We start from the raw sequence: 57,671 nt of genomic DNA on the forward strand, positions 1-57,671 counted from the left end.
CAACAATAATCCCCAGGGGGATCGTTTGTCTCTTTTTGGTCGCGGCCCTGGCGGGCCGCGGGGGGGCGGGCGCCCCGCGGCCACGCGCCCCGGCCCCACCGGTCGGGTCCGGTGGGGCCTGTCGGCGCGGGGGCGGTCAGCGGGTCCGGTCCGGGCGGAAGCGTCGGTGCAGAGCGGTTCCGGTGAGCAGCAGTGCCGCGGCCGCCGCCGCGGCGGGGCCGGCCAGGTCCGTACCGGTGTGGGCGAGGGCGGCGTCCGTGACGGGCGGCGCCGCCGGGTGGTGCGGCGCCTTGGGGACCGGGTGCTTCCTGGGCGGCTCGGGGGCGGGCGGCTGCGGCTTCGGGGTCGTCCTCGGCGGGCTCGGGTGGTCCCCGGAGTCGTTCACCGAGGTGTTGCCGAGGGCCGGGTTGAGGACGCCGACCACGTCGACGCTGTTGCCGCTGACGTTCACCGGGAGGTCGACCGGCAACTGGACGCCGTTGCCCGAGACCACCCCGGGCGAGTCCTGCTCCGTGCCCCGCGCGGACGCACCGCCGGCGCCGCCGCCCTCGTTCGCGCAGGTGTTGCCGGCCGCCGGGTTCAGCAGACCCACCACGTTCACGGTGTCCCCGCACACGCTCACCGGAACGTGCACCGGCACCTGGATGCCGTTGCCGGAGACCACGCCGGGCGAACCGGCCGCGACTCCGTCCGCGCCCGCGTCGGCCCAGGCCGGGACCGCCACGGCCATCGCCCCTGAGGCGGCGGCGACCGCGATCACACCGTTTCGGGTGACCCGTTTCATAGGTTCCCTGCCTTCCAGACATGATTGCGGGCGCTCGCCCGCACCGTTTAAACCGCGGACGGACCAGGTGAGTTATGGGTTGGCCACCTTCCACCCCATCGAGTGACACCGCTGTCGAACCAGCGGCACACGTGTGCAAAGGGGTGCGAGACGCACGCACCGGTGCCGAGCACGGCCCCCGCCCCGGCCCGCCCGCCCGGAGGCGGCCCCCGCACAGCCCGCTTATGGTGGGCGAAAGCCCTGTACCCGGTCCGTCACGGAGCGTCCCTGGAGGCCCCCGATGCCTGCCGTGCCCCGTACCCGGTCCGTCCTTCGGCACTGCGTCGGGGCCGGAGCCGTCGCACTGGCCCTGCTCGGCGCGGGGCTGCCCGCGGCCCCGGTCCCGCCGGCGGACGGCGACCAGCCGGACCTCACCCGGTTCTACCGGCAGAGGGCACGGTGGACGGCGTGCCAGGACAAGGACCTGCCCAAGGACATGCAGTGCGCCAAGGTGACCGTCCCTATCGACTACGCGCAGCCGGGGAAGGGCACCCTCGACCTGGCACTGTCCCGCTACCGGGCGACGGGCAGATCGCGGGGCTCCGTGCTGCTGAACTTCGGCGGCCCGGGTGGCTCGGGCGTCAGCCAGCTGGGGCTGTCGGGCAAGAAGTTCATGGGTCTCACCAACGGGTACGACGTGGTCGGCTTCGACCCGCGCGGCGTCGGCCGCTCCTCCCCCGTCAGCTGCGACGACGGCACCGCCGAGGCCCCGGACGGGCAGGGCACGGCCGAACCCCCGGACGCCACCCGCCCGCGGGCCCTGATGAAGCAGCTGGAGCAGCTGACGGCCCGGTGCATCAGGAACTCCGGGCCGGTGCTCGCCCACATAGGCACCGTGGACGCCGCCCGCGACCTGGACGTCATCCGCCAGGCGCTCGGCGACAGCAAGCTGAACTACCTGGGTTTCTCCTACGGCACCAAGCTGGGCGCGGTGTACGCGGCGCAGTTCCCGCACAACGTGGGCCGGATGGCTCTGGACGGCGTGGACACGCTGACCGAGTCACTGGCCCAGCAGGGCGTGGCCGGCGCCCAGGGGCAGCAGACCGCGCTGGACGACTTCCTCGACTGGTGTGTCACCGACCTCGGATGCCCGTTCGGGCAGGACCGGCGCAAGGCCGGGGAGGCGGTCGTCCGGCTGGTGCGTTCGCTCGACAGGGACCCGGTGCCGTCCGACTTCGGCGCCCCCTTCACCGGCCAGGACCTGGTGGGGGCCATCGCGGAGGGGCTGTACGGCAAGGAGCTGTGGCCGTTGCTCGCGCGGGCCCTGGCCTCGCTGATGGAGGACGGGGACACCCGGGGGGTGCAGAACTTCGCGTCCGGCGGCTACGCGGTGCCGCTCGTGCGCAAGACGAAGGCGGGGGGCCGCGGCGGCGGTGGGCTGGTGGCCGGCTCGGACATCCCCGTGGACAACCTGTCGGCGGCGCTGATGGCGATCAACTGCGCCGACGACCCGGACCGGCCGGGCGCCGAGCAGCTCACCAAGGACGTCGCCCGGCTGGACCGGGAGTACCAGCAGGCGTCCCCGGTCTTCGGCAGGTTCCGGCTGACGCAGTTGATGCTGTGCTACGGCCGGCCGCGCGGCACGTCCTTCATCCGGGACCAGGTGAAGGACGTGCCCACGGCGCGGATGCTCCTGGTGGGAACGCGCGGCGACCCGGCCACGCCGTACCGCTGGACGATCGAGACGGCGAGGCGGCTCGGGCCGTCGGCCGTGGTGCTGGACAACAGGGGCGACGGCCACACCGGGTACACGTCCTCCAGGTGCGTGCACGGCAAGGTCGACGACTTCCTGCTGTACGGCACGCTGCCGGCCGACGGCAGTTCCTGCCCGGCGGACGGTGACACGAGCGGCGTCGGCTCGTCGGGCTGAGCACGGGGTCGCGTGCCGGGAGGTCCCGGGTGCCTCAGGAGAGGACGAGCTCCGGGTCGTACAGGTCGAGCCAGGCGGCCAGGTCCAGGGTGCGTTCCAGGCCGCGCCGGGCGGCCTGGTCGGCCAGTTCGGGCCGGCGGGCGGCCCGGTCCGCCTTGTCGCGGTCGACGAGGTCGAAGACCCGGTGGCCGGGCCGGGCGAGCAGGTCCTTGACCTGGGCCTGGAGGGCGCGGCCGTACTCCGGGTCCTGGGTGGAGGGGTAGGGGCTCTTCACCCGGTCGTAGACAGTTTGCGGGAGGACGTCCCGGGTGGCCTCGCGGAGCAGGGTCTTCTCGCGGCCGTCGAAGGACTTGAGGGCCCAGGGCGCGTTGTAGACGTACTCGACCAGCCGGTGGTCGCAGAACGGCACCCGGACCTCCAGGCCGACGGCCATGCTCATCCGGTCCTTGCGGTCCAGCAGGATGCGTACGAAGCGGGTGAGGTGGAGGTGGCTCATCCGGCGCATGCGGTACTCGAAGTCGCTCTCGCCGTCGAGGCGCCGGACGGCGGAGGCGGCGGAGTGGTAGGAATCGGCGATGTAGGACTCCAGGTCGAGGGACTTGGCGAGGTCCGCGCGCAGGACGTCGGAGTCGTCGCCGAAGTGCCGGGCGAACCGGAACAGCCAGGGGAAGGTGTCGGCGTTGCGGGCGCCCTCGTCGAAGAACTGCAGGTAGCCGCCGAACACCTCGTCGGCGGACTCCCCGGACAACGCGACGGTGGAGTGGTCGCGGACGGCCTTGAACAGCAGCAGGAGCGAGGCGTCCATGTCGCCGAAGCCGGCCGGCAGGTCGCGGGCCCGGATCACCCGCTCGCGCACGGCCGGGTCGGCGAGGCTGCCCGCGTCCAGGACGATGTCCTGGTGGTCGGTGCGGGCCAGGCGCGCCACGTCGTGCACGAAGGGCGTGTCGGGGGTGCCGCGCAGTTCGTCGGCGACGAAGTGCTCGGTCTGGCCGACGAAGTCGACGGCGAAGCTGCGGACCTTCTCGCCCTGGGAGGCGAGCTGCCGGGCGGCGAGCGCGGTCATGGCGGAGGAGTCGAGGCCGCCGGAGAGCAGGGTGCAGCGGGGCACGTCGGCGACCAGCTGGCGGCGCACGATGTCGTCGAGGAGTTCGCGGACGGTGGCGACGGTGGTGTCCCGGTCGTCGGGGTGCGGGCGGGTCTCCAGGCGCCAGTAGGTCCGGGTGCGCAGGCCGCGGCGGTCGACGGTGACGACGGTGCCGGGTTCGACCTCGCGCATGCCCTCCCAGACGGCCTGGCCGGGGGTCTTGACCATGGTGAACAGTTCACGCAGCCCGGTGAGGGCGACCCGGGGGCGGACCAGCGGGTGGGCGAGGATCGCCTTGGGCTCGGAGCCGAACAGGACGCCGTCCGGGGTGGGGTACAGGTAGAAGGGCTTGATGCCCATCCGGTCGCGGATCATGACGAGTGTGTCGTGGCGGCCGTCCCAGACGGCGAAGGCGTACATGCCGTTCAGCCGTTCGGCGATGGTGTCGCCCCACTCCAGATAGCCGCGCAGGACCACCTCGGTGTCGGAGTCGGTGGTGAACTCGTGGCCCTTCGCGAGGAGTTCGCGGCGCAGTTCGGTGAAGTTGTAGGCCTCGCCCGAGTACACCATCGCGACCGTCCCGGCCGGGGTGCGGACGGTCATCGGCTGGCGGCCGCCGGGCAGGTCGATGATCGCGAGCCGGCGGTGGCCGAGGGCGGCGGGGCCCTCGCTCCAGGTGCCCCGGTCGTCCGGGCCGCGGCAGGCCATGGTCTCCGTCATCGCATCCAATGCGTGCGTCTCGGTGGTGAGGTCACGGTCGAAGGAGACCCAGCCGGTGATGCCACACATGCGTTACCTCCTGCTGCCGGTCCGCCGGACCACCCGCGCCACCTGCGGTTTCATGGCACAGGAGATTGCCTGAGCGAACCATTTGTATTCAGCACCTATATGACGAGCGTGCGCCCGGTCGCCCGGCCGGTCAACCCGGCCGTAACACGCGGCGTCGCTCCCGACCCTCTCTTTCGGCCGCGCTTTGCCCGCACGATGACCGCGGACCCGCCTGCACCGGGCCCCGCCCGCCGGGAACCGGCCAAGCGCAAAAAGTTCTCCAAGCGGAACCGGCGCCACGGCTCGCGCCGGGCGCCGGTCATCTCGCGCCGGGCGCCGGTCGTGCGGTGCGCGGCGCCGTCGGGGCGGCGCGCTACGCGGCCGGTGTCAGGAACCGGTCCAGCGCCGCCGTCAGCTCGGCGGGCCGCTCCACCGGGAGTTCGTGGCCCGCGTCGATGATCCGGACCTCGGCGTCCGGGTAGGCCTTGGCCATCCGCAGCATCTGCCCGACCGGAAGCTGGATGTCGTGGTAGCCGTGCACCATCAGGGTGGGCGCGGCGATCTCACCGGCCCGGTCGAGGACGTCGAAGGCCCGCATGGCGCCGTACAGGGTCATCACGACCTCGCGCGGGGTGCCGGCGGACGACCGGACGTACTCGCGCACCCGCTCCCGCGGGAACCCCGGGGCGAAGGCACGCTGGATGTTGGCGGCGACGAACAGCCTGAACGGAACCAGTGTCGAGGCGGCCATCAGCAGACCGCGGCCCCGGCTGTACGCCATCCGCCCGATGGAGTTGACCAGCACCATCCGCTCGACCCGCGCGGGGTGCGTGAGCGCGAGGGTCTGGCTGATCATGCCGCCCATGGAGTGCCCGACGGGCACGAACCGGTCCACCTCCAGGTGGTCGAGGAGGGCCGTGACGTCCTGCGCCAGCTCGGCGATGGTCCGCACCCCGGCGCCGGTGCTCTCGCCGTGGCCGCGCAGGTCGAGCCGGACCACCCGGCGGCGCTCGGCGAAGTGCTCCGTCTGGTGGTCCCAGCGGTGCCGGTCGGCGGTCCAGCCGTGGATGAACACCAGGGGCGCGGCGGCACCGTCCCGGGGACCCTCGTCGTCGTACGCCAGCACCGCTCCGTCGACTTCGAGCTGCGGCATGGGGGCCTCCTGGGGCGCGATCCGGTTACTGCCCGGTACGGTAATGGGCCGCGTGACCCGCCGTCACCGGTGGGCAGGCCTCGACACGGTCACGGAATTACCCCGAATGCCGCACCGGCGATTCCGCCCTATGGTGCTGGTATGGAGCACGCACTCAGTCCTTCGACCCTCGCCGAGCTGCGCCGCCCGCGCCCCTATCCCGCCGTCTCCGTGCTGACGCCGACGCACCGCCGCGAGCCCGACAACGCCCAGGACTCCGTCCGGCTGCGCAATGTCGTGGCCGAGGCGAAGAAGCAGTTGGAGGCCGATCCGGCGGTCACCCGGGAGCGGCGCTCCGAGGTGATCAGGGAACTCGACCGCGCCCTCGCCGAGATCGACCTGACCTACACCGAGGACGGTCTGGTGATCTTCGCCGCGCCGGGTGAGCACCAGGTCTGGTCCCTGGCCCGCAGCGTGCCCGAGCGCGTGGTGCTCGCGGACACCTTCCTCACCCGCAACCTGGTCTCGGCGCACGCCGCCGAACGGCCGTTCTGGGTGCTCTCGATCTCCGCCGACCGCGTCACGCTCTGGGACGGCGGGACCGACCGCGTGACCGAGAGCCGCCGCGGCGGCTTCCCGCTGGTACGCCGCCAGGTGAACTTCGACGCCGAACGCCTGCAGCGGGTCGGCGACATGCCCAGCACCTTCCGCGACGAGGACACCAAGCACTTCCTGCGGGACGCCGACAGCGCGATGGCCGCGCTGTTGCGCGACGAGCCGCGGCAGCTCTACGTCACCGGCGAGCAGGCCGCCCTCTCGCTGTGGGAGGAAGCCGGCAGCGCGGCCAGGCACAGTGTCCCGGTGCGGCACGGCGGTCTCGCGCACGCCGGTGCGGACGCGGTGTGGCAGGTGATCCGGCCGCTGCTGGAGGCCGAGTCCCGACGGAGCACCGCGTCGGTGGCCAGGGAGCTGGAGTCCGCGCGCAATCACAAGACGTTCGCGGCCGGTGTCGACGAGGTCTGGCACAGCGCCCGCGAGGGCCGCGTGCGACTGCTGGCCGTCGAGGAGAACTACCGCACCACGGTCCGCGACGACGGCGACCACCTGGTCCCGGCGGTGAGCGGCGACCTCGACTCCCGCGAGGACATCGTGGACGAGATCGTCGAACAGTGCCTGGAGACCGGCGCCGAGGTCCGCTTCGTCCCGGACGGCGCCCTCGGCGACGAGGACGGCATCGCCGGAGTGCTGCGCTACTGACGGACGCCCACGCTCGGCCGGCGTCCAGTAGCGCTTGGTTAGGCTCTGGGAGCGTGATCGTCGGCCGAAGAGGGAGTGGGACGTGGCTGAGCTGCTGGGCGTCGCGGTGCTGGGTGCCGGACACATGGGTGCCGATCACATACGGCGGCTCGACCACGTGGTGAGCGGCGCGCGGGTGGCGGCCGTCGCCGATCCCGACCTCGACCGTGCCAAGGACGCGGTGGCCGGCCGGGACGGCGTCACCGTCCACGCGGACCCGCTGGCCGCCCTCGACGCGCCCGGCGTGCAGGCCGTGCTGATCGCCTCCCCGGGCCCGGCCCACGAGGAGCCGCTGCTGGCGGCCTTCGAGCGCGGGCTGCCGGTGCTCTGCGAGAAGCCCATGGTGCCGGACTCCGCGGGCGCGCTCCGGGTGGTGGAGGCCGAGGCCCGGCTGGGCCGCAGGCTGGCGCAGATCGGGTTCATGCGCCGCTACGACGCCGAGTACCGGCGGCTGAAGTCGCTGCTGGACGGCGGCAATCTGGGCCCCCCGCTGATGCTGCACTGCGTCCACCGCAACGTCTCCTCGCCGCCCGGCTTCACCAGCGCCATGCTGATCGACAGCTCGGTGTCGCACGAGATCGACGCGGCCCGCTGGCTGCTCGGCCAGGAGCCGACCGCGGTGACCGTGCTGCGCCCGCGGCCCTCGTCGGGCGCCCCGGAGGGGCTGCTCGACCCTCAGCTGGTGCTGTTCGAGACCGACGGCGGCGCCCTCGTGGACGTCGAGGTCTTCGTCAACTGCGGCTTCGGCTACCAGGTGCGCTGCGAGGCGGTCTGCGAGCGGGGCAGCGCCCGGATCGGCGAGGACCACACCATGCTGGTCACCTCGGCCGGCGGTGCCCGTGAGGAGGTCGCCCAGGACTATCTGGTGCGGTTCGCCGCCGCCTACGACCGCGAGGTGCAGTCCTGGGTGGACGCCACCCGGCAGGGCCGGGTCACCGGACCGGGCGCCTGGGACGGCTACGCGTCCTCCGCCGTCGCCGAGGCGGGGGTCAGGGCGCTGGAGACCGGCCGCCGCACGACCGTCGAACTCGCCCCGCGCCCGGACCTGTACGAACGCGACGCCGGCCGCTGACGCGAGCGGCGCGGCCGCGGTCCCCCGCCCTCGTCACCGCGATCCCCCTCACACGCCCCCGAACAGCGCGCTCAGGCCATCCTCCACGACCGCCGCGACGTCCTCCTCCCCCGGGGCCACCACCTCGTGGGTGCGCTCCAGGAACCGGAACAGCGCCTGGGTGTCGAACTGGAGCAGCGCGAGACCGTGCGGCGAGTGGAACTCGACGGCCGTACGGCCCGGGCCGCAGGGCCAGATGTGCACGTCCCCGTGCCCGGCGGGCGCCCCGAGGCCCTGGTCGAGGAGCGAGCGGGCGAAGGTCCATGTCACCTCCTGTCCGCCGAGCGTGACCTCGGCCGGGAAGTCCACGAACACGGCCAGCGGGTCACCGGAGGTGTACCGGAGCGTGGCGGGCACCGGGATCTCCTGGTCCTCGGCGGTGATCAGCCGGGCGCGGGCGGGTTGCTCGAAAGAGATGTCCATGCCTGTAGGACTCCACGGAGGCCCTTCGCAGGACGTCAATTCCGGCCAACGTTGCCGCGGTTGGCCGAGACCCCGACACTGTGAACACAGGCACGTCGAACAACCGCCCGAGCGCGACATGAACGCCCCTGAAAATAGGTCAAGTCACGTAGTCGGCCTACGACGTTCCTCATCCCGCGCGTACGTCTTCCAGGGGGTCCGACCTGCCCGTGAAGACTCTGGCATATGTCAGAAGCACCACCGTATCGTGTGTTGCCGAATCCCTTACAGGGCGTCGCAGGCTGTGCAACAGTCGTAACCGGTCCCCCGCCCGTCCTGGCCCCGCCGTCCCCGCATCGGAGTGCGTCATGCCGTCCCATGTCTCCGCGGACCGCCCCGCCGCCCAGCCGCCCGGGCGCGGCTCGGTCGAGGCGTTGATAGCGCAGACACGGCGGCTCAAGGGTGACGTGGACGCCGTACGACGGGACACCCGCAGCGACGGGGCGGACCCCGAGGAGCGGTGGCAACGGGCGCTGTACGACCTGGCGCTGCATCAGCTCAACGACCTCGACGAGCACCTGGCCCAGCTGCGGGACGGACCGGCGCCGCTGCCGGCCGAACCGGACCCGGACGCCGTGCCGTACTCCCCGTCCGGCTCCGGCTCGCTGCTCAGCCGGGTCGGCAGCGCGGAGTGGAACCTCCTGACGGACGAAGCGAGTTGGTCCGCCGAGCTCTACCGGATCCTCGGCCGCGACCCCGCCGCGGCCGCCCTCACGCTCGACGAACTGCCCTCGCTGGTGCTGGACGAGGACCGGCCACGGCTGACCACGATGGTCACCGGCTGCCTGGTCGACGCCAAGCCGATCGACGGGGAGTTCCGTGTCGTACGCCCCGACGGAGGGGTGCGGACCGTCCACATGATGGGCGAGCCCGTGCTAGGCGGCGACGGCAGCACCGCCTCGATGTGGGCCGTCGTGCGCGACGTCAGCGAAGTGCGGCGCAGCCGGCGGGCGGTGCTCGAGACCCGGGACTCGCTCCAGCGCCACCAGCAGCGCGTCCGGACCGAGCAGCAGCTCGCCGTGGAGCTCCAGGAAGCCGTGCTGCCCCCGGGACGCGGCGCTCTGCGGCTCCCGCGCCGCGGCCCGGGCGCCCTGGAGATCGCGGCCCGCTGCCTCCCGTCCGGGAACAGCGCCCTGCTGGGCGGAAACTGGTACGACGCGCTGGAGCTGCCCGACGGCGACACCCTGCTCAGCGTCGGCGACCTCACCGGGCACGGGGTCGCCGTCACCTCGGGGATGGCGATGCTGCTGGGCGCCGTACGCGGGATGGCGATGGCCGGCGCTCCGCCCGCGCACCTGATGTCCCTGCTCAACCAGTTACTCGACGCCACCGTGCAACCCGCGCTCGGCAGCGCCGTCTGCTGCCGCTACCGACCCGAGACCCGTGTCCTGACCTGGGCACAGGCAGGACACCCCACCCCACTGCTGTACAGCGGCGGGACGGGGTGCGTGCTCAGCGCGCCGGACGGCGTACTGCTCGGCGCCACCTCGGGCGCCGGTTACGGGCAGGCCGAAGTGACCCTGGAACCGGGCGACCTGCTGCTGCTGTACACCGACGGACTGGTGCCCGGGCACAGCGGCTCGCTGGACGCCCTCCTCGGTCTGGCCCCCCGGTTCAGGGCGGCGCGCACCGCCCAGGACTGTGTCACGGCCGTGGTCGAGGAGTTCGGCGAGTGCGAGCGCACGGACGAGGCCTGCGTGCTGATCGCCAAGGTGGGTGAGTAGGGGCTCGGGCAGGGCGGAAAGGGTGGGCGAGGCGCCTATGCCGGTGCGCTGTTGCCCGTGCCGGTGCCCTTGCTCCTGGTCCGGGGCAGGGCGAGCTTGATCTCCTCCCGCAGTTCCTGGATCTTCGGATAACCGGCGTACTCGGCGGTGAGCCGGTACATCTGGCGCAGCCGGTCCCAGGTGCGGTGGGAGGAGTTCGATCCCATCGACACCAGGGCCAACCGCGCGTAGTGGCCCGCCTGTTCGGGGTCGTCCGCGATGAAGCAGGCGGAGGCCATGGACAGGAAGTCGAAGATCTTCGACCGCTCCTGCTTGCTGCCGGCCCTCAGTGCCAGGGCCTTCTCCGCGTAGTGCCGGGCGTGCACGGCGGCGCCCGGGTCGTGGTCGGCGAGCGTGCGGTAGGCCAGGGCCTGCATGCCGTACAGGTCCGCTTCGTTGAACATCTGCATCCAGCTGGGCGGCGGCACGTCGCCGCGGTCCGAGACGAAGAGGCTCTCCGCCTGGCCGAGGGTGCGGCGCATGGCCTGCCCCCTGCCCATCGACGCCTGCGCCCAGGCCTCGATGGTGTGGAACATCGCCTGGGTGCGCGGCAGCACCTCCTGGCCCGAACCGGAGTGGGCTAGCTTCATCAGGTCGAGCGCTTCGTCGGGCCGGCCAATGTGCACCATCTGGCGAGCCGCTCTGGAGAGCGCCTCCCCGGCACGCGGCCGGTCGCCGCCCTCACGGGCCGCGTGTGCGGCGATGACGAAGTACTTCTGGGCCGTGGGTTCCAGGCCGACGTCGTGCGACATCCAGCCCGCGAGGACGGCGAGGTTGGCGGCGACGCCCCACAGGCGCCGCTGGAGATGGTCGGGGTGACGGTAGGCGAGCATGCCGCCCACCTCGTTGAGCTGCCCCACCACGGCCTTGCGTTGCAGTCCGCCGCCGCGGGCCGCGTCCCAGGCACGGAACACCTCGACGGAGCGCTCCAGTTCCTCGATCTCCTCGGACCCGATGGGGGCGGCCTCGTAGCGGTCGAACCCGGCGGGGTCGGCGTGCAGGGGGTCGTCGAGGACGGGGGCGTCGGCCCGGAGCGTGGGGTCGGTGTGCAGCCAGTCGTACATGGCGGTGGTGAGTACGGATCCCGCGGTGAGCGCGGCACCCGCGCCCACCAAGCCGCGTCGGTTGAGCATGAGGTCCATTCCCGTGAATTCGGTGAGGACCGCGGCGGTTCGTTCGGGCGCCCACGGCATGCCGTCGGGATGTTCCGCTTTCCCGTCGTCCTGCCGTTTTCCCGTACGCCCGTGCCGTACCAGACCGAGGTCCTCGATGGTCACGACACGGCCGAGACGCTCGGTGAACAGGGCCGCCAGCACCCGCGGCACCGGATCGCGCGGGATCTCTCCCGTGTCGATCCACCGCCGCACCCGGGAGGTGTCGGTCGACAGCTGGGGGTGGCCCATGGCCGCCGCCTGCCGGTTGACCAGCCTCGCGAGTTCGCCCTTGGACCAGCCGGCCAGGCCGAACAGATCCGAGAGACGGGTGTTGGGTTGTCCGCTCACGTCAAGCCCCCAGGTTCTCGGCTGAGTTGACAGTAGCCCCGTGCAAGTTGCCGGGCGACTATTCGCCACGGTTCGCCAGGGTGCGCCAGATGGTGTGCCACTGGGCGACGGGTGTCAGGTAGGAACGCGCCACCCCGACCCGGTCGCCACTCGACGGGCCCACTCCCCAGGGTGGGCCCGGGCGGCCGGGACGGGTGGGGCGTGAGAACTTCTCACAGGACTTCTCAGGCAGGCACCGCAGGTACACGAAGGGATCTGTATCACCCATGTACGCAGCATCGTCCTCCGTGTCCGCTCCGCCCCGGCCGCTGCGCCCCCGACCGGCGGGCGGCGGACCCTACCTCGACCCCGCCCGCACGGGGGCCGCCGTCCCGGTCGTGGGCCGGCCACGGCGCCCGGCGGGTCCCGGCACCCAGCCGCTCAGCGGGAGACTCGACCTGTCCGGCCCGCAGGGCGCGCAGCTGCGCACCGCGATCGCGTCGGTGCACCGGATCTGCCCGGAGTTCGCGCCGGTCCAGGTACTGCGGCGCACCGGGCGGTCCGTGATCCTCGTCGGTACGACGGGACGCAGCACGGCCGTGGCGAAGTGCCTCCTGGACCACTCCCCCGCCTGGGCGGAGCGGACCCGTCATGAAATAGCCGCATACCGCTCGTTCGTCCGGCACCGGCCGCCGATCCGGGTGCCGAGGCTGATCGCGGCGGACCCGGACAACTGCACCCTGGTGATCGAGCGGATGCCCGGCCGGGTGGCGGCGATGCAGCGCCACCCCGCGGAGGCCCCGCCCCGGGCGGACATCCGGGCCGCGCTGGGCGCGATCTGCCGGCTGAACGCGTGGCGGCCGCCGTCGGGCACCTTCGACGCCCCGGTGGACTACGCCGCCCGCATCTCCCGGTACCACGAGCTGGGGCTGCTCACCGACCGGGACATGGGTGACCTGCAGAAACTGCTGCACGGCATCGCGGTCGCGGCGGGCCGCCAGGGAATGGGCCAGTTCTGTCACGGCGACGCCCTGCTCTCGAACATCCTGCTGTCCCCGGCCGGTCCGGTGCTGGTGGACTGGGAGCACGCGGGCTGGTATCTGCCGGGGTACGACCTGGCGACGCTCTGGTCCGTCCTCGGCGACGCCCCGGTGGCGCGCCGTCAGATCAGTCAGATCGCCCAGTCGGCGGGGCCGGCGTCCCGGGACGCCTTCCTGGTGAACCTGATGCTGGTGCTCACCCGGGAGATCCGGACGTACGAGACCGCCGTGCAGCGTTCGATGCACGACGCGACCCCGGCGGCGCCGGGCACGGCCCACCCGGGCGCCGCGTCGACCGGCGAGGAACAGCGACTGCTTCTCCGGCGGCTGCACGACGACTGCCAGCTGGCCCGTCGGGCTGTACGCGCGGCGGTCGGCACTCGCTGACGGGACGAGGATCCGTGGTGCGCCCAGGGCAGCTGCGCACCGCGGATCCCTTGTGTGTGCTCCTGCACTGGGTACGAAACTCCCACGATCATCGCATGACCTATGAATTGTCCTTCTTATGGGCATGATTGACGGGCCGTCGGCAAGCCGGTACCACGCCCCAGGAGGCCGCATTGCGAGGATCCGTCAGCGAGCCATGTCCCGCCCACCGCACCAGACGCACGCGCAGGACGGCCGGCTCCGTCGCCGCCGCGGCGCTGCTGCTGCCGTTGCTGGGCGCGGCTCCGCCCCCGAGCACCACCGCATCGCCCGCCGAAGCGCTGCAGCGCGCGTTCGCGTCCGCCGCCACCGAGTACCGCGTGCCGCAGAGCGTCCTGCTGGCCGTCTCCTACCTCCAGTCCCGCTGGGACGGCCACGGCGGCGCACCGAGCGTGTCCGGCGGCTACGGGCCGATGCACCTGACCGATGCGCGCACCGCGCTGGCCACCGTGACCGAGCACTTCGCCGACGGCACCGAGGACGCCCGCGGCGACAGCGCGCGTCCCGCCCTGTACCCCCGGGTCAGGGTGCCCGCGGACGCCGCGCTGCCGGCCCGCCTCAGGACACTGCCGAAGGCCGCCGGACTGACCGGCATCCCCGCCGAGCGGCTGCGCACCGACCCGGCGGCGAACGTGGCCGGCGGCGCCGCCCTGCTCGCCGCGGCCCAGCGGGAGATGGGCGAACCGCTCAGCGCCGACCCGGCACACTGGTACGGCGCGGTCGCCCGCTTCTCCGGCGCCGACGACACGGCCACCGCGGCGGCGTACGCCAACGACGTCTTCGACGTCCTGCGCACGGGCCAGGCGCGCACCACCGACGCCGGTCAGCTCGTCGCCCTGGCCGCACAGCCGGGCGTCCGGGCCGACACCGGGCAGCTGAGGCTGACCGGGCTGCGCACGACCGTGGCGGACGACACGGAGTGCCCGACAACGGTGTCATGCGAGTCGATCCCGGCCCCGTACGCGCAGTTCGGGACCGACGACTACGGCAACCACGACCTCGGGGACCGGCCGGCGTCGCAGGGCATCAGGTACATCGTCATCCATGACACCGAAGGCACCTGGGACGAGACCGTGAAGCTCGTCCAGGACCCCGCCTACGTGTCCTGGAACTACACGATCCGCTCGACCGACGGTCTGATCGCCCAGCACGTCAAGGCCAAGGACGTGGCCTGGCACGCCGGCAACTGGTACATCAACTCCAAGTCGATCGGCATCGAGCACGAGGGCTTCCTCGCCGCGCCGGACGCCTGGTACACGGAGGCGATGTACCGGTCCTCGGCCCGGCTGGTCAGGTACCTCACCGACAAGTACGGCATCCCGCTGGACCGCCAGCACATCCTCGGCCACGAGAACGTACCGGGCCCGACCACGTCCTCGATCCCCGGGATGCACACCGACCCGGGCCCGTACTGGGACTGGCGCCACTACTTCGAGCTGCTCGAACACCCCTTCAAGCGCACGGCCGGCAAGACGGGCGGTCTGGTGACGGTCCTCCCGGACTACGCCACGAACCAGCCCGCGTACACCGGCTGCGTCGGCAAGGGCCAGCCGTGCGCCGCACACGGTTCCGGCGAGGTACGGCTGTACTCCGACCACGACGAGAGCTCGGCGCTGATCAAGGACGTCGGTCTGGGCACCACGCCCACGACCGACGTGAACGACCTCTCCTCCCGGGTCTCCACCGGTCAGCAGTACGCCGTGGCGGACACCTGGGGCGACTGGACGGCGATCTGGTACCTGGGGCAGAAGGCGTGGTTCAGGAACTCCGCCACGGATCCGACGGCGGTGAGCGCGGCGGGTCTGGTGGTCACTCCCAAGGCCGGTCTGAAGAGCGTCCCCGTGTACGGCCGTGCCTATCCGGAGGCGTCGGCCTACCCGTCGGGGGTGCCCGCCCAGTCGATCTCCCCCTTGCCGTACACGATCCCGGCGGGCCAGGCGTACGTGGTCGGGGACGCGGTGCCGGGTGAGTACCTCTACGCGACCACCTTCGCCACCGGCTCGCACCGGGTCGTGGTGGGCAAGGACCTGTACTACGAGATCCAGTACGGCCACCGGGTCGAGTTCGTGCGGGCGGCCGACGTGGACGTGGTGCCGTCCCCGCGGACCGGACGGCACCCGCGCGGCTGACCGGTCTCAGCCCTGCTGGAAAAGCTCCGCCGGGAGCGGCTTCAGCAGGGCGTACAGGTCGTCCGTGATGGGACGGTCCCAGGCGGCGATGGTCACGAGGACCCCGTCGCTGCGGTCGAACTGGACGCAGGAGATCCGGCTCTCGGAGAGCTTCAGCCGCCGCACGATCAGCAGGTTGTCGCCCTGGAGCACCGGCATGTCCTCGGTGCCCACGACGGTCACGTCCTCGTCGTTCTCCAGGGCGAGGAGGAGCTGGCCGACCTCGAACGGGATCTCGCCCTCCGCCACCTCGCGGGCCGGGGAGCCCTCGGGGAGGTTGCCGATGATCATCGCGGGGCCGCGGCCGCCGAAGAGGTCGTAGCGCAGGAAGACGCCCTGGCAGGTGCCGTCGGGGGCGGGCAGCAGCCCGGCGCCGAGGTTGCCGGGCCAGTCGCCCGGGTCCATGGCCAGTACGTCGAAGTCGGGGCCGGCGGGAGTGGCGCTGCGGCGACGGAGGAACGACATGCGCTCCATGGTACGGGCCCGCGCAGGCGGAGGAGGCCGGAGCCGGGGGCCGGTCGCGGGTCGGGGCCGCGAGCGGCGCCGTCGGTGCCCGCTACAGGGGCGCCGGCTCCTTTCCCGCCAGCTCGGCGCGCGCCCTGGTCGCCAAGCCGTCCGCCCCGCACTGCTCGGCGGCCGCCAGGCCCCTGCGGAGGTGGTCGGCGCTGTGCAGTTCCGTGCCCAGGGACACGAGCGCGCAGGCCAGTTCGTAGGCGGCCGGAGACCCGTCCAGGTGGGCCACCGCCTCCTCCAGGTACCGCACGCGCGCCTGGCCCGTCGAGACCTCCGCCGCCGTGCGCAGGGCCTGGCCGACGGCCGACGGCGCGCCGAACTGGCGCGCCCGGCGCACCGCCTCCCGCGCCGTGGCGAGGGCGCGTTCCGGTGCCTCGCGGGCTTCGGCCCGGGCCAGGTGGAGCAGCCAGGGGCACCACGCGGGGTTGCGGATGCCGCGGGGTTCGAGGCGGCGGCCGGCCGCGCTGAGCTCGGCCGCCGCGGCCTTGGTGAGTCCGCGGGCGAGCAGCAGTTCGCCGTGGACCGTCTGGGCGTCGGGGAAGACCACGGCGGCCGGGAAAGGCTCCCGGAAGGAGTGGTCCTCGGCCAGCCGGGTGGCCTCCTCGGTGCGGCCCCGCGCGATGAGGGTCTGGATGAGGGTGCCGAGGGCGTACCAGTGGGCGGGCGTGCCGGGTCCGACGCGTTCGGCGAGGCGCAGTCCGGAGCGGGCCAGGTCCTCCGCCTCGGTGAGGCGGCCGCGCCGGTAGCGGAGGTAGCCGAGGAGCGTGTAGGCGAAGGAGAGGTGCCCGCCGCGCCAGCCCTGGCGTTCGTAGTCGGCGATCCCGGCGGCGAAGAGTTCCTCGGTGCGGTCGGGCCGGTCGGCGTACATGAAGGCGAGCGCGACCAGCACCGGCACCTCGAAACCGCGGTCCGCCTCGGCCCAGCCGAGGCCCCCGGCGAGGGCGCGTTCGGCGTGGTGCAGGGCGGTGGCCGCGGGTTCGCCGCGCTGGATGGCGTCCCAGGTGCGCAGGCCGATGATGTACCGCTCGGTGAGGTCGCGGCCCTGGAGGCGGTCGGCGAGCCTGGCCAGGCGGCGGGAGCGGGAGGGGTGGTCGGGTTCGTCGGCGCGGAAGGCGTCCCACATGAACTGTTCGGAGAGCATCCGCAGCCGCACCCGGGCGTCACCGGTCAGCCGGATCTCGTGGGCGAGGGTCTCGGACGCCTCGGCGAGGCGGTCGCTGTGGGCGAGGACCTGGGAGAGGCGGTAGACGATGCGGTGCCGCAGGGCGGGCTCGGCGATGGGTTCCTGGAGGGCGGCGCGCAGGTGGTTGACGGTGGTGGCCGGTTCGGTGAGCAGGGAGGCGCTGCCCAGTTCGTGCAGGACGGCGGCGCGCTCCGAGGCCGGCGGGGGTTCGCGCAGGGCGCGGGCGAGGTAGCGGCGGGCCGCGTCGGGGGCGCCCGCCCGGAGGGTCTCGCCGGCGGCGGCGCGCAGTTGCCGCACGACCCAGGCGTCGCCCTCGGGGTGGGTCTCCAGGAGGTGCCGGGCGGCGGCGGCGGCGCCCTGGCCGTCGTCGGTCACGCACCAGGCGGCCTGACCGTGCAGGGCGACGCGGGTGGCGGGTGGGATGGCCCGGTAGACGGCGGTGGCGATCAGCGGGTGGACGAACTCCAGGGTCTCGGCGCCGGTGAGGACGCGGGCGCCGCGCAGGGCGTCGGCGGCGTCGGCGGCCTCCTCGTGGCCGAGCCCGGCGACGGCGGCGGCCAGCGCGGGGTGGATCTCGGTGCCGAGGACGGCGCAGGCCCAGGCGAACCGGACGGCCGAGGGGCCGAGGCGCTCGATGCGGGCGATCAGGCCGCTGCCCTTCACGGCGGCGGCGAGGTCGCGCAGCAGGGGTGCGCCGGCTTCGGTGGGGTCCAGGCCCCGGTCGTGGACCTTGGCGGTCAGTTCGACGGTCTCGAAGGGGTTGCCGGAGGTGACGGCCCAGCACTCGTGGCAGAAGGCGTCGTCGGCGTGGTCGCCGAGGCTCTCGCGCACCAGACCGGCCACCGCGTCGGCGCTGAGCGGCTCCAGGCCGTGCGGTCGGCCGCCTGCCCGGCCGGGCAGGCCCCGGAACGCGTCGGCGTGGTCCGGGAGTTCGTCGGGCCGGTAGGCGACGACGACGAGCAGCGGGAGCTGTTCGGCGCGGGGCGCGAACGCGGCGAGCCAGCCCAGGGACTCGGGGTCGGCCCAGTGCGCGTCGTCGAGGACGAGGACCATCGGGGCCTGGCGCACGGCCAGGTGGGTGAGCACCCAGTCCAGCCCGTCGCGCAGGCCCTGCTGGTCGGGCGGGGCGCCCTCGGTGGGGGCGCACAGGCCGAGGGCGGGGCCGACGATGTCGTACCAGCTGCCGAGGGAGGCACGCAGTTCCGCCTCGGGCGCACCGGCGAGGCGGGGTTGCAGGAGCTGGCGGGCGACGTGGAAGGCGACGCGCTGTTCCTGGTCGCCGCCGCGGGCGGAGAGCACGGTGCAGCCCTGGGCGGCGGCCCGCCGGCGGACCTCGGCGAGCAGGGTGGTCTTGCCGATGCCGGCGCGGCCCGCGAAGGCGAGGAGCGCCCCGCGCGGACGGTCGGCCGGTGGCCCCCCTCCGGGGCTCGGCCCGGTGGGCCCGGGCTGTCCACCGAGCCCGGTCAGTTCGGCCAACGCCTCGTCGACGGCGGCGAGTTCGCCCTCACGCTCGTAGAGCGTCCGTCGGTTCCGCAGGACCCGCTGTCCCATGACCACCCCCCGCCACGGTGGGACGCGGGCGCGGGGAGCCGGCGCGCACCGTGGCTTGCAGGCAGCTCAGCGTACGCCCGAAGGCGGTGATCCGCCCCCTACTGACGGTAACTGGCTCAGGGGCCTTGACATCACGGCTCGGGTGGCGACGGGGGGACCACGGCGACCGGGCAGGCGGCGTGCAGCAGCACGGCGTGGGTGACCGAGCCCAGCATGCGGGCCGGAGCGAGCGGGCGCCGCCGGTGGCGGCCGACGACGACCAGCTCGGCGTCCTTCGAGGCGGCGACCAGCAGACCGGCCGCGTCGCCGGGCAGCGCCAGGATCTGGGTTCCCACGTTCGGGTGGTTCTTGAGGAGCGGGGCGAGGAAGCCCTCGGCGAGGGTGCGGGTCTCCCGTTCGATCTCGCCCTGGTCGACGGCCGGCGGGACCAGGCCGCCGACCGCGATCCAGGACTGCACCGGCCACGGATAGCCGGCGATCACCTGCAGCCGGGCGCCGCGCCAGGCGGCCTCTGCGAAGGCCAGGGCGAGGGTCGCCCGGTCGGGGCTGTCCACGTCGAGGCCGACCACGACCCGGGGTCCGGGCTCGGTCCGCAGCTCCTCGTGCACCTGCCGGCCGGGCCGCGGTACGACGACCACCGGGCACCCGGCGTCGCGGGCGGCGGCCATGCCGTTGGAGCCCAGCAGCAGGCCGGTGAAGCCGCCGCGGCCCCGGGAGCCGAGCACCAGCAGCCGGGCGTCGGCGCCCAGTTCGGGCAACAGCGCGGCGGGGGCGCCCTCCAGGGCGACGTATTCGACGGTGAGTGGCCCGGCGACGGCCCGCAGCCGCTCGCGGACCTCGTCCAGCACCGGGTCGCCGGCCGCGTCGGGCTCTGCGGCGACCAGGACGTCGGGCTGGCCCCAGGCGGCGTACTGACGGACGTGCACCACGCGCAGCGGCGCGTCCCGCTGCCGGGCCGCGGTCACCGCCCAGTCCAGGGCGCGCAGGCTGTCGTCCGAACCGTCCACCGCGGCGATGACCGGCGCAGTGCTCATCGTCCCTCACCTCCGGAATGCGACCTTCCCGTCCGGGGCCAGCCTGTCGCAGGCGGCGGCCCCGGGACGGCCCTGCCGGTCACGTGTCCGGAAATCCTCGGCTCAGGTGAGGTCGAACTCGCCCTCCCGGGCGCCCGACACGAAGGCCCCCCATTCGGCGGGGGTGAAGATCAGGGAGGGGCTCTCCGGGCGGCCGCTGTTGCGCATCGCGATGAATCCCTCGACAAAGGCGATCTGGACATCCCCCCGGCCACGGCTGCTGGACTGCCAATCGGCCCCGCTGAGGTCCAGCTCCGGCTTGTCCCAGCCCCGTGCCGGCTGCTGCTGGATGGTGCTCTCGGCCACGTCCGTGCTCCTCCCGAATTCGTCGTCCGCGGGCCAGCCTAGCTTTCGGTTCCGGCGCTCAACAGGCCACGTCGACGGCTCCTTTCAGGAGTCCGGGGCCTCCGCGCCCACCAGCCACATCGCGAAGAACTGCGAACCGCCGCCGTAGGCGTGCCCGAGCACCTTCCGCGCGCCGTCCACCTGGTGTTCTCCGGCCTGGCCGCGAACCTGGAGGGCCGCCTCGGCGAACCGGATCATGCCGGAGGCGCCGATCGGATTGGTGGAGAGCACCCCGCCCGACATGTTGACGGGGAGGTCACCGTCGAGTTCGGTGACCCCCGATTCGGTGAGTTTCCAGCCTTCCCCCTCGTCGGCGAAGCCCAGGTTCTCCAGCCACATGGGTTCGTACCAGGAGAACGGCACGTACATCTCGACGGCGTCGATGTCCCGGCGCGGGTCGGCGATCTGGGCCTGCCGGTAGACGTCCGCCGCGCAGTCCTTCCCGGCCTGCGGTGACACCGCGTCCTTGCCGGCGAACAGGGTGGGCTCGCTGCGCATGGCACCGCCCAGCATCCAGGCCGGCGGTTTCGGGGAGCGCGCGGCACCGGCGCGGTCGGTGAGGACCATGGCGCAGGCGCCGTCGGAGGACGGGCAGGTCTCCGAGTAGCGGATGGGGTCCCAGAGCATGGGGGACGCCTGGACCTTCTCCAGGGTGATGTCGTGCTCGTGGAGGTGGGCGTAGGGGTTCTTGAGCGCGTTGCGGCGGTCCTTGTAGGCGACCAGCGAGCCGACGGTGTCGGGGGCGCCGCTGCGCCGCATGTAGGCCCGGACGTGCGGCGCGAAGAAGCCGCCCGCTCCGGCCAGCAGCGGCTGCTGGAAGGGGATGGGCAGGGAGAGCCCCCACATGGCGTTGGACTCGGACTGCTTCTCGAAGGCGAGGGTCAGCACGGTGGCGTGGACGCGGGCGGCGACGAGGTTGGCCGCGACCAGCGCGGTGGAACCGCCCACCGACCCCGCCGTGTGGACCCGCAGCATGGGTTTGCCCACCGCTCCCAGCGCGTCCGCCAGGTACAGCTCCGGCATCATCACGCCCTCGAAGAAGTCGGGGGCCTTGCCGATGACGACGGCGTCGATGTCGGCCCACGTCAGCTCGGCGTCCGCCAGGGCGCGCAGCGCGGCCTCGCGGACGAGTCCCGCGATCGAGACGTCCCGGCGCGCCGCGACGTGCTTGGTCTGGCCGATCCCGACGACGGCCACGGGTTCCTTGCTCATCGCGGATCCCCTTCCGAGGCGGGGTTCCCGACCGGGTCCCCTTCGAGTACGGCGACCAGGTTCTGCTGCAGGCAGGGCCCGGAGGTGGCGTGGGCGAGGGCGCGGTCGGACTCGCCCCGGTGGATGCGGGCGGCGGCCTCGCCGATGCGGATCAGCCCGGCCGCCATGATCGGGTTGGCGGCCAGCGCCCCGCCGGACGGGTTGACCGACACGTCGTCGCCGAGCCGCAGTGCCTTGCGCAGCACGACCTCCTGGGAGCTGAACGGCGCGTGCAACTCGGCGGTGTCCACGGGTCGTTCGAAGGCGCCGGCCTTCTCGGCGGCGAGCCGCGCGGACGGCGAGTCGGTCAGGTCGCGCACGCCGAGGCCGTGCGCCTCGATGCGGTGGTCGATGCCCCGGATCCAGGCGGGCCGGGCGCACAGCTCCCGGGCCCGGTCCCCCGCCGCCAGGATCACGGCGGCGGCACCGTCCCCGATGGGCGGGCAGTCACCGGTGCGCAGGGGACGTACGAGGTAGTCCCCCTGGGGCACCGGCCCCCGCAGCTGCGCATGGGGGTTGGCGGCGGCGTCCGCTCTGCTGCGGGCGCCGACGGCGGCCAGCGCGGGCTCGTCGGTCTCTCCCGTGTCGATGAGCGCCTGTGCCTGGAGCGCGGCGAGGGCGACGGAGTCCGGCCACAGGGGCGCCACGTAGTAGGGGTCGAGCTGCCGGGTGAGCACGTCCCGGACCGAGCCGGGCGAGGACTTGCCGTAGGAGTAGACGAGGGCGGTGTCCGCGTCTCCGGTGAGCAGCTTGGTCCAGGCCTCGTACAGGGCCCAGGCGCCGTCCATCTCGACGTGCGACTCGGAGATCGGCGGCCAGGCCCCCACCCCGTCCAGGGCCAGGGTGAAGGAGAAGGCGCGGCCGGCCAGGTAGTCGCTGGAGCCGGAGCAGGTGAAGCCGATGTCGGCGGTCCGCAGGCCGGTCTGGGCGAGGACGTCGTGCAGCACCGGCATGAGCATCTCCACCTCGGAGAGCTCCTCACTGGTGCGCCGGTGATCGGTCTGCGCGAAGGCGACCAGCGCTATGTCACGCGTCACAGCAGCTCCTTGTACGTGTCGTAGTCCGCGTCGGGTTCGCCGGTGGGCCGGTAGTGGTCGGGGTAGCGGGCGCCCTCGGTCCACACCGGCTCGACCCTCAGGCCCATCCGCACCTGGCCGTAGGGGATGCCGCCGATCCGGCCGTGCAGGGCGAGGCCGGCACCGTCCAGGGCGATGTGCGCGTAGACGTACGGCACCTCGATGTCGAGGTTCTTCGCCTTGATGTTGACGATGCAGAAGGTGGTGACCGTGCCCCGGGGGCCCACCTCGACCTGTTCCGACGTGGCGAGGCCGCAGGTGGGACACGCACCCCTCGGCGGGACGTACACCTTCCGGCAGGAGGGGCAGCGCTCCCCCACGGTCCGCTGCGACGAGAGGGCGTTGATGTAGGCGGTCTGGGCGCGGCCGGGCGAGTAGGTGTAGTCGAGGCGGGCGTGCGCGACGATGCCGGTGACCGGTTCCTCGAACTCCCCCGCGTGCACGGTGACGGTGCGGTCCTCGCTGTCGTACGGCTCGAAGCAGGCGATGTCGGTGATGGCGCCGGTGCGCTCCTCGGCCCAGCGGATCCGGACCCGCATGCCCGTGTGCACGGCGTCGGGTCCCGGCACGTCGAGGGCGTGCAGCAGGGCGGTGTCGGCCCCGTCGAGCCGGACCAGCACCCAGGCGAAGGGCGTGCCGAGCGGCTGCCCGCGACGGGGCTCGTGGTTCCAGGCCCACGTGGTGACGGTGCCGGTGGCGCCCACGGGGACGAGGTCGCGGATCTCCTCGGCGGTGACGGGGTCGTACTCGACCGGGGGGACGAGTGTGCGTCCGTCGCCGGTCCTCACCCCGAGGACGACGCGCTCGCGCAGCCCGGTGAGGAAGGCGCTCTGCACGGGACCGAGGGAACGGGTGAACGGGAACTCGACGACGAGGGGGGCTTTGAGCACTTCGGGCATGGGGGGGCTCCTTTTGGCCGGGTCTACGTACAGCGCCCCGAAGGGGGCGTGGGGAACTGCGCGACCAGCCACGCACGGCCCGCAGGTTCGGAACCGGCCTGGCCCGGCGCAGCGCTACGCACGCTTGTAGTCGGGCGCCCGTTTCTCCGCGAAGGCACGCGCCCCTTCCTTCGCGTCGGCGGTGTCGAAGATCGGCCACCCGCGTTCGAGTTCCGCCGCCAGCCCGTCGGCCTCCGTCATCTCCGCCGTCTCGTACACGGACGCCTTGACCGCCTCCACCGCCAGCGGCCCGCACGCGTTGACCTGTTCGGCGATCTCCAGCGCCTTGTCGAGCGCACCGCCGTCGGGAACGACATGGCCGACGAGCCCGATGTCGGCGGCCTCCCGCGCCGTGTACCGCCGCCCGGTCAGCAGCATCTCCAGCGCGTGGGTACGCGGGATCTGGCGCTGCAGCCGGACGGTGGAGCCGCCGATCGGGAAGAGCCCCCGCCGGACCTCGAACAGTCCGAAGGTCGCGGACTCGCCCGCGACCCGGATGTCGGTGCCCTGGAGGATCTCGGTGCCGCCCGCGACGCAGTACCCCTCGACCGCGGCGATCACCGGTTTGCGCGGGCGATGATGGCGCAGCATCGCCTTCCAGTGCAGATCCGGGTCGGCCTTCAGCCGGTCGCGGAGGTGCTCCCCCGCCATGCCCTGCCCGGCCAGCGCCTTGAGGTCCATCCCGGCGCAGAAGGCGCCCCCGGCCCCGGTGAGCACGACGGAGCGGACCTCGTCGTCCTCGTCCGCCTCGATCCAGCCGTCGTACAGGCCGACGAGCATGGAGATCGACAGGGCGTTCTTCGCCTCGGGCCTGTTGAGCGTGAGCACCAGCGTGGCGCCCTCGCGCCGCACGGTGAGGTGTTCCGTACCACCCATGGACCTCTCCCCTCTGCCAGAACGAGAACAGGTTGCAGTAGCGAGGGGGGCAGTTCAAGGGTTTTCTGACAGTCAGTCAGATTTCTTCGCGCGAACCCTTCCCACTTGCCGCGCCCTTTGCTCTGATGACCGGCGAACCGACAGGTGCGCCTTTCTTCGTCACGGTTGCCGGGGTCAGGAGGAGCGGTGGAGTACAACCTTGCCGATCTGTTCGAGTCGGTCGTCGACGTGGCCGCGGACCGCGAGGCACTCGTGTACATCGACCATCCGGGCACGGGCGCCGAACGCCGGCTCACCTACGCGGAGCTGGACGCCGCCGCCAACCGCATCGGCCACCATCTGATCGACAGCGGGATCCGCCCGGGCGAGCACCTCGGGCTGCACCTCTACAACGGGGTGGAGTACCTCCAGACCGTGCTCGGCTGCCTCAAGGCACGGGTCGTACCCGTCAACGTGAACTACCGCTACGTCGAGGAGGAGTTGGTCTACCTCTACCGGGACGCCGACCTGGTGGCGCTGGTCTTCGACGCGGAGTTCGAGGACCGGGTGGCTGCGGCGCTGCCCCGGGCGCCGAGGCTGCGGCACCTGGTGCGGGTGGGCGAGGCGGCGTCGGAGCTCAAGGCGGTCGCGTTCACCGAGGCCGAGGCCGCGGGGTCGCCCGGACGCGGGTTCCCGGCGCGTTCGGCGGACGACCAGTTCATCATCTACACCGGCGGCACCACCGGCATGCCCAAGGGCGTGATGTGGCGTCAGGAGGACCTGTTCTTCGCCGGACTCGGCGGTGGCGCGCCGACCGGTGAGCCGGTGCGGCGACCGGAGGAGCTGGCCGAGCGGGTCGCGGCGGGCGGCACCGGGATCACCTTCTTCCCCACACCGCCGCTGATGCACGGCACGTCCACCCTGACCTCGTTCATCGGCTTCAACTTCGGGCAGCGCGTGGTGATCCACCGCAAGTTCGTGGCCGAGGAGGTGCTGAGGACGATCGAGAAGGAGAAGGTGACCAGCGTGTCCCTGGTCGGCGACGCGATGCTGCGGCCGCTGATCGACGCCCTCGCCGGGCCGATGAAGGGCACGGACTGCTCCGCGCTGTTCAGCGTCTCCTCCTCGGGCGCGATCCTCTCCGAGACCGTGCGCCGCCAGTTCAGCGAACTCGTGCCGAACGCCATGCTGTTGAACAACTTCGGGTCCTCCGAGTCCGGGTTCAACGGCACGGCGACCGACGACTCGGGGGCAGGCAGCCGGTTCCGGGTCCGCGTCAACTCCCGTACGCAGGTCGTCGACCCGGCGACCCATGAGCCGGTCGCGGTCGGTGAGATCGGCCGGGTCGCCCAGAGTGGCCATGTGCCGCTCGGTTACTACAACGACCCGCGGAAGACCGCCGAGACCTTCTTCGAGAAGGACGGCCTCCGCTGGGTGCTGCTGGGCGACATGGGGACCGTCGACGAGGACGGGGTGGTCACCGTCCTCGGCCGGGGCTCGCAGTGCATCAACACCGGGGGCGAGAAGGTGTACCCGGAGGAGGTCGAGCAGGCGCTGAAGTCACATCCCGACGTGTACGACGTGCTGGTGGCCGGCGTGCCGGACGCGAAGTGGGGCAGTCATGTGGCGGCGGTGGTGCAGTTGCGCGAGGGGGCGCCGCGTCCGTCGCTGGAGGAGATCCAGTCGCACTGCCGCACCCATCTCGCCGGGTACAAGATCCCGCGCCAGCTGGTGATCACGGAGTCGGTGCAGCGCTCGCCGAGCGGGAAGGCCGACTACCGGTGGGCGAGGGAGGTGGCGATCGCGGCGGACCGGTAGCGGCACCCGCGGGGCGACGCGGCGGGAGCCGGGCGTACTCTTTGCGCGCGGTTGACCCGGTTGGTTGAACGCGGGGTTACGTGCGGCCGTACGCGAGATTGGCGGTCGTGACCTGCGGGTCCGGGCCGTCGCGCCAGCACCGGGCTTCACACGGAAGGACCTACGGGTGTCGCACCTCACGCCCCCTCGCCACCAACTGGACACGGACGCGGACGCGCCGGTCCCGGACCGGGCGGAGGCGGCACCACCGGCGCCGACGGACGACCCCGCGCCGAACGCCGTCCCGGACGGACACCCCACGGGCACCCCGGAAGGGGCCGAGCCCGAGACAGAGCGGAACACAGAGGCCCACCCCGAGACACCGGAACGGAAACGAGCCGAGGCCGAGGCTGGGCCTGGGGTTGGGGCTGGGGCTGGCGCCGAGGCGGGGACCGGGACCGGGGCCGGAGCTGGGGCCGGAGCTGGGGCCGAGGTTGAGACCGGGGCCGAGGTTGAGACCGGGGCCAAGGCCGAGGTGGGGACCGGGGCCAGGTCCGAGACCGAGCCCGGCGCCGGAGCCAGGGCCGCGGCCGAGGCTGGGGCTGGGGCTGGGGTTGGCGCCGGGGCGGGGACTGGGACCGGGGCCGGAGCTGGGGCCGAGGCGGGGACCGGGGCCGGGGCCGAGGTGGGGACCGAGGCCAGGGCCGAGACCGAGCCCGGCGCCGGAGCCAGGGCCGCGGCCGAGGCCGGGGTCGACGCCCAGACCGGGGCCAGGGCCGAGGCTGGGGTTGGCGCCGGGGCGGGGACCGGGACCGGGGCCGGAGCTGGGGCCGAGGCGGGGACCGGGGCCGAGGTTGAGACCGGGGCCAAGGCCGAGGTGGGGACCGGGGCCAGGGCCGAGATCGGGGCCGGGCTGCAGGCAGGGATCGAGCCGGAAGCCGTACGGGCGGAGGCCGCGGCGGAAGCAGCTGAGGCTCCGTCAGCGTTCGTAGCGGCGATCGAGGCGTCCGGTGAGGCGGAGCGCAGCGGGTCGACGGCCGACAGCCAGGGTACCGGCCAGGACGAACACCGCCGGCCGGTCGCCGAGGGCCAGGCGTCCGGCGCGCGCGAGCATGCCGAGGCGGACGAGGCGCCCACCGGCTCCCGCCCCGTCCCGGCCGACGACAGCCCCTCCTCCGGCTCCGCCGGTTCGCCCGGCTCCCCCGCTGCGCCCGCGACCACCGACGCCGACGAGCCGCACGCCGCCCCTTCCTCCACGTCGGCATCCGCCTCGGCCTCTCCGATGCCCTCGCCCTCGGCCGAAGCCGAAGCCGAACCCGCCGTCGCCACCACCGTCTCCTCCCGCCCCGGCCGGTTCCGGCGGCGTCCGCTTCCGCCGCGTGCCGCGGCCTGGGTGCGGGTCGGTACGCACGTGCTGGCCGGGGTGTTCGTGCTCGTGGCGATCCTCGTGCCCGACCGGCTCGACCGGTTGACGCTCCAGGGCTTCTTCCGCCTTCCCGTCGAGGTCCTCTTCCTCGCGATCCTCCTGCTCGCCCTGCCGGCCAGGGCCCGGCGTGTCGCGGCCGTCGCCGCCGGGTCGCTCGTCGGCCTGTCGACCGTGCTGAAGTGCCTGGACATGGGCTTCTACCAGACCCTGGCCCGCCCCTTCGACCTGGTCTTCGACTGGGTCCTGCTGACCGACGCGGCGGACTGGGTGAAGGACTCGTTCGGTCACGCGGGTGAGGTACTCGCGGTGATCGGCGCGATCGTCCTGCTCATCGCCGTGCTGGTGCTGAGCGCGCTGACGATGGTGCGGCTGTCGAACATGATGGCCCGGCACCGGGCGGTGGCGGTACGCACCACACTGGTCCTCGGCGTCGTATGGATCACCTGCTTCACGCTGGGCGTGCAGTTCGCCGGCGTCCCCTTCGCCACCAGGGGCTACAGCCAGTTCCTCGCCAACCGCGTGCAGTACGTCCGCGAAGGGCTGGGGGACGCCGACGTGTTCAGGAAGCAGCTCGCCGTCGACGCCTACGCCAAGACCCCGTCCGACCAGCTGCTGACCGGACTGCGCGGCAAGGACGTGCTGTTCACCTTCATCGAGAGCTACGGCCGGGTGGCGATCGACGACCCGGCGATGGCACCGCAGATCGACGCGACCCTCACGGAGGGGAACGCCCGGCTCAGGTCGGCCGGGTTCGCGGCGCAGAGCGGCTGGCTGAGGTCGCCCGTCACGGGCGCCGGCAGCTGGCTCGCCCACTCGACCTTCCTGTCCGGCCTGTGGATCAAGAACCAGCAGCGGTACCGGACCCTGACCACCGGTGACCACGCGACCCTCACCAAGTACTTCCAGAAGACCGGTGCCTGGCGCACGGTCGGTATCGTGCCGGGCGTGCGCAAGGCCTGGCCCGAGGGCAAGTACTTCGGCCTCGACCACATCTACGACTCCACGCACCTCGGTTACGAGGGCCCGTACTTCAGCTGGACCCCGGTACCGGACCAGTTCAGCCTGGAGGCCTTCCAGAAGCTGGAGCACGGGAAGAAGAACCGCGACCCGATCATGGCGGAGATCATCCTGGCGTCCAGCCACAATCCCTGGTCGCCCATCGCGCACATCATCGACTGGAAGGACCTCGGCGACGGCAGGATCTTCTACAAGATCAAGAAGGAGGGCACCAACCCCACGGAGGTCTGGAAGAGCGCGCAGCGGGTGCGGACCGAGTACCGCAAGGCGATCCAGTACTCCCTGGACAGCCTGACCCAGTGGATGCAGCGCTACGGCGACGACAACACCGTCCTGGTGTTCCTCGGCGACCACCAGCCGGTTCCCACGGTCACCGGCGGCACCGCCAACAAGGACGTGCCCGTCACCATCGTCGCCCGCGACCCGAAGGTCCTCAAGCGCGTGTCCGGCTGGGGCTGGACGGACGGGCTGAAGCCCGCGGACAACGCCCCGGAGTGGGCGATGGACCAGTTCCGGGACCGCTTCCTGAAGGCGTTCGGCCCGCAGCCCTGAGCGCGCCGGGACGGTGGGCCCGGGGCCTCAGGCGCCGGGCCCGAACCGCTCCCGCAGCTCCCGTTTGAGGATCTTCCCGCTGGCGTTGCGGGGCAGCGAGGCCACGAACAGGACCCGCTTCGGTGCCTTGAAGGCGGGCAGCCTCTCCTTCACGTGGGCGATCAGAGCGGCCTCGTCGACGTCGCCGCGCGGCACGACCACCGCCGTGACCGCCTCGACCCACCGTTCGTCGGGCAGGCCGATCACGGCGGCCTCGGCGACCGCCTCATGGGTGTAGAGGGCGTCCTCCACCTGTCGTGAAGCGACCAGGACGCCCCCGGAGTTGATGACGTCCTTGACCCGGTCGACGATCGTGAGGTAGCCGTCGGAATCGCGCACCGCGAGGTCGCCGGAGTGGAACCAGCCGTCCCGGAACGCCGCTTCGGTCTCCTCGGGCTTCTCCCAGTAACCGTCGCACAACTGGGGTGAACGGTAGACGATTTCACCGGGCGTCCCGTCGGGTACGTCCTGGCCGTCCTCGTCGACGACACGTGCCTCCACGAACAGCACGGTCCGGCCACAGGAGTCCAGCCGTCCCTTGTGCTCCTCGGGGGCGAGCACGGTGGCCAGCGGTCCGATCTCGCTCTGTCCGAAGCAGTTGAACAGGGCGAGTTCCGGCAGCCGTTCCCGCAGCCGTTCGAGCACCGGCACCGGCATGATCGACGCCCCGTAGTAGGCCTTGCGCAGTCCGCTCAGGTCGCGGGTGGCGAAGTCGGGCCGGTTGGACAGGCCGATCCACACGGTGGGCGGCGCGAACAGGCTGTCCACCCGTCCGGCTTCGACCAGGTCGAACAGCGTGTCGCCGTCCGGGGCGGACAGGATGATGTTCGTGGCGCCGACCGCCAGGTAGGGCAGCAGGAAGACGTGCATCTGGGCGGAGTGGTAGAGCGGCAGCGCGTGCGCGGGCCGGTCCCCGGCGCTCAGGTCGAGGGCGGCGATCGCGCTCAGGTACTCGTGCACCAGCGCCCGGTGGCTCATCATCGCGCCCTTGGGCAGCGCCGTGGTCCCCGAGGTGTACAGCAACTGCACGAGGTCCTCGGTGCGCGGCTCGGGCCCGTCGTACGGTGCCGTCTCACCGAGCCGGGTGAGCAGCGAGTCGTCGGCGTCCCGGAGCGGCAACACGCGCACGCCTCCCGGGAGTCGTGCGGTCAGGTCGGGGTCGGCCAGCACCAGCGAGCTGCCCGACTGCCGGACGACGTACGCGAGGTCGTCGCCGGTCAGGTTCTGGTTCACCGGGACGTGCACCAGGCCCGCGCGGGCGCAGGCGAGGAAGGCGACCAGGTAGGCGTCGGAGTTGTGCCCGTAGGTCGCGACCCGGTCACCGCGGCCGAGGCCCTGGCCGAGCAGCACGCTCGCGGCGCGCGAGACGGCGTCGTCGAGTTCCGCGTACGTCCAGCGGCGCTCGCCGAACTCCACCGCGACCCGTGCGGGGGTGCGTCGGGCGCTGCGTCGCAGCACCCCGTCAACCGTGCTGCCCTGTCCCTGTGTCATGACCCTTGATCCTCTGTCCACCGCCCGGGCAGGTCAAGCAAGGGAACCAGCAGCGAACGTCGCCGTCCGGGCAGGTCCGGCCGGCGACCGTCAGCGTCCCTACCGTTGCTCGGGACGGTTGACGTGGCAGGCGGCTTCGTAACGGGTGTGGACGCCGAGTTTGGCCAGTACCGCGCCTACGTGATGTCCGGCGGTCTTGGGCGTGATGCAGAGCCGCGCGGCGATGTCCGCGTCCGACAGGCCGTCCCCCAGGAGTTTGAAGACGTCCATTTCCCGGTTGGTCAGTCCGTACGGGTTGGCCCGGGTGGCCGCTCGTGGGCCGGAGCGTACGGGGCGCACACCGCGGTCGCGCATCACGGCGCGGGCACGGGCCACGGCGGGCCGGGCGCCGAGTCTCTCGAAGTCGGCCAAGGCCTGACGCAGTTCGGTCGCGCCTGCCCAGAGCCGGGCCATGGCGGCGTCGTAGGGGCAGCCGAGTCCCTCCCACCGCCCTGCGGCAGCGGTTGCGTCTCCGGCCAGTTCAAGCGCGAAAGGTTCAGCCGCCGGGACGGGTGGGGGTGTGCCTCCGGCGCGTCGGATCCAGCAGGCCAGGGCCCCGGACAGCCAGGGACAGGTGTGCTCCGTCAGGGCGTCCAGACCGTGTTGTGCCTCGGTCCGCACGCGCTCGTCGTCTCCGGCCAGCCAGGCCGCCTCGACCCGGGCTTCCCATCCGATTCCTGTATCGCGCAGGCAGGCGGCGTCGACCAGGCTCGCCGCCCGCTCCAGCGGCGGCCATACCTGGGGGTCGCCGCGACGGGCCCTGACCAGACCGAGCACGGAATAGGCGATGGCCCGGTCGATCGGCGGCGAGAGGGAATGGGAGAGCACCTCGTCTGTGGCATCGGTGGCCTGGTTCCATGAGCCCTCGTTCAGCAGCCTCCAACTGTTGAAGGACTTGGTGCAGTGGAGGAAGGTCAACAGCTCATGTTCGAGGCAGTAGGCCTCCGACCGCTGTAGGGCGGCCGCGGCTCGGGCGTTGTCGCGCTGCAGTAGGAGGTACCAGCACATGACCATCGCCAGGAGGCCTGCGTCCAGCTGCAGATCTTGCGCCATCGCGTCGGCCACCGCTCGTTCGCACTCCTCCCGGCCCCTGCCTTCGCAGAGCATCCGGGCCGCCGCGGGGTGGAAGCGTGCCTGGATGGCCAACCCCGGATCACTGAGTTCCCCGCCCATGTCCATCGCCTTGCCGGCGTAGGCGGCGGTCGTGGCCGCCCCTTTGTGGTCGTAGACGGACAGCATGGACAGGTTCAGATATGCCCGGGCCAACTCTGCGCTCGGGCCCAGCTCCTGAAGGATGCGGACGGCCTCCAGCCCGGTGTCCACGGCCTCGCTGCAGTGCCCGTCCGGCCACAGCATGGTGGACAGCCAGCGAAGGTCCTCACCCTCGTGCTGTCGGTCACCCAGCGCGCGACGCATCTCGACCGCCGTCCGGCGGGAAGCGATCGCCTCTTCGAGCCGGCGGGCGAGGAAGCAGGCCAGTGCGTGGCCTTCCCACAGGGCGGCCTGCCGGCCGGGCGGCAAGCCGTCGGCGTACCGCAGCGCCCGGGAGAACTGAGCGGCTGCCTCCCGGTGCGCGCCCAGTGCGACGGCACGGGCCGCCGCTGCCGGTGCGTACTCCAGTACGGAGGTCTCATCGCCGGCTGCCTCCGCGTGATCCGCCAGCAGTGCCAGATCGGTGGAGGCAACGGAACCGGAGCGCATCGCCGCGAGCACCTGCCGGTGCACTTGCAGGCGACGAGCGGCCGGGAGGGCCTCCAGCACCGCCAGCCGGGTCAGCTCGTGACGGAACTCGATCGTCAGTCCGTCGGTGCGCAGGATGCCGCCGGCCACGGCTTCCTCCAGAGCACCGCCCTCGGCGTCCGGCAGCATGCCGGCCACGAGCGGCAGTGAGGCCCGGTGTCCCAGGACGGCCAGTACATCGGTGAGGCCGCGCGCTGGGCCCGAGAGGCGGGCCAGTCGGCCGGCGACGGCCTCGTGCACGGTGACGGGGATTTGCCCGGCGGGCGTAGCCAGGATCTCGGTGACCAGGAACGGGTTGCCGACGGAAATCTGGTACAGCTCCTCGGCATCGACGGCGTGTCCAGCGGCCAGGAGGGTCACAGCTTGGCGGCTGAGCGGCTTCAGCGTGTGGCGGGACACCCACCGGTATCCGGCCAGGCTGCCCAGCAAGGCTGTCAGGGGATGGGTGCGGCCGATCTCGTCGTCGCGGTACGTGGCCACCACCAGCGCGGGCACGGTCGGCAGGCGCCGGGCCAGGTAGCGCAGCAGGTCCGTGGTGGCCTCATCCGCCCAGTGAACGTCCTCGAAGACCAACAGGCTGGGGCAGCCGCCCAGATCGGCCAGCAGGCACTCGAAAACCTCACCGGGGCGACCGACGCCGGCCACCGCCTCTCTCAACGCGGTGCCCACCGTCTCACCGAGACCGGGGGCCAGGTCCATGAGCGGACCCAGAAGGCGTGGGGTCGCCAGCGGGTCACAGGCACCGACCAGGACCCGGACCTGGGGACCGGCCAGCTTGACCAGATGCTCGACGACGGTGGTCTTTCCGATGCCCGCCTCGCCGCGCACGAGGGCCATCCCTCCAGGACCGCTCGTTGCTGCCGTCAGGTGGCCGGCGAGGTCCTGGAGCACGGTCTCTCGCTCCAGCAGGGCCATCACCCTCCATGGTCCCATCGGTGCCTGATCAGCGCAAAAGATCAGAGCCGCCCTACGGAACGTGGGGGCAGCGTGCCGAACTTGGGGTGTGCACCCGATGTGTTCCCCGTGGCCACCGGCGCACGCTGATCGGGTCGAGGGCTTCCAGACCCCCGGGAACTCCCGGAAAGAGCCGCTGAACAACCGAGTCGATCACGCCCCGAGCCACCCCGGACAACACCAGGGATCCAGCATGAAACAGCTCAATCGACGACTTTCTCCAAGGGCTCGCCGACGACGGCTGCCCCTACGCCGTGGAAGCCAGCGATCCGGAATTCTGCATTCAGCACGGCTGGCATCCCGCGGAGCGCCGCTGCCCGGCCTGCTACCGACGTTTTCTGACCCACCTTCACCAAGCGACCAAAGCTCGCGGTGATCGGCCATGAGCGCTTCCCCGTCACTCACCGAAGGAGAATTCCCATGACCATCAGCTCAAAGACATGGCGACTCGCGGTATTTGCCGCCTCAACCACCCTGGCCGTGGGAGGCGCACTGCTGCCCACGGAGGCAATCGCCGCCCCGGCAGCGGCCCACGTCCACGCCACGACCAAGGTCGCGACCGTACCCGCCGACCAGAAGTGGTGCCACTGGCACTGCCCCTGGAACGGCCACACCCACGTCAACCGCGGCGGTACCGGCAGCGGTGGCGGTGGCGGCGGTGGCAACACCATCAACATCACCAACAACAGCACCAACAACGTCACAGGTGACAACAACAGTCTCGGCAACGTCAAAATCGGCAGCATCCAGCCCGCCGGCGTCCTGCCCGGTGAACCCAACCCCGGCAGCATCCAGCCCGGTCAAACCCGCCCCGGCGGCATCCAGCCCGGCACCGTCACCAACAACAGCAACAACACCGTTAACGGCAACGGCAACACCACCGGCAACATCACCATCGGCAACGGAGGCGGCTAGGTGTTGCGGCACATGACTGCCGCCGACACCGCCGACTGAACACGCGACCTGACTGGGCGACGAAACGAGCACGGCACCCAGCCAGGCCGCGGAATACCCGTTGTCAAGCGACACTCACCGCAGCGCGAGCCGCAGGAGGGTCCCGGGGCACCCTCGCCGATGCGACGACGGACAGACCCGAGATACCGGGGCCGCGGCGCATTCAAGGCGTCGTTGCAACACACACCGCAGTGAGCCGATCAAGTTGTCCGGCTGCGGTGGGACAGGTCCTGCCTTTGCGGAGCTACTGCCGTAGCAGGCCGTTGGCGTAGCGCGTCGGGCGAGGTGGGAGGGTTATTCTCCTGTCGCGCTGCGTACGGGCGTGATGATCTGGTCGGCGAGCCAGCGCGCGGCCTGTGGAGGATAAGGGCTCCGCAGGCTCAGCACGATGTGCGTCACGCCCGCGGCGATGAGCTCCCCGATGGTCTTGCGGTCGGTGGCCGGGTCGTCGTAGGAGACGATGTACTGAACGGAGCGGGTGATCGTCCGCGGGTCACGGCCGATGGTGGCGCAGTGATCGTCCAGAACGGCACTGCGCTCGGTGATGTAGTCCAGCGTGTTGTGCGGCGGTCCGGGGATGTTCCAGATGTCGGCGTGCTCGGCGACCAGGCGGAGCGTCCTGTTTCCCCAGCCGCCGATGAGCAGGGGCGGGCCTGGCTGCTGGACAGGTTTCGGCTCGTTGCGGTTGCTGGTCAGGGTGTAGTAGCGGCCGTGGAAGTCGAAGACGTCCCGCGTCCACATGCCGTGGAGGATGGTGATGATCTCCTCCAGGCGGGCGATGCCTTCGGCGGGCGGGACGAGTGTGAGGCCGTAGGCCGCGTACTCCGCGACGGCCGGGTTCTCGCCGGCGATGCCGCCCGCGTCGGGAGCCTGGACGGTGCCGCCCACGCCGAGGCCCATGATCAGGCGGCCTCCGGAGATCACGTCGACTGTGGTGGCCATTTTGCCGAGGACGGCGGGCGGCCGGATCCGATTGCTCGTCACGAGCAGGCCCAGGCGCAGCCGGCGGGTCCTGGCGGCACGCCCTGCAGTCCGTAGTCGGCGCCCCCGACGAGCGCCGGCCAGGCCTCTGACCCGACATGACAGACCGTCGCGGTCGGCTGCGTGAGCCGTGGGCCGTTCGGCGAATTGGCCCCGTTCGAAGCGGGCTCCGCCCCGGACCCGGCTGTTCTCGGCCGGGAAGCGGGTCCTGTGCCTGCTGGGGCTGGACCACACGCGCGGTGCTCAGGGGGTCCCAAAGGGCCGAGCAGTGCATCAATGCGCGTTCGCGAAAGGCGATTCTGCTTCCGTGTGCTTCCGTGCGCCCCTTTGAAGAAAGGATTCGGGAAACCCGGACACGGCTCAATTGGGCAGGACTCGCCTTACCGAGCTGCGCAGGAGGTCTCCGTGAACCGCGCCGTGCCTGCACAAAAACGAATATGGACGACAGGTACTGCTCCCGGCATATTCCCTCTCTTCGGCCACGGTATCGCCTTCTACCGACGGCCGCTGGCGTTTCTGAATTCTTTGCCCGCGTACGGGGATCTGGTCGAGATACGGCTGGGTCCCCAGCGCGCCTGGATGGTGTGCAGTCCCGAGCTGACCCACGAGGTGCTCATGGACCCGCACACCTTCGACAAGGGGGGCCCGTTGTACGACAGGCTCGGCAAGCTCATGGGCGACGGCCTCGTCACCTGCCGCCAGCCGACGCACCGGGAGAAGCGCAGACTGCTGCAGCCCGGCTTCCGGCCCTCGCACGTGGCCGCGTACACCGACCTGATCACCGCGGAGGCCGAGGCGGTGTCCCGCTCCTGGCGCACCGGGCAGCCGGTCGCCGTGACCGAGGCGATGATGTCCCTGACGACCCGCGTGATCAGCCGGGTCCTGCTCTCCGACTCCCTGGACGAGACGACCGCCGCCGAGGTCCGGGACTGTCTGACGGACGTCGTGCGCGGCCTGTTCGTCCGCACGGTCGTCCCCGTCGACGCCTTGTTCCGCCTCCCGACGCCCGCCAACCGCCGCTACCGGCGCGCGCTCTCCCGTCTGCACGCCGTCATCGACACGGCGATCGCGAAGCGGCGGCGGGGCGCCGTCCGCGACGACGTGCTGGGCACGCTGCTGGCGGCGGCACACGGGGACGGCGGGACACCGGCCCTCACCGACCAGGACGTCCACGACCACCTGATCACCCTGCTGCTCACGGGCGCCGAGACCGAAGCCCTCACCCTGGCCGGCGCCTTCGGTCTGCTGGCCGGCCACCCCGAGGTGGAGCGGCGCCTGCACGCCGAGCTCGACGCCGTCCTCCCCGGCGGCCGGCTTCCCCGTGCCGACGACCTGCCGCGCCTCGTCCACACCCGGTGCGTCGTCACCGAGACGCTGCGCCACTCGTCCCCCGGCTGGCTCTTCACCCGGGTCACCACCGGGGAGACGGAACTCGCGGGGTGCCGGCTGCCCGCGGGAGCCACCGTGCTGTACAGCCCCTACCTCCTCCACCACGATCCGTCGTCGTTCCCCGACCCGGAGCGCTTCGACGCCGACCGCTGGCTGCCGGGACGGCCCACCGCGGAGCAGCGCCGCGCGATGATGCCGTTCGCGGCGGGCAGCCGCAAGTGCCTCGGTGACGAGTTCGCCATGGTCGAGGCCACCTTGGCACTCGCCACCATCGCCGGACGGTGGCGGCTGCGGCGGCTGCCGGGACACGCCGAGCAGCGGCCGCGCCCGGGGATCACGATGGGGCCGCGCTCCCTGGTCATGACCTGCGAATCCCGCACAGCGGCCGCCCACGGCGCGCCGGAATCACGAACGGCAGGTGACGACGTTGTCGACCACGCATGAGGAAATTCCGCTCGCCGCCGCGGAGGAGGGGGAACCGGTCCCGAACCTCAGGGACCTGATCGACGACCACCTCCACATGCCGTTCCCGTTCCGCCGCAACCCGCACGAGGCCGAGGCCGTGGCGGGGGTGGAGGCGTGGCTGAGCGAGTGGGGGCTGGACGCCGAACCGGGGGTCGCGGAGATGATCCACCGCACCCGGCCGGCCGCACTGGCGTCCCGCACGAGCCCTGCCGTGGACGCTGGTCTCCTGGAGATCGTCGCCAACCAGATCGCGTACCAGTTCGTGTTCGACGACCACGCGGAGGCCGTCGGCCGACGCTCCCCCGGCCGCCTGCTGCCGGTGCTGTGCGAGAGCACGGAGATCCTGCGGGACGGCCGGGCGCCCAGCACGCCCTTGGGAGCGGCGCTCACGGATCTCCACCGGCAGGTCAGGGAGCGGTGCACACCCGCGCAGGCCGCGCGATGGGCCTGGAAGAGCCGCGAGTACGTGCACGGCCTGCTGTACGAAGCCGTGGCCCAGACCCATCCCTTCCTGCTCGGGACCGGTGACTGCGTCTCGATACGGTCCCTGACCGCAGGGGTCGAGCCCTTCTACCCGTTGTACGAAGCCGCCCAGTCACGCGAGCTGCCCGTCGCGGAACTCCACCATCCCGTCATGGAGCGGCTGAGCCGGCTGTCGTCCGACGTGGCGGTATGGACGGCGGACCTCTTCTCGGTGGTGAAGGAACAACGCGCGGGCGAGATGATCAACGTGGCCCTGGCCCACCAACGCCGGCGCCGGTGCTCTCTCCAGGACGCGGTGCTGTCGGCCGTCCGGGAGATCAACGACGCGATCGAGGAGTTCCAGGAACTCCACGCCCGGATCGAACCGACGCTGAGCCCGGCCGGCACCGGCTACCTGGAGGGCATGACCGGCTGGATGCGCGGGTGCTATGACTGGTGCCGCGACGTACCGCGCTACGCGGAGGTGACGTCGGTGCCCGCCGCACCGTAGGCGGCACGGGGAAGTGGCCGTTGCTGTCCCATACCCCCTGGGGGCGGGCATTATACCACCATCATGTCATGATTCACCCTATGGTGCTTAATCCGTCCTGACGTGACCTGGTGAGGCGTACGCTCGGCTCCTCCGGGCCGAACGACAGAAAGCGGTACGGCACATGGCGATGGAGCCGCGGCAACCGATCACCGAGCGGAGCACGTTGATCGAACGCCGCAAGGAACTTGAGGCTCTCGGTGCCGCATTCCAGGAACTGCGCCGCGCTGCGGACGGTGTGCCCCGGGCGCGGCGCAGGGGGCTGCTCGCTTTCCGGGGCGCGGCCGGACTGGGAAAGACCGCACTGATCACGGAGGCACGGGACCGGGCCGCGGCCGGCGGATTCACCGTGTTGTCGGGCCGGGGCGGGGAGAACGAGCAGGGGTCGGCGTTCCGCGTGGTGCGCCAGTTGATGCAGCCGCCACTGGCCACTATGGACGGGGCGGAACTCCGCGCCTTCCTGGGAAGTTGGTACGACGTCATGGCCGCCGTCCTCGGCCTGGAAGCGAAGGGGACCGCCCCCGCGCCCGACCCGACCGGGGTCCGCGAGGGCCTCGACTGGGTCATGACGCGGCTCGCGGTGAGGAAGGCGCCCGTCGTCCTGCTCGTGGACGACCTGCACTGGGCGGACGCCGAATCCCTGAGCTGGCTCACTTCCTTCGCGTCCCGGATCGACGACCTCCCCTTGCTGGTCGTCATCGCCTACCGGCCCGACGAGGTGCCGTCCGAGGAGTGCGCCCTGCGCGCCCTCGTCGCGGACCATGGGGACCGGCCCCACGACCTGGCGCTGCTCACCGCCGACGGCGTGGCACAGGTCGTCAGGAGCGAGGTGGGCCCGGCGGCCGAGGACGTCTTCTGCAAGGAATGCTGGTCGGCGACCGGCGGGAGCCCTTTCGAGACGGTGGAGCTCGCCATCGGGCTCGCCGAGCGGAAGGTCCGCGGCACCCAGGACGATCTGCCCGCGATGCGGGAGCTCGCCGCGGCCATCAAGGGGCCGGGGCTGATCGATCGTCTGAAGCGCCTCGACACGGCCACCGTCCGTTTCGCGGACGTCGCGGCCGTACTGGGTTCGCCCTTCTCGCCGCAGCTCGCCGCGGCCATCGCGGTGCTCGGGGACGACGCCGCGGCCGAGGCCACCCAGCAGCTGCGTGCGGCCCGGATCCTGGCCGACGGCCACGGCCTGGAAGGAGAGCTGGAGTTCGTCCATCCGCTGATCGCCACGACGATCTACCGGTCCATCCGCGCCGGCTTTCGGGCCGGTCTGCACAACGCCGCCGCGGAGGCTCTGCTGACCGCGGGGTTCGGACCCACAGCCGCCGCCCGGCATCTGATGGAGGTGCCCTGTGAGGGCAGCCCCGAGACGGTCGCATGTCTGCGCGAGGCCGCCCGCGACTACCTCCGCGCCGGGGCGACCGATGCCGCCCGGCGGCTGCTCACCCGGGCGCTGCAGGAACCGCCACCGCCCGAGGACCGTGCCGCGGTCCTGCACGAACTCGCATGCGCCACGTTCCTGATCGAGCCCACGGCCACGGTGCGCTACCTCCGCGAGGCGCTGGCGGAGCCGGACATCGACCCCGATCTGCGCGCCTCCGTCGTCTACCGGCTGACGACCGCGCTGGCCCACACCGATCAGATGGCCGAGGCAGTAGCGGTGGCCGCCGAGGAGGCACGCCAGGCCACGCATCCGCGCGTCAAACTGCGCATGCAGGCGGATCAGTTCGTCTGGAGCACGATGCACGCCGGCGCCCCCGACTCGCCCGCCCGCTCCAGGACACTGACACGTCTCGCCGAACAGCTGCCGGGTCGGAGCCTGGAGGAACGCTACATCCTGGGGTTGCGGGCCTGGGATGCCGTCCTGCGCGGAGAGCCGCGCGACACCGCGCTCACGTACGCCGAGAAGTCCCTGCGCGGCGGAATGAGCTGGACCGACGAGAACCGGGGCTTCGAGGTCCCCCTTTCGGTCGCGCTGGTGTTCATGTACGGCGACCAGCCGCGGCGGGCCGAGGAGTTGTTCGAGAACGGGATCGCCGAGTGCACGGCCAAGGGCTGGCACGGCTCCCACCTGGCGTTCGGCCAGACCATCGCCGGCTACGTCCGCTACCACCGCGGCAGTCTGGTTGAGGCCGAGGACCTCGTCCGGGCGGGCCTGCGCAGCGCGGACAAGGTGGAAGGCGTGGTGGCCGCCCGGTGGTACGGCGTCAGCGTCCTGATCCAGACCCTCCTCGCCCGCGGGCGCCAGGCCGAAGCGCGGGCGCTCGCCGACGAGCACCAGTTCGGCGAGAGTGCTCCCAACGCCGTGATCTATCCCGACCCCCGCACCGTGTACGCCGAACTGCTCCTCGCGGAGGGACGGCACGCCGAAGCGGCGCGGCTGCTGGCCTCGGTCGGGGCGTGGCTGGACGGCCGGGGCTGGCGCAATCCCGCGTGGTGCCCCTGGCAGTTGCGGCTCGCGTCCGCGCTCGCCCCGAGCTCCCCGGACGAGGCGATCGGCCATGCCCGGGAGGCCGTGCGGCGGGCCCGGGAGTTCGGTGCCCCCTCCGCCGTCGGGCAGGCCCTGCACACCCTCGCCGAGGTGACCGGCGGCCCGGCGGCCCTGGAGTTGTACGCGGCGGCCGTCGACCACCTGGAACAGTCGCCGGCCGCCTACGAACTGGCCCGCGCCCAGATCGGCCACGGCGCCGCGCTGTCGCGGACCGGACGGCTCCAGGAGGCCGCCGACCGGCTCTACCAGGGTCTGGAGGGAGCCGTGCACTGCGGCGCGGAGGCACTCGCCGGCCGGGCCCGGGAGGAACTGTCGGCCGCCGGAATGCGCCCCTTGCCCCTGCGCTACGTCAAGGCGGACACCCTGGACACGCAGGAGCTGCATGCGGCCGAACTGACCGTCCAGGGGCAACCGGCCGCCGTGGTCGCCAAGGAACTGCACCTCACCGAGCAGGGCGTACGGCAGTTGTTGTCCCGCATCTACCGCAAGATCGGTACCGACGCGGCCGGTCTCGGGAAGTTCCTGGAGAGTCGGTCCAGCCCGCGCCCCTGCGACGCCGGGTGCGGTCACACCGGCCGGGTCCGCCCTTCCCAGTAGGGGTCCCGCAGCCGCCGCTTGTACAGCTTTCCGTTGGGGTCGCGGGGCATTTCGGCGATGAAGTCCACGGTCTTCGGGCACTTGTAGCCGGCGAGCCGCTCGGCGCAGTGGGCGAGCAGGGCGGCGGCGAGGGCGGGGCCCGGTTCGTGGCCTGGGGCCGGTTCGACGACGGCCTTGACCTCCTCCCCCCAGTCGTCGTGCGGGATGCCGAAGGCGGCGGCGTCGGCGACGGCGGGGTGGGAGAGGAGCGCGGCCTCGATCTCGGCGGGGTAGATGTTGACCCCGCCGGAGATGATCATGTCGATCTTGCGGTCGCGGAGGAAAAGGTAGCCGTCCTCGTCGAGGTAGCCGAGGTCGCCGACGGTGAAGAAGTCGCCGATGCGGTTCTTCCTCGTCTTGGCGTCGTCCTTGTGGTAGGCGAAGCCGCCGGTGTTCATCTTCATGTAGACGGTGCCGAGTTCACCGGGCGGCAGCCGGTTGCCGTCGTCGTCGAAGACCGCGAGTTCGCTGATCGGCCAGGCCTTGCCGACGGTGCCGGGCTTCTTCAGCCAGTCCTCGGCGGTGGCGAAGGCGCCGCCGCCCTCGCTGGCCGCGTAGTACTCCTCCACGCTGGGGCCCCACCAGTCGAGCATGGCCCGTTTGACGTGGTCGGGGCAGGGGGCGGCGCCGTGGATGGCGTGCCGCATGGCGGAGACGTCGTAGCGCGCCCGCACGTCCTCGGGGAGGGCGAGCAGGCGGTGGAACTGGGTCGGGACCATGTGGGTGTGCGTGCACCTGTGGGTGTCGATCAGGCGGAGCATCTCCTCGGGGGTCCACTTGTCCATCATCACCAGGCGGTGCCCGATGTGCAGCGAGGCGCCCGCGAACTGCAGCACGGCCGTGTGGTAGAGCGGCGAGCAGACCAGGTGGACGTTGTCGTCGAAGGGCCGGATGCCGAAGATGCCGAGGAAGCCGCCGAGGTACGCCTCCTCGGGGAGCCTGCCGGGCAGCGGGCGGCGGATGCCGCGGGGGCGTCCCGTCGTACCCGAGGTGTAGTTCATGACCCAGCCGAGTTCACGGTCGGCGGGCGCCGACCCGGGCTGTCCTTCGAGGAGTTCGGCGTACGGGCGGAAGCCCTCGACGTCACCGACGGCGTACCGGTGGGTGGCGGGGAGGCCGGCCTCGTCGGCGGCCTGCCGGGCGGGGCCGGCAAAGCGTTCGTGGGCCAGCAGGACCTTCGCGCCGGAGTCGGCGACGATCCAGGCGATCTCCGGGCCGACGAAGTGGTGGTTGACGGGGACGAGGTAGAGGCCCGCCTGGGTGGCGGCCAGGTACGCGGTGAGGAACTCGGGCCCGTTGGGCAGGACGACGGCGAAGGCGTCACCGCGGCGCAGGCCCGCGGCGCGCAGTCCGTGGACGAGGCGGTTGGTGGCCGTGTGCAGGCGGCCGGCGGTCCATTCCTCGCCGTCGGGTGCGACGAGCACCGTGCGGTCGGGGTCGTGGGCGGCCTGGGCCCAGAATCCGGCGGGGGGCGTGCTGGTCACGAGCCGCTCCTTCCGGCGATGCGGTTGATGCGGTCGACGGCCTGCTCGAAGCCCCGGGTGAGGTCGTCGAAGACGGCCTGGACGCTGCGTTCGGCGGTCATCCGGCCGACGATCTGACCGACGGGGGTGCCGAGCAGGGGCTCTACCTCGTACTTCTGGATGCGGGTGAGGGCCTCGGCGACGAGCAGGCCCTGCAGGGGCATGGGCAGGGTGCCGGGGCCGGCCGGGTCGTCCCAGGCGTCGGTCCACTCGGTCCGCAGCTGACGGGCGGGTTTCCCGGTGAGGGCGCGGGAGCGCACGGTGTCGCCGGAGCCGGCGGCGAGCAGTTTGCGGGTGACGGCGGGCGAGGAGAGGTCGGCCTCGGTGGCGGTGAGCCACAGGGAGCCCAGCCACACCCCCTGGGCGCCGAGGGCGAGCGCGGCCGCCGCCTGCTGCCCGCTGCCGATGCCGCCGGCCGCGAGGACGGGCAGCGGGGCCACGGCCTCGACGACCTCGGGCGTGAGGACCATGGTGGCGATCTCGCCGGTGTGACCGCCGGCCTCGTACCCCTGGGCCACGACGATGTCGATGCCGGCGTCCTTGTGTTTCACCGCGTGCCGGGCGCTGCCCGCGAGCGCGGCGACCAACACGTCCCGGTCGTGGGCGCGGTCGACGACGTCGGCGGGCGGCGAGCCGAGGGCGTTGGCGAGCAGCCGGATCGGGTAGTCGAAGGCGACGTCGAGCTGGGTGCGGGCGACCTGCTCCATCCACCCGGTGATGCGCCAACCGGACGCCTCCCCCTCGGCGAGTTCGGGCACCCCGTACTTGGCGAGGGTGTCCCTGACGAACTGCCGGTGCCCTTCGGGGATCATCGCCTCGACGTCGGCCTCGCTCACGCCCTCGACCTTCTTGGCGGGCATGACGACGTCGAGCCCGTACGGTTTCCCGTCGACGTGCGCCTCGATCCAGTCGAGGTCGCGTTTGAGGTCGTCGGGAGCGGTGTAGCGGACCGCGCCGAGCACTCCGAAACCGCCGGCGCGGCTGATGGCCGCGGCCACGGCGGGAAACGGCGTGAAGCCGAAGACGGCGTGCTCGACTCCCAGGGTCTTGCTCAGCTCCGTCTGCATGGGCGCAGGATGCCGCAGCCGGGCGGCCGACGGAAGAGGTTTTCTGATGCTCCGTCAGATTTTCAGTCCCGGCCGCGCTCCAGCAGTGCCATCGCCGCGTTGTGGCCCGGCACCCCGCTCACCCCTCCCCCGCGGACCGCCCCCGCCCCGCACAGCAGGACGTTGGGGTGCCGCGTCTCGACGCCCCAGCGGCCGGTTCCTTCCTCGGCGTAAGGCCAGGAGAGGTCGCGGTGGAAGATGTTGCCGCCGGGCAGACGCAGGTCGCGTTCCAGGTCGAGGGGGGTCTTGGCCTCGATGCAGGGACGGCCGTCCGCGTCGAGGGCGAGGCAGTCGGTGAGCGGTTCGGCGAGGTGGGCGTCGAGCTGGGCGACGGTGGCCCGGAGGAGTTCGGCGCGCACGGCGTCGTGGTCGGCCGCGAAGAGCCGGGCGGGGGTGTGCAGGCCGAAGAGGGTGAGCGTCTGGTAGCCGCGCTGGACGAGGTCGCGGCCGAGGATCGTGGGATCGGTCAGGGAGTGGCAGTAGATCTCCGAGGGCGGGGCGGTGGGGAGCCGGCCGGCCGCCGCCTCGGCGTGCGCGGCGGCCAGTTGCTCGTAGCCCTCGGCGATGTGGAAGGTGCCGGCGAACGCCTCGCGCGGGTCGACGGCGGTGTCGCGCAGCCTGGGCAGCCGCTTGAGCAGCATGTTGACCTTGAGCTGGGCTCCCTCGGCAGGCTCCGGCGCCGGGTCTCCGGTGAGGGCCGCGAGCTCCTGCGGGGACGCGTTGACCAGCACGTCGCGGGCGCCGACGACTCCCTCGCCGTCGGCGGTGCGGTAGGCGACCTCGGCGGTCCGGCCGTCGGTCTCGATCCGTACCGCCTCGTGCCCGGTGGCGAGCACCGCGCCCGCCGAGCGCGCGGCGGCGGCCAGCGCGTCGGTGAGGGCGCCCATGCCCCCGACCGGTACGTCCCAGGCTCCCGTGCCGCCGCCGATGACGTGATAGAGGAAGCAGCGGTTCTGCCGCAGCGAGGCGTCGTGGGCGTCGGCGAAGGTACCGATCAGCGCGTCGGTGAGGACGATCCCGCGCACCAGGTCGTCGGTGAAGTTCTCCTCGATCGCGACGCCGATGGGCTCCTCGAACAGCGTCCGCCAGGCCGTCTCGTCGTCGATCCGGCGGCGCAGCTCGTCCCGGGTGGGCAGCGGTTCGGTGAGGGTGGGGAAGACCCGCTCGGCGACCTGGCCCGTCATGCCGTAGAACCGCCGCCAGGCCCGGTACTCGTCCTTGCCGCCGGTCAGCCGTTCGAAGGCCTCGCGGATCCGCCGCTCACCGCCGCCGACCAGCAGTCCGGTCGGCCGGCCGGCCCGCTCCACGGGCGTGTACGACGAGATGGTGCGGCCCCGGACGCGGAAGTCCAGGCCGAGGTCGCGGACGATCTTCCTGGGCAGCAGGCTGACCAGGTAGGAGTAGCGCGACAGTTTGGCGTCGACCCCTGCGAAGGGGCGGGTGGAGACGGCTGCGCCGCCGGTGTGGCCGAGTCGCTCCAGTACGAGTACGGAGCGGCCGGCCCTGGCCAGGTAGGCCGCTGCGACCAGGCCGTTGTGGCCGCCGCCGACGATGACTGTGTCGTAGGTCCGGGACGCTTCGGTGGCAGGGGGCATGGTTCTTCGTAACACGTGATGATCTAGCTGGGTAAGAGGCGTGCCGGTCCGTTCCACGGGCGGGTTCGGTTTCGCGGGTACGGGCGGGGTGCGTCACCGGGCTCGGCCGGAGGCCCGCTGCTGACGCAGTACCGCCACCCTCCGGTACAGCTCGACCGCCTCGCCGCCCCGGCCCAGTTGCTCCAGGCAGTGCGCCTCGTCGTTGCGGCTGGCCAGGGTGTCGGGGTGGTCGGGGCCCAGCACCCGTTCCCGGGCCGCGGCCACCCGGCGGTACTCGGTCAGCGCGTCCGTCCAGCGGCCCAGCCAGCCGAGGCTCACGGCCACCTCGCGGCGGCTGACCAGGGTGTCGGGGTGGTCCGGGCCGAGGACGCGCTCGCGGATCGCGCAGACGTCACGGGACTCGGCGAGGGCTTCCTCCCAGCGGCCCTGGCGGCCGAGGTTGACGCCGAGTCCGTGGCGGGCGCGCAGCGTCTCGGGGTGGGCCGGGCCCTGGACGCGGGTGCGGTCGTCGATCAGGGCGCGGTACAGCGTGAGCGCGTCCGCGCTGCGGCCCAGGCGCCCCAGGCTGATGCCGACCTCGTAGCGGGCGGCGAGGGTGTCGGGGTGGTCGGGGCCGAGGGCCCGGGCACGGGCGTCGGCGACCTCGCCGTAGGTCCCGAGGGCCTCCTCCCAGCGGCCCAGCTGTCCCAGCGCGTAAGCGACTTCGTAGCGGGTGACCAGGGTGTCCGGGTGCTCGGGGCCCAGCACCCGGGCGCGGGCCTCGGCCACGTCCTGGGCCATCCGGTACGAGTCCTCCAGCCGGCCCAGTCTGCTGAGGTTGAAGGCGAGGTTGTGGCGGCAGCGCAGGGTGTCGGGATGGTCCGGGCCCATCAGGCGCTGCCGGGCCGCGAGGACCGCCGCGTACACCTGGTGGGCGTCGAAGTGGCGGCCCAGCCGGCCGAGCACGTAGGCCGTTTCCTGCCGGGCGGCGAGGGTGTCCGGGTGGTCGGGGCCGAGCACCCGCTCCCGGGCCCGGGCGACCTCGGTGTACTCGCGCAGGGCGTCGGCGTGGCGGCCGGTGCGGCTGAGGGTGAAGGCGGTCTCGTAGCGGCTGGCGAGGGTGTCGGGGTGGTCGGGGCCGAGGAGGTGGGCGCGTTCGGCGGCGACCGCGCGGTGGATCCGGCCGGCCTCCGCCCAGCGCCCGAGCCGGCCGAGGCCGAGCCCGGCGTTGTGGCGGCCGACGAGGGCGGCGAGGACCCCTGGGGGCGGCACGGGGGCGGACCCCGGGGGCGGCACAGGGACGGACCCCGGCAGAGGCACGGAGACGGACCCCGAAGGCTGCACGGAGGCGGGCCCTGGCGGAGGCACGCGGACGGACCCCAGGGGCGGCACGGGGGCGGACCCTGGAGGCGGGGCGAGGGTGCCGGGCGGCGGCGGTGCGGAGGTGCCGGTGGGCGGGCGGGCGATCCAGTCCCCGGTGAGTCCGGCGCCCGGGTCGGGCGGGGTGGTGCTCAGGGTGGTGCCGGCCGCCTTGTGGCCGGTGGTCATGCCACGCGTCCAGGGGGGCAGCCGGGTCTCCCTCGGCCCCGGTTGGGGAGTCCGGAGCCCGGGCCGCGCGGTGACGACGGTGGGGACGTACGTGGGGGTGGTGCGCCCGGAGGTGATCCGGCGGCCCAGTTCCCGGGCGTCGTACGGGCGTTGCTCCGGGCGTTTGGCGAGCAGGTCGAGGATCACCTGCTCGAACCAGCCGGGCAGTTCCGGGCGGTGGGCGCGCGGCGGGACGGGCGGGGTGTCGCGGTGGCCGACGAGGACGGCCCAGGCGTCGTCGAGGTCGAACGGCGGTGCGCCGGTGGCGATCTCGTACAGCACGCAGCCCAGCGAGTACAGGTCGCTGCGCGGGTCGACCTCGGTGCCGCCGATCTGTTCCGGTGACATGTAGTGCGGGGTGCCCATGGCGATGCCGGTGCCGGTCAGCCGGGAGGTGAAGCCGATGTCGTGGCCGAGGCGGGCGATGCCGAAGTCGCAGAGTTTCACCGTGCCGTCGGTCAGCCGCATGATGTTGGCGGGTTTGAGGTCCCGGTGCACGATGCCCTGCTGGTGGGTGTAGGCGAGGGCGGCGGCGACCTGCTCGGCGATGTCGACGACGTCCCCGACGGGCAGCGGATGGTGCTTGTTGTCCTCCAGGAGCCGGCTGAGGTCAAGGCCGTCGAGCAGCTCCATCACCAGGTAGAGGACGCCGTCGGACTCGCCGAAGTCGTGGACGACGGTGACCCCGCGGTGCGACAGCCCGGCGGCCACCCTGGCCTCGCGGCGGAACCGCTCGCGCAGCACGCGGGTGAACGCCTGGTCGTGGTGCGGGCCGAGCGGTTTCAGGCACTTCACGGCGACCTGCCGGCCGAGGGACTCGTCGCGGGCCCGCCACACCTCGCCCATCCCGCCCCGCCCGATCAGGTCGAGCAGCCGGTACCTCCCCTGGACCAGCATGCAGTCAGCCATCGCGCGCCGTCGCCCCCCCGTCGCCTCCAGCTCCGCCCGTTCCCGGCCGTAACGGTGCGACCGCGCCGAACCGGCCGAATCCGGGCCCCCTGGTCGACCAGTATGGCGGTCTAGGAGCCGACTTTGTACGGTGCCGGGCGCGCGGCCGGGCCGAGCCTCGCCATGGCCCGCAGGATGTGTTTGGGCGGGAGTTGCCAGCGCAGACGTGCGGGAACACAGCGCAAGGCGGTGCCGGTGGCACGCAGTCGCCGGGTGACGACGGCGGGTTCCGGGGCCGGGGCGCCGTACAACGCGTGGGCGTACGGCGGCAGAGCGGCGTACGCCAGACCGGCCACGCGCCGCCACAGCACCTCGCGCGCCGGTATCAGCAGCGGGTGCGTCGGCGGCCGGCGCAGGAAGTCGTACACGTCGCGCGCGTCGGCCCCGGCGGCGAGCAGCGGCCGGGTCCGCTCGAAGTAGGCGGCCAGCTCCTCCCGGTCGGCGGGTACGGTCGCGGGATCGAGGCCGACCAGGCGGGCGCTGACCCGGTGTTCGGCGAGGTAGCGGTCGGCCTGGGCGTCGGTGAGCGGGAAGCCGGAGCGGCGGACCACGTGCAGGTACGAGTCGATCTCCGCGCAGTGCACCCACAGGAGCAGTTCGGGGTCGTCCACGCCGTAGCGCTCGCCGGTGTCGGGGTCGGTCGCCCCGAGCATGCTGTGGACCTTCCGGATCCGGGCCCCGGCCCGCTCGGCGGCCTCCGTGGTGCCGTAGGTCGTGGTGCCGACGAAGTTCGCGGTCCGCATCAGCCGGCCCCAGGCGTCCCGCCGGAAGTCGGAGTTCTCCATCACCCCGCGGACCGCCCGAGGGTGCAGGGCCTGGAGGTAGAGCGCGCGGATCCCGGCGACCCACATCATGGGGTCGCCGTGCAGCTGCCAGGTCACGGAGGCCGGGGTGAACAGCCCGGGGTCGGCACCCATGCGGGCAGTGTGACCGAGATCGACAGGTGACGCCAGGCCACGTTCGCGACCAGTGGTCCGGCAGGCCGTCACCGCGGTGGCAGGACGGTCGTGCCATGCGTCATGCGAGCCAAGCGGACTCCTTGTGGCGTATGCGTGGGGAGGCGTCCGAGCGGCCCGCGACAGCCGACGTGCCGGTGGTGCCGGGTACGGCCGAGTGCCCCAGGTGCCGGTGCACGAAGTGGATGGCCATCGCGCCCTCACCGGCCGCGGAGGCCACCCGCTTCACCGAGCCGCTGCGGACGTCCCCCACCGCGAACACCCCGGGCAGGCTGGTCTCCAGGGTCAGGCACGAGCGCCCGCGGCCGTGCCACACCTCGGGGGACGTGCAGGCTTCCTGGGCCTCCGGCCCGGTCAGGACGAAGCCGCGGGAGTCGAGGGCGAGGGTGCCTGCGAGCCAGTCGGTGTGGGGTTCGGCGCCGGTGAAGACGAACAGGCTCCGTACCGCCAGCCGGCGGTGCCCGCCCGTGCGGTTGTCGACCACGTCGAGCTCCTCCAGCGCCTCCTGGCCGATGACCTCGGTGACCTCGGTGTGCAGCATGACCTCCACTCGCGGATGGCGCTCGACCTGGTCGATCAGGTAGCGGGACATGTTGGCCTCCAGGCTGGGTCCTCGGACCAGCAGGTACACCTTCGGCGCGTACCCGGCGAGGAACAGCACCGCCTGACCCGCCGAGTTGCCTCCGCCGACGACGGCCACCGGGTCGGTGCGGCACTGCTGGGCCTCGTAGACGGTCGCCGAGTAGTGCACGCTCGTTCCCTCCAGGCGTTCGATGCCGGGCACCCGGAGCCGGCGGTAGCGGGCCCCCATGGCCAGGACGACGGCGCGGGCGGCGATCTCGCTGCCGTCGGCGAACGCCACGACGTAGTGGTCGTCGTCCTTGGCGTGGAGACCGGTCGCCTCCTGCGGAAGGCTGATCCCGGCGCCGAACTTGTCGGCCTGGAGCACGGCGCGTTCGGTGAGTTCGGCGCCGGAGATGCCGGAGGGGAAGCCGAGCAGGTTCTCGATGCGGGACGACGTGCCGGCCTGGCCGCCGGTGGCCATCGCCTCCACCACCGTGGTGCTCAGGCCCTCGGAGGCGGCGTACACCGCGGCGGCGAGGCCGGCGGGTCCGGAACCCACGATGAGGACGTCGCCGTGACGGTTTCCGGCGGGCAGTGACGGCAGGCCGATGAGCCGGGCCAGTTCCGCGTTGCTGGGGTTGCGCAACAGGGTGGTGTCCCGCCAGATGACGAGTGGTGTCTCCGCCGGGCCGACGCCGAAGCGGCGCAGCAGTTTCTCGGCCTCCTCGTCGGTCTCCAGGTCGATCCAGCGGTGCGGCAGCCGGTTGCGGACGGCGAACTCGCGCAGCCGTCTGGTGTCGGGCGAGTAGCGCGAGCCGATGATGCGGAAGCCGGCGCCCTGTCCGACGAGCAGCGCCCGACGGCACAGGCAGGCGCGCAGCACGAGGTCCCCGATGGTGGGGTCCTGGGACACCAGGTGGCGCAACTGGTCCAGGGAGATGACGAGGACCTCGCCGGGCTCCCTGGCGACCGCGGTGTAGAAGGCCACTTGTCCGTGCAGCAGGCCGAGTTCGCCGATGAAGCGACCGGGGCCGTGCACGCGCAGCACGTGCTCCTCGGGAGTGCCGTGGTCCTCGACGACGGCGACGGAACCGCTGAGGACGACGAAGAACGTCTCGCAGCGCTCCCCTTCCCGGATCAGCACGTCGTTCGGAGCCACGCTCCGGCGTTGCCCGTGCTCCGCCAGACGTGCGGTCTGGTCCTCCGTGAGGCGCGGATAGGCACCGTAGATGTCCGGGGTCTCCCGGAAGGCGGCCTCGTCCGCGTTCTCCGGCACCGGTTCTGCGCCCGGCGGGGACTGGTCGCCGGACATCAGACGAACGCCTCGTGGACGAAGCACCAGCGCCAGTCCTCGCCGGGCTGGAAGGACTGCACGATCGGGTGGGCGACGGCAGCCGCGTGCTTGCGGGCGTGCTTGTTCGGCGAGGAGTCGCAGCAGCCGACGTGCCCGCAGGTCAGGCAGAGCCTCAGGTGGACCCACGGGGAGCCAAGCATCAGACACTCCTGACACCCTTCCGGGGTCAGCGGCTGGACCGGCCGGACGAGCGCGAGGTGGGGGTCTGCGTGCAGGGTCATCCGGATCACCCTTTACGGGCGGTGAGCGACTGTTCCACCCACTGGCGCAGGGCGGGGGCGGGCGCCGCCCCCGCCTGCCGGGCGATCGTCTCGCCCCGGTCGAGGATCAGCAGGGTCGGTACGGCCTGCACCTCGAAGCGCTGCGCCAGTCGTGGGTTCTTGTCGATGTCGACCTTGACGAGTTTGATGCGGCCGGCGAGATCGGTGGCGACCTTCTCCAGTGCGGGGCTGACCATGCGGCAGGGGCCGCACCAGGTGGCCCACAGGTCGACCACGACGGGGATGCCGGCCCGCTCGGCGACCTCGGTGAAGTCGTCGTCACCCGCGTCCACCAGCCACGGCAGGGGCTGCTTGCAGTGGCCGCACCTGGGGCGGCCGTCCGCGGCCGCGGGCACCCGGTTGGTGCGCCCGCAGTGCGGACACCTGACGGTCGTCGCGTGCATCGTGTTCATGCCGCCCGCGCTCCCTTCACGTCCTCGGGCTGGTCGTAGGTGACGACCAGTTCGCCGTGTTCGGCGTCGACGCGGACCGTCGCGCCGTCCTGGACGTCACCGCGCAGCAGGGCACGGCCGATCATCGTCTCGACCTCGTGGGAGATGTAGCGGCGCAGCGGCCGGGCCCCGTAGACCGGGTCATAGCCCTGGTGGGCGATCACCTCCCGGGCTGCCGCGGTGAGTTCCACGGTGATGCGGCGTTCGGCGAGCCGGCGGCGCAGCTCGTCGAACTGCAGCTCCACGATCCGCTCGATCTGCCGCTCACCGAGCGGCTTGAACAGCACGATGTCGTCGACGCGGTTGAGGAACTCCGGGCGGAAGTGCCCGCGCAGCTCGCCCATCACGAGGGCGCGGGCGTCCGGCTTGATCTCGCCCTCGGCGGTGGCGCCGTCGAGGAGGTGCTCGGAGCCGATGTTGGACGTCATGATGATCACGGTGTTGCGGAAGTCGACCGTGCGGCCCTGGGAGTCGGTGATGCGGCCGTCGTCGAGGACCTGCAGCAGGGTGTTGAAGACGTCGGTGTGCGCCTTCTCGATCTCGTCGAACAGCACGACCGAGTACGGCTTGCGGCGTACGGCCTCGGTGAGCTGGCCGCCTTCCTCGTAACCGATGTATCCGGGGGGTGCGCCCATGAGCCGGCTGACGGTGTGCCGCTCCTGGTACTCGCTCATGTCGAGGCGGACCATGTTCTCCTCGGAGTCGAACAGGGCCGCCGCGAGGGTCTTGGCCAGCTCGGTCTTCCCGACGCCGGTGGGGCCGAGGAAGATGAACGAGCCGATGGGGCGGCGCGGGTCGCGGATGCCGGAGCGGGCGCGGATGATGGCGTCGGCGACGAGTCTGACGGCCTCGTCCTGGCCGATGACGCGCTCGCGCAGGATCTCGTCGAGGCGCAGCAGCTTCTCGCGTTCGCCCTCCTGGAGGCGGGCGACGGGGATGCCGGTCCAGGCGGCGACGATCTCGGCGATCTCCTCCTCGGTGACGACCTCGCGCAGCAGCCGGTTCTGCCCTTGTTTGGCGGCGAGTTGCTCCTCCTCGGCCTTCAGCCGGCGCTCCAGGTCCTGGAGGCGGCCGTAGCGGAGTTCGGCGGCGCGGTTGAGGTCGTAGGCGCGTTCGGCCTCCTCCGCCTCGTGGCGGACCTGCTCCAGTTCCTGGCGCAGCTCCTGCACGCGGCGGATGGCCTGCCGTTCGGCCTCCCACTGGGCGCGTTTGGCGTCGGCCTCGCCGCGCAGGTCGGCCAGTTCCCTGCGCAGTTCCTCGAGGCGCGCCTTGCTGGCGGCGTCGGTCTCCTTGGACAGGGCCGCCTCCTCGATCTCCAGGCGGGTGACGCGGCGGGTGATCTCGTCGAGTTCGGCGGGCATCGAGTCGATCTCGGTACGGAGCCGGGCGCACGCCTCGTCGACGAGGTCGATGGCCTTGTCGGGCAGGAACCGGTCGGTGATGTAGCGGTGGCTGAGGGTGGCCGCGGAGACCAGCGCGGTGTCCTGGATCTTCACGCCGTGGAAGACCTCCAGGCGTTCGCGCAGTCCGCGCAGGATGGAGATGGTGTCCTCCACGCTCGGCTCGTCGACCAGCACCTGCTGGAAGCGGCGTTCGAGGGCGGCGTCCTTCTCGATGTGCTTGCGGTACTCGTCGAGGGTGGTGGCACCGATCATGTGGAGTTCGCCGCGGGCGAGCATCGGCTTGAGCATGTTGCCCGCGTCCATGGCCCCTTCGGCGGCGCCCGCGCCGACGACGGTGTGGAGTTCGTCGACGAAGAGCAGGATGCGTCCCTGGGCGGCCTTCACCTCGGCCAGTACGGCCTTGAGGCGTTCCTCGAACTCGCCGCGGTACTTGGCGCCGGCGACCAGGGAGCCCATGTCGAGGGCGAACACCGTCTTGTCGCGCAGGCCCTCGGGTACGTCGCCGCGCACGATGCGCTGGGCCAGGCCCTCGACGATGGCGGTCTTGCCGACGCCGGGATCGCCGATGAGGACGGGGTTGTTCTTGGTCTTGCGGCTGAGGATCTGGGTGACGCGGCGGATCTCCGCATCGCGGCCGATGACCGGGTCCAGCCGCCCGGACCGGGCTTCGAGGACGAGGTCGCGGCCGTACTTCTCCAGTGCCTCGTAGGCCACTTCGGGGTTGGCGGAGGTGACCCGCTGGTTGCCGCGGACCTGGGTGAGCGCGTTCAGGAACGAGTCCCGGGTCACGCCGTGCTCCTTGAGCAGGCGTCCGGCGGCGGTCGCCGAGCCCTCCTCGGCCAGCGCGAGCAGGAGGTGCTCCACGGACACGTACTCGTCCTTGAGACGTCTGGCCTCCCGCTCGGCGGCATCGAGCAGGCGGGACAGGCGCTGGGTGACGAAGACCTGGCCGGGTGCCGCGCCGGGACCGGTGACCTTCGGGCGTCGGGACAGTTCCTCGCGCACGGCCGCGCGCAGTTCCTTCGGCTCGGTGCCGGCCTGTTGCAGCAACCGTGGGATCAGACCGTCCTCCTGGTCGAGAAGCGCGAGCAGCAGGTGTTCCCCGTCGACCTCGGTGTGCCCCATGCCGACGGCCGCGCTCTGGGCCTCCTGGAGGGCTTCCTGGGACTTCTGGGTGAGACGGTTCATGTCCATGGGGGTGTTTCACTCCTCGTACCGGTGCGGCGCAGGGCGGCTTCGAGCAAGCTGATGCGGTCCAGCAGGTCGAGCACCAGGCCGATGGATGCGTAGTTGAGGCAGAGTCCGGTGCGCAGCCGCTGGATACGGGCGACGACGGCCGGTGCCGTGGGTGCGAACGCCAGCCCTCCGGAGGCGTCGCGCTCGGCCTCGACCAGGCCCAGAGCGACGAACCGGCGGATGAGGTCGGGATGGACCCCGGAGCGGCGGGCCACGGTCCCCAGAGAGAGCCTGGGCACCGGCACCATCGCGTACCGGACGCGTGCCGGGGCGGCAGCTGTCAGCCGGGACGCCTGGCGCGCCCCGACGCGTGGGTCACTCATCGTGTCCTCCTGGGGTCGAACGAGGAGACGGCGGCGAGTTCCTCGAACAGTGCGCGCTCCCGGTCGCTGAGCCTGGGCGGCACCGTGATCCGGAGTTCGGCGTAGAGGCTGCCGTTCGCGCCCCGCGGGTTCGGCATGCCCTCACCGCGCAGCCGCAGCCGCCGGCCGCTGGACGAGCCCGCGGGCACCGTGACCTTCGCCGTCGCCCCGCTCGGCGTGGGCACCGGAACCGTCGCACCCAGCGCGGCCTCCCAGGGGGTGACCGGAAGCTGCACGTACACGTCCCGGCCGTCGAGGCGGAACCGGGGGTGCGGCTCGATGCGCACCCGCAGGTACAGGTCCCCCGCGGGGGCGTCACCGTTGCTCCGGCCGCCCTCTCCCGCCAGGCGGATGCGCTGCCCGTCCGTGACACCCGGTGGCACCTCGACCTCGTACCGCCGCGGCTGCCCGGAGGGCCCGGCGAGGGTGACGGTGCGGCGGCCTCCGCGGTAGGCCTCCTCGACGGTGAGCGGCAGTTCGGCCTCCTGGTCGGCTCCGGGGACACGCATCCGTCCGGCGCCCCCGAAGAACGAGCCGAACAGGTCGTCGACGTCGACGCCCTCCGCGCCGAAGCCGCTGGTGCCGTACCGGACCCGGGGGCCGCCGCCCCCGGTGGACCAGCGGAAGCCGCCGCCCGCTCCCGCGCCGGCACCGACCCGTTCCTCCCAGTCCTCGGGTACCTTCCGGAAGTCCTCGCCGAAGCGGTCGTAACGAGCCCGCTGGTCGGGGTCGGACAGCGCACTGAAGGCCTCGTTGATCTCCTTGAACCGTTCCTCCGCCGCGGGGTCCTTGTTGACGTCTGGGTGGTACCTGCGGGCCAGCTTGCGATAGGCCCGCTGGATCTCGTCCTTGTCGGCGTCCCGCGGGACCCCGAGAACCTCGTAGAAGTCGCGTGCCATGGCCGCTCACTCCCGCTTGGCGACGGTCACGGCGGCCGGCCTCAGCTGCCGCTCGGCCTCGCCGTAGCCGGGGCGCAGCACCTGCGTCACGGTGTTCGGTTCGGCGTCGGGGTCCTGGACCACGCCGACGACCTCGTGCCGGGAGGGGTCGAACGGGACGCCCGTCTCGGCGTGACGCTCGTAGCCGAGGCGTTCGAGGACGGACACGGCCTGGTCGCGCACGGCGCGCACCCCCTCGACGATCGCCCCGGGGTCGGAGCCCGCGTGGTTCAGGGCCAGTTCGAGGTTGTCGACGACGGGAAGGAAGGCCGCGGCCGTGCGGGCCCGCTCGGCCGTGCGCTCCCGGTCCAGTTCCCTGGCGTGTCGCTTGCGCAGGTTGTCCAAGTCGGCGAGGGCACGCCGCCAGCGGTCCTCGACCTCCTTCAGCGCGGCCGCGTACTCGTCCTCGCCCCCCGTCGGACCGGTGGCCGCGTCGGGCCCCGGTTCGGCCTCCGTGGTCGGCGGCTCGGGCTCGGGCAGGTCGCCCTGCGGCGGTTGCGCGGCGCTTTCGGGCGGGGGGTCGGACGATCGGTCCTGGGGAGGGAACGGCATGGCGGGTACCTCAGCCCTTGTCGAACTCGGCGTCGATCACGTCGTCGTCGGCGCCGGCACCGCCGTGCCCGGAGGCGTCCGGCCCGGTGGTGTCCGACGGACCGCTCGCCGCCGCGGCACCGGCCTGGTGGGCGGCGAGCCCGGCGTGGACCTGCTGGAGTTCGGAGATCAGCGGCCTGGTCTTGTCGACTCCGGCCTCGTTCTTGACCGCGTCGCGGGCCTCTGCCACCAGCATCTCGGCTCGCGCCTTCTCGTGCGCGGGCGCGGCGTCGGCCAGTTCGTTCAGACGCCTTTCGACCTGGTAGGCGATCGCGTCGAGTTCGTTGCGGGCGTCGACGGCCTCGCGCAGTGCCTGGTCCTGGCCCTGGTTGCGCTCGGCCTCCTGGACCATGCGTTCGACCTCGCCGCGGTCCAGGTTGGAGCTCTCGCTGATGGTGATGCCCTGTTCCTTGCCGGTGTCCTTGTCGCGCGCGCTGACGTTGAGGATGCCGTTGGCGTCGGTGTCGAAGGTGACCTCGACTTGCGGTTCGCCGCGCGGCGCCGGCCGGATGTCGGTGAGCTGGAAGCGGCCCAGGACCCGGTTGTCGGCGGCCCGCTCGCGCTCGCCCTGGAGGACCACGATGTCGACGGCCGGCTGGTTGTCCTCGGCCGTGGAGAAGGTCTCGCTGCGGCGCACCGGAATGGTGGTGTTCCGCTCGATGATCTTCGTCATCACTCCGCCGCGCGTCTCCACTCCCAGCGACAGCGGGGTGACGTCGAGCAGCAGGACGTCCTTGACCTCGCCCTTGAGCACCCCGGCCTGGATGGCGGCGCCCAGGGCCACCACCTCGTCGGGGTTGACGCTCATGTTGGGGTCCTTGCCGCCGGTCAGCCGACGCACGAGGGCCTGGACGGCGGGGATGCGGGTGGAGCCGCCGACGAGGATCACCTCGTCGATGTCGTTGTCGCTGACCTTGGCGTCGTCCATGGCCTGCCGGACCGGACCGAGGCAGCGCTCGACCAGGTCCCCGGTGATCTGCTCGAACGTGGACCGCATGATCGAGTCGGTGAGGTGCTTGGGCCCGGACGCGTCGGCGGTGATGAACGGCAGGCTGACCTGGGTCTGGGTGACGGAGCTGAGTTCGGTCTTCGCCTTCTCCGCCGCCTCGAACAGGCGTTGCAGGGCCTGCGGGTCCTTGCGCAGGTCGATGCCGTTCTCCTTCTGGAAGTCGTCCGCGAGGTGGTCGACCAGACGCCGGTCGAAGTCGTCGCCGCCCAGATGGCTGTCGCCCGCCGTGGAACGCACCTCGACCACGCCGTCGCCGACATCGAGGATGCTCACGTCGAAGGTGCCGCCGCCCAGGTCGAAGACGAGGACGGTCTCGTGCTGCTTCTTGTCCATGCCGTACGCGAGGGCGGCCGCGGTCGGCTCGTTGATGATCCGCAGCACTTCCAGTCCGGCGATCCGTCCGGCGTCGCGGGTCGCGATGCGCTGGGCGTCGTTGAAGTAGGCGGGGACGGTGATGACCGCCTCCGTGACCCGCTCCCCCAGCTGCTTGGAGGCGTCCTCGGCGAGTTTGCGCAGCACCTGGGCGCTGATCTCCTCGGGCGCGTACAGCTTGTCACGCACCTTGAAGCGGGCCTCGCCGTTCTCTCCCGGGACGACGTCGTAGGCGACGGCCTTGGCCTCGTCG

The 57,671-nt window shown here is 72.3% G+C and carries 41 protein-coding genes (1 of these 41 running past the window's edge); 12 read left to right on the top strand and 29 right to left on the bottom strand.

Annotation, left to right across the window (positions count from 1 at the left end):
• Positions 1–136: 136 nt before the first annotated feature.
• Positions 137–784 carry a chaplin gene (locus AB0G52_RS36380; protein WP_361342793.1) on the bottom strand — a complete coding sequence of 216 codons (648 nt, stop codon included), beginning with the start codon at positions 782–784 and terminating at the stop codon, positions 137–139.
• A gap of 280 nt (positions 785–1,064) precedes the next feature.
• Here AB0G52_RS36380 and AB0G52_RS36385 point away from each other — a divergent pair, with 280 nt between their 5' ends.
• Positions 1,065–2,693 (top strand): alpha/beta hydrolase, encoded by a 1,629-nt coding sequence (locus AB0G52_RS36385; protein WP_361342795.1) that lies wholly within the window; start codon positions 1,065–1,067, stop codon positions 2,691–2,693.
• Between the two features lie 34 nt (positions 2,694–2,727).
• Here AB0G52_RS36385 and asnB read toward each other — a convergent pair whose 3' ends face one another.
• Positions 2,728–4,566 (bottom strand): asparagine synthase (glutamine-hydrolyzing), encoded by a 1,839-nt coding sequence (gene asnB, locus AB0G52_RS36390; protein ID WP_132887649.1) that lies wholly within the window; start codon positions 4,564–4,566, stop codon positions 2,728–2,730.
• 352 nt (positions 4,567–4,918) lie between these two features.
• Complete coding sequence (locus AB0G52_RS36395) at positions 4,919–5,698, bottom strand: alpha/beta hydrolase (protein ID WP_132887648.1); 780 nt, start codon at positions 5,696–5,698, stop codon at positions 4,919–4,921.
• Between the two features lie 141 nt (positions 5,699–5,839).
• On the opposite strand from AB0G52_RS36395, the gene AB0G52_RS36400 reads away from it, so the two are divergent.
• On the top strand, positions 5,840–6,934 hold the full coding sequence (locus AB0G52_RS36400; RefSeq protein ID WP_361342798.1) for a chemotaxis protein: 1,095 nt from the start codon (positions 5,840–5,842) through the stop codon (positions 6,932–6,934).
• Positions 6,935–7,016: 82 nt separating this feature from the next.
• Positions 7,017–8,045 carry a Gfo/Idh/MocA family oxidoreductase gene (locus AB0G52_RS36405; protein WP_361342801.1) on the top strand — a complete coding sequence of 343 codons (1,029 nt, stop codon included), beginning with the start codon at positions 7,017–7,019 and terminating at the stop codon, positions 8,043–8,045.
• Positions 8,046–8,093: 48 nt separating this feature from the next.
• Here AB0G52_RS36405 and AB0G52_RS36410 read toward each other — a convergent pair whose 3' ends face one another.
• Positions 8,094–8,507, bottom strand: coding sequence for an SsgA family sporulation/cell division regulator (locus AB0G52_RS36410; protein ID WP_132887645.1), 414 nt, complete (start codon positions 8,505–8,507; stop codon positions 8,094–8,096).
• A gap of 347 nt (positions 8,508–8,854) precedes the next feature.
• Between AB0G52_RS36410 and AB0G52_RS36415 the strand changes: the two genes are divergently transcribed.
• Complete coding sequence (locus AB0G52_RS36415; protein WP_361342804.1) at positions 8,855–10,270, top strand: SpoIIE family protein phosphatase; 1,416 nt, start codon at positions 8,855–8,857, stop codon at positions 10,268–10,270.
• Positions 10,271–10,305: 35 nt separating this feature from the next.
• Here the strand turns inward: AB0G52_RS36415 and AB0G52_RS36420 are convergent, their stop codons facing one another.
• Positions 10,306–11,811, bottom strand: coding sequence for a hypothetical protein (locus AB0G52_RS36420; RefSeq protein ID WP_132887643.1), 1,506 nt, complete (start codon positions 11,809–11,811; stop codon positions 10,306–10,308).
• A gap of 266 nt (positions 11,812–12,077) precedes the next feature.
• Between AB0G52_RS36420 and AB0G52_RS36425 the strand changes: the two genes are divergently transcribed.
• The gene (locus tag AB0G52_RS36425; RefSeq protein WP_132887642.1) at positions 12,078–13,217 is read left to right on the top strand and encodes an aminoglycoside phosphotransferase family protein; all 1,140 of its coding nucleotides are present in this window, start codon (positions 12,078–12,080) and stop codon (positions 13,215–13,217) included.
• Between the two features lie 173 nt (positions 13,218–13,390).
• Positions 13,391–15,385 carry a peptidoglycan recognition family protein gene (locus AB0G52_RS36430; protein ID WP_361342807.1) on the top strand — a complete coding sequence of 665 codons (1,995 nt, stop codon included), beginning with the start codon at positions 13,391–13,393 and terminating at the stop codon, positions 15,383–15,385.
• Positions 15,386–15,391: 6 nt separating this feature from the next.
• Here the strand turns inward: AB0G52_RS36430 and AB0G52_RS36435 are convergent, their stop codons facing one another.
• From AB0G52_RS36435 to AB0G52_RS36470, 8 genes are all read right to left on the bottom strand, one after another.
• Entirely contained in the window at positions 15,392–15,889 is a 498-nt protein-coding gene (locus AB0G52_RS36435; protein ID WP_132887640.1) for a hypothetical protein, read from the bottom strand.
• A gap of 91 nt (positions 15,890–15,980) precedes the next feature.
• Positions 15,981–18,671, bottom strand: coding sequence for an AAA family ATPase (locus AB0G52_RS36440; RefSeq protein ID WP_361342810.1), 2,691 nt, complete (start codon positions 18,669–18,671; stop codon positions 15,981–15,983).
• Between the two features lie 131 nt (positions 18,672–18,802).
• Positions 18,803–19,705, bottom strand: coding sequence for a universal stress protein (locus AB0G52_RS36445; protein WP_361342813.1), 903 nt, complete (start codon positions 19,703–19,705; stop codon positions 18,803–18,805).
• Positions 19,706–19,807: 102 nt separating this feature from the next.
• Positions 19,808–20,050 carry a DUF397 domain-containing protein gene (locus tag AB0G52_RS36450; RefSeq protein WP_132887637.1) on the bottom strand — a complete coding sequence of 81 codons (243 nt, stop codon included), beginning with the start codon at positions 20,048–20,050 and terminating at the stop codon, positions 19,808–19,810.
• Positions 20,051–20,134: 84 nt separating this feature from the next.
• Entirely contained in the window at positions 20,135–21,301 is a 1,167-nt protein-coding gene (locus AB0G52_RS36455) for a thiolase domain-containing protein (RefSeq protein ID WP_132887636.1), read from the bottom strand.
• Positions 21,298–22,377, bottom strand: coding sequence for a thiolase domain-containing protein (locus tag AB0G52_RS36460; RefSeq protein ID WP_132887635.1), 1,080 nt, complete (start codon positions 22,375–22,377; stop codon positions 21,298–21,300). Before AB0G52_RS36460 ends, AB0G52_RS36455 begins: the two co-directional genes overlap by 4 nt.
• Positions 22,374–23,315, bottom strand: a complete 942-nt coding sequence (locus AB0G52_RS36465) for an OB-fold domain-containing protein (RefSeq protein ID WP_361342817.1) — start codon at positions 23,313–23,315, stop codon at positions 22,374–22,376. The genes AB0G52_RS36460 and AB0G52_RS36465 overlap by 4 nt, the downstream gene beginning before the upstream one ends.
• 114 nt (positions 23,316–23,429) lie before the next feature.
• Complete coding sequence (locus tag AB0G52_RS36470) at positions 23,430–24,230, bottom strand: crotonase/enoyl-CoA hydratase family protein (RefSeq protein ID WP_132887633.1); 801 nt, start codon at positions 24,228–24,230, stop codon at positions 23,430–23,432.
• Between the two features lie 186 nt (positions 24,231–24,416).
• Here AB0G52_RS36470 and AB0G52_RS36475 point away from each other — a divergent pair, with 186 nt between their 5' ends.
• Complete coding sequence (locus AB0G52_RS36475; RefSeq protein ID WP_361342820.1) at positions 24,417–26,027, top strand: acyl-CoA synthetase; 1,611 nt, start codon at positions 24,417–24,419, stop codon at positions 26,025–26,027.
• Between the two features lie 664 nt (positions 26,028–26,691).
• Positions 26,692–29,001 (top strand): sulfatase, encoded by a 2,310-nt coding sequence (locus tag AB0G52_RS36480; RefSeq protein WP_361342823.1) that lies wholly within the window; start codon positions 26,692–26,694, stop codon positions 28,999–29,001.
• 27 nt (positions 29,002–29,028) lie between these two features.
• On the opposite strand, the gene AB0G52_RS36485 is transcribed toward AB0G52_RS36480, so the two are convergent.
• Together AB0G52_RS36485 and AB0G52_RS36490 are read right to left on the bottom strand one after the other, a co-directional pair.
• Positions 29,029–30,531 (bottom strand): acyl-CoA synthetase, encoded by a 1,503-nt coding sequence (locus tag AB0G52_RS36485; RefSeq protein ID WP_132887631.1) that lies wholly within the window; start codon positions 30,529–30,531, stop codon positions 29,029–29,031.
• A 99-nt stretch (positions 30,532–30,630) separates the two neighbouring features.
• Positions 30,631–33,243 (bottom strand): AAA family ATPase, encoded by a 2,613-nt coding sequence (locus AB0G52_RS36490; RefSeq protein WP_361342826.1) that lies wholly within the window; start codon positions 33,241–33,243, stop codon positions 30,631–30,633.
• Between the two features lie 441 nt (positions 33,244–33,684).
• Here AB0G52_RS36490 and AB0G52_RS36495 point away from each other — a divergent pair, with 441 nt between their 5' ends.
• The gene (locus AB0G52_RS36495; protein WP_132887629.1) at positions 33,685–34,179 is read left to right on the top strand and encodes a hypothetical protein; all 495 of its coding nucleotides are present in this window, start codon (positions 33,685–33,687) and stop codon (positions 34,177–34,179) included.
• Between the two features lie 333 nt (positions 34,180–34,512).
• Here the strand turns inward: AB0G52_RS36495 and AB0G52_RS36500 are convergent, their stop codons facing one another.
• Positions 34,513–35,433, bottom strand: coding sequence for an LLM class flavin-dependent oxidoreductase (locus AB0G52_RS36500; RefSeq protein ID WP_361342829.1), 921 nt, complete (start codon positions 35,431–35,433; stop codon positions 34,513–34,515).
• A gap of 183 nt (positions 35,434–35,616) precedes the next feature.
• Here AB0G52_RS36500 and AB0G52_RS36505 point away from each other — a divergent pair, with 183 nt between their 5' ends.
• The 3 genes from AB0G52_RS36505 to AB0G52_RS36515 all read left to right on the top strand — a co-directional run bounded on the left by AB0G52_RS36505 (position 35,617) and on the right by AB0G52_RS36515 (position 41,144).
• A complete protein-coding gene (locus tag AB0G52_RS36505; RefSeq protein ID WP_361342871.1) occupies positions 35,617–37,032 on the top strand; it encodes a cytochrome P450 in 1,416 nt (471 codons plus the stop codon).
• The gene (locus AB0G52_RS36510) at positions 37,007–38,026 is read left to right on the top strand and encodes a (-)-alpha-amorphene synthase (protein WP_132887627.1); all 1,020 of its coding nucleotides are present in this window, start codon (positions 37,007–37,009) and stop codon (positions 38,024–38,026) included. The genes AB0G52_RS36505 and AB0G52_RS36510 overlap by 26 nt, the downstream gene beginning before the upstream one ends.
• A gap of 163 nt (positions 38,027–38,189) precedes the next feature.
• A complete protein-coding gene (locus AB0G52_RS36515) occupies positions 38,190–41,144 on the top strand; it encodes an AAA family ATPase (protein WP_132887626.1) in 2,955 nt (984 codons plus the stop codon).
• Here AB0G52_RS36515 and AB0G52_RS36520 read toward each other — a convergent pair.
• The 13 genes from AB0G52_RS36520 to dnaK form a co-directional block, all read right to left on the bottom strand.
• Entirely contained in the window at positions 41,114–42,667 is a 1,554-nt protein-coding gene (locus AB0G52_RS36520; RefSeq protein ID WP_132887625.1) for an acyl-CoA synthetase, read from the bottom strand. The genes AB0G52_RS36515 and AB0G52_RS36520 overlap by 31 nt on opposite strands.
• A complete protein-coding gene (locus AB0G52_RS36525) occupies positions 42,664–43,773 on the bottom strand; it encodes a nitronate monooxygenase (RefSeq protein WP_132887624.1) in 1,110 nt (369 codons plus the stop codon). Before AB0G52_RS36525 ends, AB0G52_RS36520 begins: the two co-directional genes overlap by 4 nt.
• Positions 43,774–43,835: 62 nt before the next feature.
• Complete coding sequence (locus AB0G52_RS36530; RefSeq protein ID WP_132887623.1) at positions 43,836–45,407, bottom strand: NAD(P)/FAD-dependent oxidoreductase; 1,572 nt, start codon at positions 45,405–45,407, stop codon at positions 43,836–43,838.
• Positions 45,408–45,500: 93 nt separating this feature from the next.
• Entirely contained in the window at positions 45,501–47,882 is a 2,382-nt protein-coding gene (locus AB0G52_RS36535; protein WP_132887622.1) for a serine/threonine-protein kinase, read from the bottom strand.
• A gap of 110 nt (positions 47,883–47,992) precedes the next feature.
• Positions 47,993–48,838, bottom strand: a complete 846-nt coding sequence (locus AB0G52_RS36540; protein ID WP_132887621.1) for an oxygenase MpaB family protein — start codon at positions 48,836–48,838, stop codon at positions 47,993–47,995.
• A gap of 100 nt (positions 48,839–48,938) precedes the next feature.
• Positions 48,939–50,753: an FAD-dependent oxidoreductase gene (locus tag AB0G52_RS36545; protein WP_361342836.1), complete on the bottom strand. Its 1,815-nt coding sequence runs from the start codon at positions 50,751–50,753 to the stop codon at positions 48,939–48,941.
• Entirely contained in the window at positions 50,753–51,016 is a 264-nt protein-coding gene (locus AB0G52_RS36550; RefSeq protein WP_020943546.1) for a UBP-type zinc finger domain-containing protein, read from the bottom strand. The genes AB0G52_RS36545 and AB0G52_RS36550 overlap by 1 nt, the downstream gene beginning before the upstream one ends.
• A 5-nt stretch (positions 51,017–51,021) precedes the next feature.
• Complete coding sequence (gene trxA, locus AB0G52_RS36555; protein WP_132887619.1) at positions 51,022–51,468, bottom strand: thioredoxin; 447 nt, start codon at positions 51,466–51,468, stop codon at positions 51,022–51,024.
• Complete coding sequence (gene clpB / locus AB0G52_RS36560) at positions 51,465–54,104, bottom strand: ATP-dependent chaperone ClpB (protein WP_361342840.1); 2,640 nt, start codon at positions 54,102–54,104, stop codon at positions 51,465–51,467. Before clpB ends, trxA begins: the two co-directional genes overlap by 4 nt.
• A complete protein-coding gene (locus AB0G52_RS36565; protein ID WP_361342843.1) occupies positions 54,095–54,469 on the bottom strand; it encodes a chaperone modulator CbpM in 375 nt (124 codons plus the stop codon). The genes clpB and AB0G52_RS36565 overlap by 10 nt, the downstream gene beginning before the upstream one ends.
• Complete coding sequence (locus AB0G52_RS36570; RefSeq protein WP_361342846.1) at positions 54,466–55,407, bottom strand: J domain-containing protein; 942 nt, start codon at positions 55,405–55,407, stop codon at positions 54,466–54,468. The genes AB0G52_RS36565 and AB0G52_RS36570 overlap by 4 nt, the downstream gene beginning before the upstream one ends.
• A gap of 6 nt (positions 55,408–55,413) precedes the next feature.
• Positions 55,414–55,998, bottom strand: coding sequence for a nucleotide exchange factor GrpE (locus AB0G52_RS36575; protein ID WP_361342848.1), 585 nt, complete (start codon positions 55,996–55,998; stop codon positions 55,414–55,416).
• A 10-nt stretch (positions 55,999–56,008) separates the two neighbouring features.
• Positions 56,009–57,671 carry the 3' portion of a molecular chaperone DnaK gene (gene dnaK, locus AB0G52_RS36580; RefSeq protein ID WP_361342851.1) on the bottom strand. It continues 242 nt past the right edge of the window, so the window shows 1,663 of its 1,905 coding nt (coding positions 243–1,905); its start codon lies off the right edge, out of view; it ends in the stop codon at positions 56,009–56,011.

The organism is Streptomyces sp. NPDC021562 (assembly GCF_040640875.1).
In the GTDB taxonomy this organism is placed as follows: Bacteria; Actinomycetota; Actinomycetes; order Streptomycetales; family Streptomycetaceae; genus Streptomyces.

Coding starts and splice junctions, on each gene's coding strand:
- AB0G52_RS36380 (WP_361342793.1), bottom strand. CDS start 784: ATGAAACGGGTCACCCGAAACGGTGTGATCGCGGTCGCCGCCGCCTCA.
- AB0G52_RS36385 (WP_361342795.1), top strand. CDS start 1,065: ATGCCTGCCGTGCCCCGTACCCGGTCCGTCCTTCGGCACTGCGTCGGG.
- asnB (WP_132887649.1), bottom strand. CDS start 4,566: ATGTGTGGCATCACCGGCTGGGTCTCCTTCGACCGTGACCTCACCACC.
- AB0G52_RS36395 (WP_132887648.1), bottom strand. CDS start 5,698: ATGCCGCAGCTCGAAGTCGACGGAGCGGTGCTGGCGTACGACGACGAG.
- AB0G52_RS36400 (WP_361342798.1), top strand. CDS start 5,840: ATGGAGCACGCACTCAGTCCTTCGACCCTCGCCGAGCTGCGCCGCCCG.
- AB0G52_RS36410 (WP_132887645.1), bottom strand. CDS start 8,507: ATGGACATCTCTTTCGAGCAACCCGCCCGCGCCCGGCTGATCACCGCC.
- AB0G52_RS36415 (WP_361342804.1), top strand. CDS start 8,855: ATGCCGTCCCATGTCTCCGCGGACCGCCCCGCCGCCCAGCCGCCCGGG.
- AB0G52_RS36425 (WP_132887642.1), top strand. CDS start 12,078: ATGTACGCAGCATCGTCCTCCGTGTCCGCTCCGCCCCGGCCGCTGCGC.
- AB0G52_RS36435 (WP_132887640.1), bottom strand. CDS start 15,889: ATGTCGTTCCTCCGTCGCCGCAGCGCCACTCCCGCCGGCCCCGACTTC.
- AB0G52_RS36440 (WP_361342810.1), bottom strand. CDS start 18,671: ATGGGACAGCGGGTCCTGCGGAACCGACGGACGCTCTACGAGCGTGAG.
- AB0G52_RS36445 (WP_361342813.1), bottom strand. CDS start 19,705: ATGAGCACTGCGCCGGTCATCGCCGCGGTGGACGGTTCGGACGACAGC.
- AB0G52_RS36455 (WP_132887636.1), bottom strand. CDS start 21,301: ATGAGCAAGGAACCCGTGGCCGTCGTCGGGATCGGCCAGACCAAGCAC.
- AB0G52_RS36465 (WP_361342817.1), bottom strand. CDS start 23,315: ATGCCCGAAGTGCTCAAAGCCCCCCTCGTCGTCGAGTTCCCGTTCACC.
- AB0G52_RS36470 (WP_132887633.1), bottom strand. CDS start 24,230: ATGGGTGGTACGGAACACCTCACCGTGCGGCGCGAGGGCGCCACGCTG.
- AB0G52_RS36485 (WP_132887631.1), bottom strand. CDS start 30,531: ATGACACAGGGACAGGGCAGCACGGTTGACGGGGTGCTGCGACGCAGC.
- AB0G52_RS36490 (WP_361342826.1), bottom strand. CDS start 33,243: ATGGGACCATGGAGGGTGATGGCCCTGCTGGAGCGAGAGACCGTGCTC.
- AB0G52_RS36495 (WP_132887629.1), top strand. CDS start 33,685: ATGACCATCAGCTCAAAGACATGGCGACTCGCGGTATTTGCCGCCTCA.
- AB0G52_RS36515 (WP_132887626.1), top strand. CDS start 38,190: ATGGCGATGGAGCCGCGGCAACCGATCACCGAGCGGAGCACGTTGATC.
- AB0G52_RS36525 (WP_132887624.1), bottom strand. CDS start 43,773: ATGCAGACGGAGCTGAGCAAGACCCTGGGAGTCGAGCACGCCGTCTTC.
- AB0G52_RS36530 (WP_132887623.1), bottom strand. CDS start 45,407: ATGCCCCCTGCCACCGAAGCGTCCCGGACCTACGACACAGTCATCGTC.
- AB0G52_RS36535 (WP_132887622.1), bottom strand. CDS start 47,882: ATGGCTGACTGCATGCTGGTCCAGGGGAGGTACCGGCTGCTCGACCTG.
- AB0G52_RS36540 (WP_132887621.1), bottom strand. CDS start 48,838: ATGGGTGCCGACCCCGGGCTGTTCACCCCGGCCTCCGTGACCTGGCAG.
- AB0G52_RS36545 (WP_361342836.1), bottom strand. CDS start 50,753: ATGTCCGGCGACCAGTCCCCGCCGGGCGCAGAACCGGTGCCGGAGAAC.
- AB0G52_RS36550 (WP_020943546.1), bottom strand. CDS start 51,016: ATGACCCTGCACGCAGACCCCCACCTCGCGCTCGTCCGGCCGGTCCAG.
- trxA (WP_132887619.1), bottom strand. CDS start 51,468: ATGAACACGATGCACGCGACGACCGTCAGGTGTCCGCACTGCGGGCGC.
- clpB (WP_361342840.1), bottom strand. CDS start 54,104: ATGGACATGAACCGTCTCACCCAGAAGTCCCAGGAAGCCCTCCAGGAG.
- AB0G52_RS36565 (WP_361342843.1), bottom strand. CDS start 54,469: ATGAGTGACCCACGCGTCGGGGCGCGCCAGGCGTCCCGGCTGACAGCT.
- AB0G52_RS36570 (WP_361342846.1), bottom strand. CDS start 55,407: ATGGCACGCGACTTCTACGAGGTTCTCGGGGTCCCGCGGGACGCCGAC.
- AB0G52_RS36575 (WP_361342848.1), bottom strand. CDS start 55,998: ATGCCGTTCCCTCCCCAGGACCGATCGTCCGACCCCCCGCCCGAAAGC.